General features: G+C 48.8%; 52 protein-coding genes and 1 riboswitch (2 of these 53 running past the window's edge). Of the genes, 7 read left to right on the forward strand and 45 right to left on the reverse strand.

All coding sequences use genetic code 11. From position 1 onward, the window contains the following. The 11 genes from hflX to miaB all read right to left on the reverse strand — a co-directional run. Positions 1–303: the start of a GTPase HflX gene (gene hflX / locus CLV36_RS06970; RefSeq protein ID WP_425436572.1), read on the reverse strand. It extends 960 nt beyond the left edge of the window; only the first 303 of its 1263 coding nucleotides appear in the window; the start codon lies at positions 301–303; the stop codon falls past the left edge of the window. Between the two features lie 17 nt (positions 304–320). Beyond that, complete coding sequence (locus tag CLV36_RS06975) at positions 321–1319, reverse strand: AAA family ATPase (protein WP_022737629.1); 999 nt, start codon at positions 1317–1319, stop codon at positions 321–323. 118 nt (positions 1320–1437) lie between these two features. Next, the gene (gene hfq, locus CLV36_RS06980) at positions 1438–1680 is read right to left on the reverse strand and encodes an RNA chaperone Hfq (protein WP_022737628.1); all 243 of its coding nucleotides are present in this window, start codon (positions 1678–1680) and stop codon (positions 1438–1440) included. Positions 1681–1725: 45 nt separating this feature from the next. Continuing rightward, on the reverse strand, positions 1726–2655 hold the full coding sequence (gene miaA / locus CLV36_RS06985) for a tRNA (adenosine(37)-N6)-dimethylallyltransferase MiaA (RefSeq protein ID WP_106342156.1): 930 nt from the start codon (positions 2653–2655) through the stop codon (positions 1726–1728). Further along, positions 2652–3434, reverse strand: coding sequence for a class I SAM-dependent methyltransferase (locus CLV36_RS06990; protein WP_106342157.1), 783 nt, complete (start codon positions 3432–3434; stop codon positions 2652–2654). Before CLV36_RS06990 ends, miaA begins: the two co-directional genes overlap by 4 nt. Before the next feature lie 4 nt (positions 3435–3438). Then, positions 3439–5442 carry a DNA mismatch repair endonuclease MutL gene (gene mutL, locus CLV36_RS06995; protein WP_106342158.1) on the reverse strand — a complete coding sequence of 668 codons (2004 nt, stop codon included), beginning with the start codon at positions 5440–5442 and terminating at the stop codon, positions 3439–3441. Positions 5443–5470: 28 nt separating this feature from the next. Continuing rightward, a complete protein-coding gene (gene mutS, locus CLV36_RS07000) occupies positions 5471–8143 on the reverse strand; it encodes a DNA mismatch repair protein MutS (RefSeq protein WP_106342159.1) in 2673 nt (890 codons plus the stop codon). A 69-nt stretch (positions 8144–8212) separates the two neighbouring features. Further along, positions 8213–9613: a putative amidoligase domain-containing protein gene (locus CLV36_RS07005; protein WP_022737623.1), complete on the reverse strand. Its 1401-nt coding sequence runs from the start codon at positions 9611–9613 to the stop codon at positions 8213–8215. A 159-nt stretch (positions 9614–9772) separates the two neighbouring features. After that, positions 9773–10351, reverse strand: a complete 579-nt coding sequence (gene cotE, locus CLV36_RS07010; RefSeq protein WP_022737622.1) for an outer spore coat protein CotE — start codon at positions 10349–10351, stop codon at positions 9773–9775. A 104-nt stretch (positions 10352–10455) separates the two neighbouring features. After that, positions 10456–10860, reverse strand: coding sequence for a YlbF/YmcA family competence regulator (locus CLV36_RS07015; RefSeq protein WP_106342160.1), 405 nt, complete (start codon positions 10858–10860; stop codon positions 10456–10458). 1 nt (position 10861) lies between these two features. Further along, complete coding sequence (gene miaB / locus CLV36_RS07020) at positions 10862–12340, reverse strand: tRNA (N6-isopentenyl adenosine(37)-C2)-methylthiotransferase MiaB (protein WP_106342161.1); 1479 nt, start codon at positions 12338–12340, stop codon at positions 10862–10864. A 378-nt stretch (positions 12341–12718) separates the two neighbouring features. Between miaB and CLV36_RS07025 the strand changes: the two genes are divergently transcribed. Then, positions 12719–13072, forward strand: coding sequence for a GNAT family N-acetyltransferase (locus tag CLV36_RS07025; protein ID WP_106342162.1), 354 nt, complete (start codon positions 12719–12721; stop codon positions 13070–13072). 124 nt (positions 13073–13196) lie between these two features. Here CLV36_RS07025 and CLV36_RS07030 read toward each other — a convergent pair whose 3' ends face one another. Then, complete coding sequence (locus CLV36_RS07030; RefSeq protein WP_106342163.1) at positions 13197–13772, reverse strand: xanthine phosphoribosyltransferase; 576 nt, start codon at positions 13770–13772, stop codon at positions 13197–13199. A 93-nt stretch (positions 13773–13865) separates the two neighbouring features. After that, positions 13866–13966: riboswitch (purine riboswitch) on the reverse strand. 1077 nt (positions 13967–15043) lie between these two features. Between CLV36_RS07030 and CLV36_RS07035 the strand changes: the two genes are divergently transcribed. Together CLV36_RS07035 and CLV36_RS07040 are read left to right on the forward strand one after the other, a co-directional pair. Then, entirely contained in the window at positions 15044–15901 is an 858-nt protein-coding gene (locus CLV36_RS07035; protein ID WP_106342164.1) for a transporter permease, read from the forward strand. Between the two features lie 85 nt (positions 15902–15986). Next, positions 15987–16274 carry a DUF4145 domain-containing protein gene (locus CLV36_RS07040; RefSeq protein WP_106342165.1) on the forward strand — a complete coding sequence of 96 codons (288 nt, stop codon included), beginning with the start codon at positions 15987–15989 and terminating at the stop codon, positions 16272–16274. A gap of 216 nt (positions 16275–16490) precedes the next feature. Here CLV36_RS07040 and CLV36_RS07045 read toward each other — a convergent pair whose 3' ends face one another. Both CLV36_RS07045 and CLV36_RS17210 read right to left on the reverse strand, forming a co-directional pair. Beyond that, on the reverse strand, positions 16491–16793 hold the full coding sequence (locus CLV36_RS07045; RefSeq protein WP_102992608.1) for a hypothetical protein: 303 nt from the start codon (positions 16791–16793) through the stop codon (positions 16491–16493). 15 nt (positions 16794–16808) lie between these two features. Continuing rightward, positions 16809–16985 (reverse strand): hypothetical protein, encoded by a 177-nt coding sequence (locus CLV36_RS17210; protein ID WP_154986933.1) that lies wholly within the window; start codon positions 16983–16985, stop codon positions 16809–16811. Between the two features lie 466 nt (positions 16986–17451). Between CLV36_RS17210 and CLV36_RS07050 the strand changes: the two genes are divergently transcribed. Beyond that, positions 17452–18846 (forward strand): tetratricopeptide repeat protein, encoded by a 1395-nt coding sequence (locus CLV36_RS07050; protein WP_102992609.1) that lies wholly within the window; start codon positions 17452–17454, stop codon positions 18844–18846. 808 nt (positions 18847–19654) lie between these two features. Here CLV36_RS07050 and CLV36_RS07055 read toward each other — a convergent pair. The 13 genes from CLV36_RS07055 to recA all read right to left on the reverse strand — a co-directional run bounded on the left by CLV36_RS07055 (position 19655) and on the right by recA (position 32439). Beyond that, entirely contained in the window at positions 19655–20389 is a 735-nt protein-coding gene (locus CLV36_RS07055) for an MBL fold metallo-hydrolase (RefSeq protein ID WP_106342166.1), read from the reverse strand. 67 nt (positions 20390–20456) lie between these two features. Further along, entirely contained in the window at positions 20457–21323 is an 867-nt protein-coding gene (locus CLV36_RS07060) for a 2-oxoacid:ferredoxin oxidoreductase subunit beta (protein WP_102992611.1), read from the reverse strand. Beyond that, on the reverse strand, positions 21310–23070 hold the full coding sequence (locus tag CLV36_RS07065; protein WP_106342167.1) for a 2-oxoacid:acceptor oxidoreductase subunit alpha: 1761 nt from the start codon (positions 23068–23070) through the stop codon (positions 21310–21312). Before CLV36_RS07065 ends, CLV36_RS07060 begins: the two co-directional genes overlap by 14 nt. Before the next feature lie 245 nt (positions 23071–23315). Beyond that, positions 23316–24263: a dipeptidase gene (locus CLV36_RS07070; RefSeq protein WP_102992613.1), complete on the reverse strand. Its 948-nt coding sequence runs from the start codon at positions 24261–24263 to the stop codon at positions 23316–23318. Between the two features lie 75 nt (positions 24264–24338). Beyond that, entirely contained in the window at positions 24339–24599 is a 261-nt protein-coding gene (locus CLV36_RS07075) for a stage V sporulation protein S (RefSeq protein ID WP_022737614.1), read from the reverse strand. A gap of 121 nt (positions 24600–24720) precedes the next feature. Continuing rightward, complete coding sequence (locus CLV36_RS07080; RefSeq protein ID WP_106342168.1) at positions 24721–25518, reverse strand: TIGR00282 family metallophosphoesterase; 798 nt, start codon at positions 25516–25518, stop codon at positions 24721–24723. Between the two features lie 55 nt (positions 25519–25573). Then, positions 25574–27118, reverse strand: coding sequence for a ribonuclease Y (rny, locus tag CLV36_RS07085; protein ID WP_154987713.1), 1545 nt, complete (start codon positions 27116–27118; stop codon positions 25574–25576). Positions 27119–27330: 212 nt separating this feature from the next. Continuing rightward, entirely contained in the window at positions 27331–28005 is a 675-nt protein-coding gene (locus CLV36_RS07090; protein WP_102992615.1) for an ATPase, read from the reverse strand. Between the two features lies 1 nt (position 28006). Continuing rightward, positions 28007–28252, reverse strand: coding sequence for a hypothetical protein (locus tag CLV36_RS07095; RefSeq protein ID WP_022737610.1), 246 nt, complete (start codon positions 28250–28252; stop codon positions 28007–28009). 4 nt (positions 28253–28256) lie between these two features. After that, on the reverse strand, positions 28257–29705 hold the full coding sequence (locus tag CLV36_RS07100; protein WP_106342169.1) for an AAA family ATPase: 1449 nt from the start codon (positions 29703–29705) through the stop codon (positions 28257–28259). Beyond that, positions 29702–30682 carry a metallophosphoesterase family protein gene (locus tag CLV36_RS07105; RefSeq protein WP_102992618.1) on the reverse strand — a complete coding sequence of 327 codons (981 nt, stop codon included), beginning with the start codon at positions 30680–30682 and terminating at the stop codon, positions 29702–29704. Before CLV36_RS07105 ends, CLV36_RS07100 begins: the two co-directional genes overlap by 4 nt. Continuing rightward, positions 30682–31335: a regulatory protein RecX gene (locus CLV36_RS07110; protein WP_106342170.1), complete on the reverse strand. Its 654-nt coding sequence runs from the start codon at positions 31333–31335 to the stop codon at positions 30682–30684. The genes CLV36_RS07105 and CLV36_RS07110 overlap by 1 nt, the downstream gene beginning before the upstream one ends. An 18-nt stretch (positions 31336–31353) precedes the next feature. Continuing rightward, positions 31354–32439 (reverse strand): recombinase RecA, encoded by a 1086-nt coding sequence (recA, locus tag CLV36_RS07115; protein ID WP_102992620.1) that lies wholly within the window; start codon positions 32437–32439, stop codon positions 31354–31356. A 184-nt stretch (positions 32440–32623) separates the two neighbouring features. On the opposite strand from recA, the gene CLV36_RS07120 reads away from it, so the two are divergent. Beyond that, on the forward strand, positions 32624–32911 hold the full coding sequence (locus tag CLV36_RS07120; RefSeq protein WP_375163200.1) for a metal-sulfur cluster assembly factor: 288 nt from the start codon (positions 32624–32626) through the stop codon (positions 32909–32911). 45 nt (positions 32912–32956) lie between these two features. Here CLV36_RS07120 and CLV36_RS07125 read toward each other — a convergent pair whose 3' ends face one another. The 18 genes from CLV36_RS07125 to CLV36_RS07210 form a co-directional block, all read right to left on the reverse strand. Then, positions 32957–34540, reverse strand: coding sequence for a DEAD/DEAH box helicase (locus CLV36_RS07125; RefSeq protein WP_106342172.1), 1584 nt, complete (start codon positions 34538–34540; stop codon positions 32957–32959). Continuing rightward, positions 34537–35790, reverse strand: a complete 1254-nt coding sequence (locus CLV36_RS07130; RefSeq protein WP_102992622.1) for a competence/damage-inducible protein A — start codon at positions 35788–35790, stop codon at positions 34537–34539. Before CLV36_RS07130 ends, CLV36_RS07125 begins: the two co-directional genes overlap by 4 nt. A gap of 43 nt (positions 35791–35833) precedes the next feature. Next, on the reverse strand, positions 35834–36418 hold the full coding sequence (pgsA, locus tag CLV36_RS07135; protein WP_102992623.1) for a CDP-diacylglycerol--glycerol-3-phosphate 3-phosphatidyltransferase: 585 nt from the start codon (positions 36416–36418) through the stop codon (positions 35834–35836). A 244-nt stretch (positions 36419–36662) separates the two neighbouring features. Beyond that, positions 36663–37544, reverse strand: a complete 882-nt coding sequence (locus CLV36_RS07140; protein ID WP_106342173.1) for a RodZ domain-containing protein — start codon at positions 37542–37544, stop codon at positions 36663–36665. A gap of 116 nt (positions 37545–37660) precedes the next feature. Beyond that, positions 37661–39094, reverse strand: coding sequence for a helix-turn-helix domain-containing protein (locus CLV36_RS07145; RefSeq protein ID WP_181352870.1), 1434 nt, complete (start codon positions 39092–39094; stop codon positions 37661–37663). A gap of 371 nt (positions 39095–39465) precedes the next feature. Further along, entirely contained in the window at positions 39466–40560 is a 1095-nt protein-coding gene (locus CLV36_RS07150) for a helix-turn-helix domain-containing protein (protein WP_181352872.1), read from the reverse strand. Positions 40561–40586: 26 nt separating this feature from the next. Then, positions 40587–41804, reverse strand: a complete 1218-nt coding sequence (locus CLV36_RS07155) for a helix-turn-helix domain-containing protein (RefSeq protein ID WP_106342176.1) — start codon at positions 41802–41804, stop codon at positions 40587–40589. Positions 41805–41825: 21 nt separating this feature from the next. Beyond that, positions 41826–42590: a DUF3388 domain-containing protein gene (locus CLV36_RS07160; RefSeq protein ID WP_022737597.1), complete on the reverse strand. Its 765-nt coding sequence runs from the start codon at positions 42588–42590 to the stop codon at positions 41826–41828. Positions 42591–42764: 174 nt separating this feature from the next. Continuing rightward, positions 42765–43016: a DUF3243 domain-containing protein gene (locus tag CLV36_RS07165; RefSeq protein ID WP_022737596.1), complete on the reverse strand. Its 252-nt coding sequence runs from the start codon at positions 43014–43016 to the stop codon at positions 42765–42767. A 74-nt stretch (positions 43017–43090) separates the two neighbouring features. Further along, positions 43091–43843 carry an elongation factor P 5-aminopentanone reductase gene (gene ymfI, locus CLV36_RS07170; RefSeq protein WP_106342177.1) on the reverse strand — a complete coding sequence of 251 codons (753 nt, stop codon included), beginning with the start codon at positions 43841–43843 and terminating at the stop codon, positions 43091–43093. A 53-nt stretch (positions 43844–43896) separates the two neighbouring features. Further along, the gene (gene yfmH, locus CLV36_RS07175) at positions 43897–45189 is read right to left on the reverse strand and encodes an EF-P 5-aminopentanol modification-associated protein YfmH (RefSeq protein WP_106342178.1); all 1293 of its coding nucleotides are present in this window, start codon (positions 45187–45189) and stop codon (positions 43897–43899) included. A 13-nt stretch (positions 45190–45202) separates the two neighbouring features. Beyond that, positions 45203–46474 carry an EF-P 5-aminopentanol modification-associated protein YfmF gene (gene yfmF, locus CLV36_RS07180; RefSeq protein ID WP_106342179.1) on the reverse strand — a complete coding sequence of 424 codons (1272 nt, stop codon included), beginning with the start codon at positions 46472–46474 and terminating at the stop codon, positions 45203–45205. A gap of 150 nt (positions 46475–46624) precedes the next feature. Next, positions 46625–47662, reverse strand: a complete 1038-nt coding sequence (locus CLV36_RS07185; RefSeq protein ID WP_106342180.1) for a BMP family lipoprotein — start codon at positions 47660–47662, stop codon at positions 46625–46627. Between the two features lie 99 nt (positions 47663–47761). Continuing rightward, the gene (locus CLV36_RS07190; RefSeq protein ID WP_102992633.1) at positions 47762–48697 is read right to left on the reverse strand and encodes an ABC transporter permease; all 936 of its coding nucleotides are present in this window, start codon (positions 48695–48697) and stop codon (positions 47762–47764) included. Continuing rightward, the gene (locus tag CLV36_RS07195) at positions 48690–49760 is read right to left on the reverse strand and encodes an ABC transporter permease (RefSeq protein ID WP_102992634.1); all 1071 of its coding nucleotides are present in this window, start codon (positions 49758–49760) and stop codon (positions 48690–48692) included. The genes CLV36_RS07190 and CLV36_RS07195 overlap by 8 nt, the downstream gene beginning before the upstream one ends. After that, positions 49757–51268: an ABC transporter ATP-binding protein gene (locus CLV36_RS07200; RefSeq protein ID WP_106342220.1), complete on the reverse strand. Its 1512-nt coding sequence runs from the start codon at positions 51266–51268 to the stop codon at positions 49757–49759. The genes CLV36_RS07195 and CLV36_RS07200 overlap by 4 nt, the downstream gene beginning before the upstream one ends. Before the next feature lie 325 nt (positions 51269–51593). Continuing rightward, a complete protein-coding gene (locus CLV36_RS07205; protein WP_106342181.1) occupies positions 51594–52622 on the reverse strand; it encodes a BMP family lipoprotein in 1029 nt (342 codons plus the stop codon). 165 nt (positions 52623–52787) lie between these two features. Beyond that, positions 52788–55145, reverse strand: coding sequence for an FtsK/SpoIIIE family DNA translocase (locus tag CLV36_RS07210; protein WP_106342182.1), 2358 nt, complete (start codon positions 55143–55145; stop codon positions 52788–52790). A gap of 686 nt (positions 55146–55831) precedes the next feature. Here CLV36_RS07210 and CLV36_RS07215 point away from each other — a divergent pair. Both CLV36_RS07215 and CLV36_RS07220 read left to right on the forward strand, forming a co-directional pair. Further along, positions 55832–57301, forward strand: a complete 1470-nt coding sequence (locus CLV36_RS07215) for a phytoene desaturase family protein (RefSeq protein ID WP_181352874.1) — start codon at positions 55832–55834, stop codon at positions 57299–57301. Between the two features lie 341 nt (positions 57302–57642). Further along, a protein-coding gene (locus tag CLV36_RS07220) for a hypothetical protein (protein WP_106342184.1) crosses the window boundary here: on the forward strand, positions 57643–57671 show its beginning. The gene runs 577 nt beyond the window's last position; the window shows 29 of its 606 coding nt (coding positions 1–29); its start codon is at positions 57643–57645; its stop codon lies beyond the right edge, outside the window.

The following is a 57671-nucleotide window of genomic DNA, read 5'->3' on the forward strand; positions in this document are numbered from 1 at the left end:
GCAGGGTAACAGCCGCTCCAAATTACGGATCTGCGCCGGACTCAGCTCGTGATCAAAAATTACCAGGTCCGCCTCCCGCTCTTCCGCCATTTGCGCCACTTCTTCCGCTTTTCCTTTGCCGATCAACCAAGCCGGGTCAAGGCGGTCACGAAATTGCACCGCTTGACCGATCACTTCGGCTGCAGATGTTTCCGCCAAGCGTCCCAACTCTTCCAACGTGGATAACAGTTCCCATTCATTCCGTTTGGGACCGCATCCAACAAGAATCGCCTTTTCTTTGTCGCTGTTTTGCACCGTTTCTATCCTACTTCATTCCTTTCTCAGACAGTGAGTGAATCATGGATTTTCTCATTATACCACGAAGCCTTGAACCCATTCTGCGAACCGGACTCTATTTGCAGGTCTTCGCTTCTGAGCGTCATCAGATCATCGCGGCTCGCGTGCTTGGCACGCAACAGGCGAACGGCCTGATGGCGGGCCGCCTGTTCGATCAAATTACGGACATGGCGAGCATTGCCGAAATGGCTCCGATTTCTCAGCCGCTCCTCCTGCAAGTGTTTTTTCAGTTTCTCTTTGAAAGCGAAGGATAACCGGTATTCCCGCTCGCGCACCATATTGTCCGCGATTTCCATCAACTCGGCCAACGTAAACGGCGGAAAAGTGAGTTGGATGGGAAACCGGGACGGCAATCCTGGGTTAAGCCGCAAAAATTGTCCCATCTCATGAGAATAACCCGCCAAAATGAGAATGAACTCATTTTTATGGTCTTCCATTGATTTTACCAGGGTATCAATTGCTTCCTTGCCAAAATCCTTGTCCCCGCCGCGCGCCAAGGAATAAGCCTCATCAATAAACAAAATGCCGCCCAAGGCCCGACGCACGTGTTCACGCGTTTTTTGCGCCGTGTGACCGATATATTCGCCAACCAAATCTGCCCGCTCCACTTCGATCAAATGCCCTTTGGACAAAACGCCCATCTCTTTAAACAACTTGCCGATGATGCGGGCCACAGTCGTTTTCCCCGTGCCTGGTTCACCAGCAAAAATCATGTGCAATACTTGCTGGTCTGTTGCCAATCCTGCCGCTTGGCGACGTTTGCTCACTTCCAGCCAAGCGTATATCTCCGTCACAAACTCTTTTACCTTAGACAGTCCCACCAATTCGTCCAATTGATCCAAGCACGCTTTTAGCGGCCCCTCCGTTTCACGGGTCGATTCTACGACAGAAGCCGGGGCGGCAGTTTGGCGGCATTGCTGGCGATGGTCAAACACAACATGTATCTGATGTTTTGCGGTTCCGGTGTAAACCCTTCTCCCCATCCGGTTCACCTCTCTGTGGTCTGATGCTTTTTTATGTATACGCACCCGCCCAGAAATGGGTGAATCCCGTCAGAGGACTGAAAAAAGCTGCTGATAGATTCAGCAGCTTAAAAGGGGCTCAGCCTTCTTTGCTTTCATCAGACGGCATCAGAGATACCGGACGAGCGGGAGTAAACGTGGAGATTGCATGCTTGTAAACCATTTGTTGTTTACCTTCGCTGTCAATCACTATGGTAAAATTATCAAAGCCGCGAATCACCCCGCGTAGCTGAAATCCGTTTACCAAATAGATGGTGACGGGAACCGATTCTTTGCGGATTTGGTTTAGAAATGTATCTTGAATGTTGATGGATTGTTTCAAAATCCGTACCTCCTATGTAATTTTAACATTTTACATTATTGTACTCTATTCTCTAGCCAAATGGCACTTTCCTGCAACCAAGCTCTGAATTTCTGCAAAACATTCCCTATTCGTCACATCAAACCAGTGCATCTCCCCATAACGGCGAAACCAGGACAGCTGGCGTTTGGCATACTTACGCGAACCTTGCTTGATCAGATGCACCGCTTCCTCCAACGTTAATTGCCCTGACAGATAAGCCATGATTTCCTTATACCCGATGGCTTGCATTGAAGTCAAACCGAGGCCGTACCCTTTCTCCTTCAACCGCTTGACTTCTTCGACCAGTCCTTGTTCCAGCATCAGATCGACGCGCTTATTGATCCGTTCATATAAAAGTTCACGCGGCATCGTCAAACCGATCCAGCACGCTTCATACGGAGAGGTGCCTCTTCCCTTCAACTGGGAAAAAGGAATACCAGTAACATCATAGACCTCTAACGCGCGAATCATACGTCGTATGTCATTGGGATGCAATTTTTTAGCCGTCTCGGGATCTACCTCTTGCAAGCGAGCATGCAACACTTCGCCTCCCCGCTCAGCGGCGAGCCTGCCCAATTCTTGGCGCAAAGCCTGGTTCTCTGGGACCTGTGGCATCTCATAATCATACATCACCGATTCGATATATAACCCCGTCCCCCCCACTAGCATGGGAAGGCGACTCCGCTCATGCACCTCGTCGATTTTCTGCCGCGCCAACTTCTGATATTCCTGAACGGAGAAAGGGGTGTCTGGATCGATGATGTCAATGAGATGGTGCGGGATACCTTCTTGCTCTTCAGGTGTGACTTTGGCTGTCCCTATATCCATACCCCGATATACCTGCATTGAATCCCCTGAGATGATTTCACCGTTAAATTGTTTGGCCAGCTTGATGCTGAGCGCCGTTTTTCCGACGGCGGTGGGTCCAGCGATCACCAACACCTGTGACTTCATTGGACTCCCCCCTTTCGAATCACGCCCCAAGCAAAACTGGAAGAGGACTTGACGATCTCAAACCCGAGCCGGGCGAATTCTCCTCCCTTGGGCCGTTCCTTCAGCAATACGGCACGCTTCGCCACGCGGATCGCTTCCCGGACAGAGCGCTCATCCAATGGTTCTGGATTGGCCAACGGTTTCAACTGTTGGATGGCGTTTGAAGCCTGCACCGTCTCCCGGAACATCGGATCGAACATCACCACATCGAACGAATTATCTTGGCATAACGGCAGATAGTTTCGATAATCCGCCTGAACCACTTCGACCCGCCGCAATGCACGGTGCAAGGCTTTGCGATCGGTCTCATACGTTTTTAGGCCATGTTTCACGATAGCGGCGATTACCGGTTGGCTTTCAAGAGCCACCACTTGTCCCTCATCTCCCACGACATGAGCCGCTACAACGGCGTCCGCGCCCATGCCCAAGGTGCAATCAAGCACGCGATCTCCCGGCTTAAGCCCCGCGCATTCCACCATCGCATCGGGATCTCCATTCAACAACTGCTTGATCCTGAGCGCGGACATACTGGGATGAAAGAAAAAAGGCTGACCTTGTTCCTCCTCCACCCGCCATCCCTGTTTTGTCACAATGACCGCCCGTGATTCCCCCGTTTGTGCAAACAAACCGGGCAGCGAATGACGTTCCCGCTTCACATAGGGAATTCCCAACAATGCGGACAGATACCGGGCTTCTTGGATTTCTTTCGTTCCTGGATGAAAAGACGTTGTCACAAACACGGTTCTACATCACTCGCTTAAACATTTTTTCTAACTCATAGCTGGAGAAATGAACAAAAATGGGACGGCCGTGCGGGCAAGTGAACGGATTTTCGCATTGGTTCAACTGCACCAACAAGGTTTCCATCTCGTCACGGCGCAAATGCCGATTCGCTTTGATCGCCGCTTTGCAAGACATCATCTTGGCCGTCGCATCACGCAGCGCGCCCGTATCCACTTTGCCATGCTCCTTCAACCACTCAATGATTTCGTGAACCAGGCTCTCCGCGTCTTCTCGTGGAAACCAAGTGGGATAAGCCCGGACGACAAACGTCGTTCCCCCAAAAGGCTCCATTTCCAACCCCCACTGCCGCAAATACGCCAACTTGGCTTCCAACAGTTCAGCTTCCGCGGGTGAACACTCAATCGTCAACGGGATGAGCAAGGGGTATTGCTTGGTATTTTCTTCGCCCAATTTGCGTGAATAAATCTCATAGTAGATGCGCTCATGCGCCGCATGTTGGTCAATCAGATAAAAGCCGTCTTTTGATTGGGCCACAATGTAGGTGCCGTGCACCTGCGCCAACGGTTCCATTTCCGGCAAACGCGGGGATGTGGAACCAGTTTCCACCGGTTCCGTACTTTCCGTTTCTTCCACCTGCTCAGCCGGAGGAGCGGGCGCAGTTTCTTCACGTTTGGCAAACGTGGTCAAAGCTGAGCGGTAAGCGGATTGAGGCGGAGCGCTAGGCGGTCGCGGCGGTGTGAATGTGAGCGACTCGGGCTCCTCTGCTACCACATTTCCCTGTCTGGAAGATTCCTGCCCGCGCGTCTGGAGCGGTTGCAGCACCTCTTCCATGTCACTAGCATCGCTCGCGCTGGCCTCCATCACCTGATCCCCGCTTGGTTGTAGGGGCGGATAAACAGGCTTGTTCATTGATTTGGTCGGCGGTGCCTCCATCTTCTCCCACGAGAGCTCGTCCTGGACGACCGTCGTTTTGATCCGAGCTTGCCCCACACTACCCATCGCGCCCGGCACAAACCGCTCCGCTTTGAACGCCCGCGTGATCGCTTCCTCTACCAACCGGCAACACTCTTTCTCCTTGCTCAACCGCACTTCCAATTTAGCGGGATGCACATTTACATCAACCAATTTGGGGTCCATCTGCACCGTCAGCACACCGATGGGGTAACGTCCATTCGGCAACAACGTGCCATAGGCGCGCAAAATGGCTTGTGTAATCGGTATGGAACGAACAAACCGGCCATTTAGCACGATGGATAGATAGGAACGGGTGGAACGAGTGATTTCCGGTTTGGTCACATAACCCGCGATGGCAAAGTCCGCGTCTTCCCCCGCAAACGCCACCATCCTGCTCGCCACCTGCTTGCCGTACAGGGCGTGCAGCACATGCAGCAACTTGCCATCACCACTCGTGCGAAACAGCTCCCGTTGATTGTGGCTGAGTGCAAAAGAGATATGTGGATGGGCCAAGGCCAGCCGTCCGACAACATCCGCCACATGGCTAACCTCAGTGTTGACCGTTTTCAGGTACTTCAAACGAGCCGGTGTATTGTAAAAAAGCTCTTTTACCACCACATCTGTCCCTTGGGAGCGGGAGGCGTCCTCGACTGAGAGGAGTTCGCCTCCTTCTATCCGCACCACTGTCGCCAGTTGAGAAGGATCATGGGCCGTGGTCAGAGTCACCCGCGCAACCGAGGCGATGCTGGGCATGGCTTCGCCTCGAAAGCCCAGGGTTTTGATCGAAAACAAGTCCCGTTCGCGCTTGATTTTGCTTGTCGCATGCCGGGAGAACGCCAAGATCGCATCTTCTCGATCCATCCCGATTCCGTTGTCAGAGACACGGATTAATGAGATGCCGCCTTCTTCGATGTGAATCTGAATGCGGGTCGCCTCCGCATCAATCGCGTTTTCCACCAGCTCTTTCACAATCGAGGCCGGCCGTTCAACCACTTCCCCCGCGGCAATCTGGTTGGCCAAATGATCATCCAACACTTGGATTCTGCCCACGCTTTCGCCCTCCTTCCTCACTGATCAGTTACAATTTCTGTTTCAATTCATATAAAAATTGCATGCACTCAAATGGGTTCTTCATCATCAAATCCCATTGCCGCAATGCTTCAATGATTTCTTGCTCCTTAGCCGACAAAAGCGCCGTGGTCGCGCCGTTCCCTGGCGTAACTGTCTCGGCCACATGGTTAGCCGTTTCATCTTTCGCAGGCGAAGTAGCTTTGGCCGCGTAGTCAAACAATGACAGCTGAGCTGAATCATCCGGTTTGGGTTCGGCAGGTTCCGGCGAAGCGTGAAAGCGTCCTTCCAATTCCCCTAATATCTCTTTGGCACGGTGGATGACCGGTTGCGGCAAACCTGCCAATTCGGCAACATGAATACCATAACTTTTGTCCGCCCCGCCGGGGACGATCCGGTGCAGAAAGACCACTTTGCCGTCCTTCTCAATGCATTGGGCATGCACGTTGACCAATCGGGCTAGTTGCCGCTCCAGCTCCGTCAACTCATGATAATGCGTGGAGAACAATGTCTTCGCCCCGATATGGTCGTGGATGTATTCCACAATGGCGTGAGCCAAAGCCATCCCATCATAAGTGGACGTACCGCGCCCCACTTCATCGAGCAAAATCAGGCTGCGGGAGGTCGCTTCCCGCAAGGCGTGGCACGTTTCGGCCATCTCCACCATGAAGGTACTGCGCCCGCCAATCAGGTCATCCGCCGCACCAATGCGGGTGAAAATGCGATCTACAATAGAAACTTCGGCGTATTCCGCCGGCACGTAACTTCCGATCTGGCTCATCAGCGTGATCAAAGCCACTTGGCGCATATAGGTACTTTTACCAGCCATGTTTGGTCCGGTAATGAGCAGGATTTGCCGCTTATCTCCATCCAGGGTCACATCATTAGCCACAAAGTCATCCACATTTGTGGCCGCCTCCACCACCGGATGACGTCCCTGTTTGATATGCAGGCGATCCGCTTGATGAACTTCCGGTCTCACGTACCGATATTTTTGGGCGATGATGGCAAAAGCTTGTAGCACATCGATTTCAGCCACCTTCTCCGCCAAATGTTGCAAGCGGGTCACCTCTTGCGCGACTTGGTTGCGCACTTCTGTGAACAGCTCATATTCCATTTCCACCGATTTTTCTGCGGCGTTAAGAATCAATTGCTCCCGTTCTTTCAACTCGGGGGTCACAAACCGTTCCGCATTGGCAAGGGTCTGCTTCCGTTGATACCGCTCAGGTACATGCTGCAAATTGGATTTGGTCACTTCGATATAGTAACCGAATACCCGGTTATACCCGATTTTCAACGACTTGATGCCCGTCGCTTCCCGTTCTTGCTGTTCCAACTGCGCAATCCAACTTTTGCCGTCTTTTTGGATGGCGCGCAATTGATCCAGTTCGGCATGGTATCCTTCCCTCATGATGCCACCTTCTTTGACGGAAACCGGGGGTTCATCCACAATAGCGTGGTCAATCAACTCCCGGAGTGCCTGACACTCGTCCATCTGTTCGCCCAACGCGGCCAATTCATCATGGCCCGACCGCATCAACCGCTCACGCAAGTGAGGAATGACACTTAATGAACGCTTCACATTGGTCAGATCCCTCGCATTGGCTGAGCCAAACGAAATCCGTGCTGCGAGGCGCTCCAAATCATACACTTGCTTCAACATCTCGCGCGCTTCATCCAGCAGGATGAAATCTGACAAAAACGCTGCAACCGTGTCTTGGCGCCGCTTGATGTCCGACACGTTCAACAGTGGCTTGTCCAACCACTTGCGAAGCAGACGGCTACCCATGGCCGTTGCCGTTTGGTCAAGCAGCCACAGCAGGGAACCCCGTTTTTTGCCTTCTCCCAGTGTCCGCGTCAATTCGAGATTGCGCCGTGCCGCTTCATCCAGCATCATGTATTGTTTGGCATCATACCGGCGCAAACGCCGCAAGTGCCCCAGTGTACGCTTTTGGGTCTGCTTCAGATAGGCAAACAACATGGTGAGTACGCGCCGCAAGGGCTCGGACGTGCAAACCTCATGGAAATTGGCGAATTGCTCCGGCAGCTCTTCCGCCAATTCTTGTTCAACCAGCTTTTCCAGGGTGAGCGGATTCACCAAACACTTGCATCTGCCCGACAGCGCTTCACGGAAGGCATCATTCCCATGCAATCCCTCATCGAGCAAAACTTCTTTGGGCTCATAGCTGGCCGCTTCATCAATGATCCAATCCAATGAACCTGCCAATTCGGTGACATGGCATTCCCCCGTGGACAGATCCGCCGCAGCGAGCGCCATCGTCCCACCGAAGCCGGCAAGTGCGAGCAAGAAATTGTTTTCTTGCTCAACCAGCATGTTCTCTTCAATGATGGTGCCGGGAGTGATGACCCGGACCACTTCCCGTTTCACCACCCCTTTGGCCGCCGCCGGATTTTCCACTTGTTCACATATCGCCACTTTATACCCTTTTTCGATCAACTTTTCCACATACGTATGCGCAGAATGATAGGGGACCCCACACATGGGAATCCGCTCTTTTCCCCCATCTCGGCTGGTTAACGTAATTTCCAGCTCTTCCGCTGCCTTTTCAGCGTCAGAAAAAAACATTTCATAAAAATCGCCGAGGCGAAAAAATAAAAAGGCATCAGGATATTGTGCCTTTATCGATAAATACTGTTGCATCATCGGAGTATATTGCGACATGGTCTCTTCCTCCGCATATATTTTTCATTCACCTATTTTAACATGAAAATCTGAAGTCATCCCATTTGTTCACAAAGTTTTTTTCCGGACAAGCGCCTGCTGATACGGAGGCAGGTACCAAACTTTGCGGAAATCTTGTGTTTCATCCCACGTTTCACCGGAGAGGAGATAATGGAACAAGTCATCCAACGGTTTTTGGTATAACTCATAATCAGCGCATTTCTTCAGCTTTTCCCATAAGTTGGGCAACCAGCGGTAGATCAACGCTTTGCGGCCCATGTAATAAGCGCGCTGGATTTCTGGGTCTTGCAATGGGAAATAAGGAAGGGTGCGGTAGTTGCTAGCGATCAATTTGGCTAGGGCGAACACCCCTTTGGTCAATGTAGGGGAGACCAACCAACTCGGCGGCGTGCGATATTCAAATCCCCCATGCGGTTGAAACCGATAATCTCCCAAATAGCCGTATTTCGGCCTGCGGTCGATTCCTTTCACATCTTCGGCGATCACAAACAAAAGAGCCATATAGTTATCCAATGCCCGGAACAGTTTAAAGTTTGGTTTGATTCCGCTGTAATGAATATGCCCTCCTAAAGGAAAGCCGCTCCAAGGCATCCCTCCAGCTAGCCATTTTCCCTGTATATGCCTCGTTTTCCTGGCCAGTTTGGTCAGCAGGCGATAAATGCTCATCACCATGGTTTTCGGGTCGGAGGTAGGTGTGGGCCTCAATTCAAACAAAGGCTTCTTGCGACGGTCTTCCCCCAACCAAATCGCATCGCAGCCGATCTCCCCCCGCACCGGTATCAGATCGGAGGCGATGACCAATTTTCCGTCGGGACCAACCATCACAAATTCTGGATCGGCGCCCAACACGATTTGCTCCGGCTCCGGCTTCGGCTCTACACACTGAGCAACATAACCTTTCAGTGCATTGAGGAAGCTTTTGATTCCATCCTCACCCAACGAAGGCGTAACTGTGAGGCCTGCAACGACAAGTTTGCCACCGCTGACCGCGCCGATTTTGACCATGCCGTAATCCAATCCCAATGCATAAATCGTGCGGGTAGCCAACAGTTTAGCCCGACGGTATTCACGCGGCCGATCCTGCTCTTTTACCCGCCGGTACCGTGTTCGCTTTTGTTGGTGATTGGCCAGCCACACGGTTTGTTCCGTGGAACAGTATGCAGTCAACACTTCCGTCTGAAATATGAAAAAAAGATACTCCCTCACAAATTTGAACTTATCATTTACCGCGATGCCATGCAATTGAAGCTGCTCTCTTCGCACACGCGGCTGAATTGCCCGTTCCACCTGTTGCTCCTCATTCAAAGTCAGCATCGCTTTGGATAACTGCGGCGCTTGCGGTAGTTGCAAAGCAATCGAAGGAACGAGCGTTCGATCCCCGTCCAATACCAGCTTTCTCAATTCTTCATCATTTTTTATCGATTCGTAAGGAAGGGTGGCGGCTACCATGAAGCTTTCCCCTTTCTCTATCCCGCGCCGTCGCTGTTCATGGAAATTTTATGCTGTTATCATATGTCACCTGCATAAAATTGGTTAGTCTTTTTTCCGCTGTCTTGTCTGGGCAAATAAAAAAGCTCCTGGCAAAATCGCCAGCAGCCGCAAGACAGATTAATCTTCCAGTTCATCAATAACCAAATTGGGATCAAGATCATGAAAATCGTCTTCTACGTCTCCACTGATTCCTTCGTACACGTCTTTCTCATCGCTTTCGGCGTACTCGAGCGGATACACCGGAACGCACACTTTGGTTTCACCCGTCAATTCAACCAAAAACTCCTTTTCGACCCGAACCGTCACTCCGTCTTTGTGGGAAGCGATGGACGCTTCGATGCAATTGGGCGCTTGCGTCACCGCCGCCGTCACTGAAACGGAAGCCTCTCGGGTGTTGCGATCATAAAATGTGAGGGGTACCTGCTCCGTATAATAGACGGTTTCTTGCATGACATCCGTTTTGGTATTCCCTTTCGTCGAATACCAAATATTGATGTCGTAACTGCCCCGTACTTCGATGGCCTCTCCCACTTTGTGGCAGTCATAGTTGTGATTGATAACCCAAGCACCAAGAATGGTGTCAATATTGTCAGGCGGCTGAATAGAATGCGACATCTGGGAAAATTTCCGACCTTTTCCGCATACCGCTTTGGTCAAAATCTGACGGTATTCAACTGGTCTATCTGTATTAGACAATCTCCTTCCCTCCTCCAATCATCGTTCAATAACAAGTGTATGCAGGGCAAGTGTCTAGAGTGCAAAAAAAACCCTGCGGAAATTCTCCGCAGGGTTGTCTTTTTTTAGCGGCAACTGCAAGCTCCTCCGCCGCAACCGCTGGCTGTCTCCCCGCCCGTCTCCACTTCGATTTTTTGGGAGACGGTGTCGGCGATCACTTGCTGGATCGTCTGCAACAAGCCGTTAACCTCTACTTGCGCCTGTTGGTATTCGCGCACGATAGGCAAATGATTCAAATGCCAATTTAATTTTTCCAGCTCTTGTTCAAGCAAACGGCTGTACTCCGGCTTCTGATAATGCTTAGCATGAACCAGCTCTTTTTGCTTGCGCTTAATGGATGCGATCGTCTGTTGCACTGCATCGCTTTGGTTCACTTGCCTCTCCGCATCCCGAAAGCGTTTCACTTCTGCACTGCGCTCCAACAAGGCAGCGAAGTTGCGTGCTTCGGACAAGATCGCGTGTCTGGACATCTCAACCACCCACCACGCGGGACTCCTGATCAACCCAAACGCCTTTTAGCGTCCAAGTCTGCGGTTCATCGATCCGCACGTGCACCATCTTCCCAATGAGGTGCTTCGGACCGATGAAGTTTACCAACTTGTTGGTGCGAGTGCGTCCAGAGAGCACATCCGGATTCTTTTTGCTTTCCCCCTCAACCAACACTTCTACGATTTTGCCGCGCAACGCTTCGTTCTTGCGGCGGCTAATTTCATTTTGCAATTCATTCAGGCGTTGTAGGCGTGCTTTCTTTACTTCCATCGGCACATCGTCTTTCATCTTAGCCGCCGGTGTGCCTTCTCGTGGAGAGTAGATGAAGGTGAAGGCCGAATCGTATTCCACTTCTTTCACCAAGGACAGAGTTTCTTCAAATTGTTCATCCGTTTCACCTGGGAATCCGACAATGATGTCCGTCGTCAGCACCACATCTGGGATCGCTTCCTTGATTTTGCGGACAAGTTCCAGATATTGTTCGCGTGTGTATTTACGGGCCATCAGCTTCAAGACTTCGGAACTGCCCGATTGCACTGGCAAGTGAATGTGCTCCACCAAATTCCCCCGTTTTGCCAGCACCTCGACGAGATGATCGTCGAAATCGCGCGGGTGGCTTGTGGTGAAGCGCACGCGCGGAATACCGATCTTACGAACATCATCCATGAGATGGGCGAAGGTGTAATGGATGTCTTCAAAGTCCTTACCGTATGCGTTGACGTTTTGCCCCAGCAACGTCACCTCTTGGTAACCTTTGCGCGCCAATTCGCGGATTTCGTTTAACACATCCTCTGGACGGCGGCTTCTCTCTTTCCCCCGCGTATATGGAACAATACAGTACGTGCAGAACTTGTCACAACCGTACATGATGTTCACCCAAGCGCGCAAACCATCTTCACGTACCTTTGGCATGTTTTCAACGACGTCGCCCTCTTTAGACCAAACTTCGATCACCATTTCCTTGGAGAAGAGCGCATTTTGAAGCAAAACCGGCAAGCGGTGGATGTTATGCGTACCAAAAACCAAGTCAACATGCTGGTAACTCTGTAAGATACGGTTCACGACCACCTCTTCTTGAGACATGCAACCGCAAACACCCAAAATCAGATCCGGGTTTTCCAGCTTGAGTTGCTTCAAACGGCCCAATTCTCCAAACACTTTGTCCTCCGCGTTTTCACGGATCGCGCAAGTGTTGAGGAGGATGATGTCTGCTTCCTCTTCGCGATTGGTGCCAGTATAACTCATTTCTTCCAAAATCCCGGCAATCGTCTCGCTATCATGGACATTCATCTGGCATCCGTACGTCTCGATCATGTATTTTTTGCCTTTACCCACAGAGCGCATATTTTCTGGGATTTGCTCAAATTGGAGTACCTGCACATCCTCTTTGCCCCGCTTTTTGGCCTGTTTCAAATCTGGCGCGACAAAATATTGGCTGTAATCTTTCACTTGTTTGCCCATGTCGTGTCCATCCTTTCTGAACAAACTTGAGATCCTGTGTTCTATGCCAAGAGCCATAACGGCTCAAAATGATCATTAAGTGCTCATTTAACTAAGTTATTATACCTGATCTGTGCAACTTGATCAATGAATTCTCCTATATTCGCCATTTTCGGCAAGTCATACAACTTGCCGATATCAAGTGTTCCCGGTTCGAATCAACCGGTACTGCTGTGCTTGGCCCATTTTAGCATGTTTGTGAAACAAACTTGTTTATTATGATAGTACAAAACCGTGCACTTACCCCAAGGTTGCCACATTTTTTCTGAAACTTGCCGCTGATTCATGCAAAAATAACCTTGTAGCTATTCACACATATTTGAACCGGAAGGTGATACGATGCAATTAAACGGCTGGCGCTATTCACTCCACCTATTGCATCCAACACACGCAGAACCTCTGTACAGCATCGTCAAGGACTCTCCCCGCCTTTGGGATTACATGATCACCCCCATGACTTCACTGGAGGACATGAAGCACAATGTGAACAATGCCTTGCACGCATTCGCCCAAGGAACCATGCTTCCATTTGTCGTGATTGACTCCTCAACAAACACGATCGTGGGTGCCACCCGCCTGTATGATCTGTACACTGACCGGTTGACGGCGGAGATCGGCCATACCTATTACGCCCCTTACGCGCAGGGGACGGGAATCAACACTGAATGCAAATACCTCTTGTTTCAATATTGAAAAACTGGGTCTTGTTCGGGTTCAACTCAAAACAGATGAGCTAAACCTTCGCGCCCAACGGGCCATCGACCTGCCACATAAGTAAGCCCAGCTTCTGCATAACACAGAAACTGGGCTTGTTCGCTCACTCCCCGGCAAACGTCACTTTTCCCTCCGCCAACGCCGCGACGGAAGCCAATGATTCTACACGTATCCCCTTTCTTCTCAACCGGTCGCCGCCTTCTTGGAACGATTTTTCTATCACAATCCCAACCCCGGCGAGCGTCGCTCCGGCTTGTTGGACAATATCAATCAATCCTTCCGCCGCTTGTCCATTGGCCAAGAAATCATCAATCACCAACACCTTGTCCGTTGCAACCAAATGCGCTTTGGAGACCACAATGGTGTTAGTCTGTTGTTTGGTGAACGAATGCACCTTGGCTTCATAAAAATCCTCTTGCAATGTCAAGGATTTGCGCTTGCGGGCGAAGACAACCGGAACACCTAATGCCAATCCGGCCATGACCGACGGGGCGATCCCCGACGATTCGATCGTCAATATCCGCGTGATGCCATCATTCGTGAATCGGCGTGCAAATTCTTGGCCGATCTCTTGCATCAACTCCGGATCAATTTGATGGTTTAAAAACGAATCCACCTTCAAAATTTCGGATGATAACGCCTTTCCTTCTTGGCGTATCTTCTCTTTCAACAATTGCATAACAGCTTCTCCTCCCACAGCAAAAGCCCCTTCGGTGAGTGAGCCAACGACCTAGGCTTTCTCTCCATGGAAAAAGACAAAGACACACCCGTCTTTGTCTTGTTGCCCACCCGTAGTCGGATGATTTACGGTCATCCGGTAGAAACTCGCAAGCCAATTCTTGCGATTATATGAGGGACATCTTCATTTTAATCAATAAACAAATTATATCTGACCCTGTCCATTCAAGCTATCAAAAATTATCGAAGGCAACTTCCGGAGGAATGCGATTTGTTTGAGGTGGTCTGTATTTATTCTACGTTAAATTTGGGACGCCCCACCTATTTTGTAATGGGGCGAAAGGGTATATACTTTATATAGCGTTAGGGTAACTGAATATTTAGAAGCTCATGGTTATCCATTGAGCTTCTTATTTTTTTACTTAGCCAATAGCTCACTATGATGGGGACAATTGTTGGTATCAACATGAACAACCAGTCTTTTACTTCGGAGTAGATTTCCATACTTCCTAATTCCTCCTTGTTTTTAGAATGATTATTCATTACTTTTTTGAAAAAAAAAGCAAGACCTTTACCTTCTCAAGTTCACACTTAAGAAAAGGTAAAGGTCTTGCTAACAACGAAATTGTTGCCAACAAAGCCGGGGCCTCCTGTGCCCGTTGTGACGACTTTGTTGTAAAAGCTACTCCCCCTTATCATAAAACAGGAGTATAAAGTTGTTATTTCTAGTATAAGCTATGTCCTTTTATCAGTCAATTATTTTTCTATTATTCTGACCAATATGTATAATACATTCCTAAATGAAGATGCAGTCTTTATGGATAAAGTGCTGTCCAAACTGTTACAGCTGATATGAATGCACCTACCATTGACCGATGGCCGCAACCATTTCCGACATTAAACATTCTCCATTCCTATATCTATTTTCTAATTTATAGAAGAATCGAACAGTAAGAGACGATAATCAAAACCGTTGTTACTGAAGTTCAGGCTTGTCATCAAGAAGGAGAATAAATGGGGCATGAGCCAGAGTACGCATGCTCCGTTATTTTAAGTTGGTTATATAAGGGTATCAAAAAAATACAAAAGGCTTGAAGAAGTAATTCAAGAGGGAAGCGAGGCCAATCCATCCCAAGGGTGCTCTAGCACAGTGACGAGTATGCGGCGGAAGACTTAATAAGAGCAAGTATTAAGCATGCTTTGAAGCGCAGACTTTACTATTTCAAATACTATAAATACTTGATAGAGTTAATAGTGAAAGGGGTAATCAGGATGAAATTAAATATAAAATGTATTGTAGTTTCTATGCTTACTATTACTTTGGGATTATTGGTTAATGCTGTTTTATGGATAACCAATAAGTTAACTTTTAATCAATTTTTTTCTCTTGCCGTTTTTTTGTTTATCATTTTATTTTGTTCCATGGAGTTGTTAGTTCGTTATGTGATTAAATCAAACGAAGAAAAATTTGAATTATATAATTTGATAAAAGTATCGCCATCTCTTTGGCTCCATTGGTTGAATCATACAGATAAAGGAATAAAATTGATTCGAAGATTTCGGTTTGGTTATATTGGATGTATTATTTTGTTTGTTTTTTTTATTATAGATCAAGGCTTCATTCGATGGATTTATTCAATTTATCCTCATCACAAGTTTAGCCCTGAAGTTGATGCAGCAATTATTACAACAATGGGTTCTACCGTCACACTTGGCTTAACCCTTATCGTTACCTTTTATTTTAATCGGCAAACCCAACTAGCCATGATTGAACAGTCGCGTGCCAATTTAAAAGAACGTGTAATTGAAAAACGAATGACCCTATACCCGGAGATAGAACAAGAAATAGAAAAAATATGGCTTCTTTATCCTAAAGGGATAAATACAAATAGTTGGAAAAAAGCAGTATCCAAACTAAACCAACTATACCAAGAAAATAAATACTATTTATCTCAGAATCTGAGAAAATACATATTCCAAGTTCTTACTTTTGCGAAAGCAGACCATCAAGAAGAATTATCCCCTGAAGAAATAAAAGAGGCTGAACAGAAGCTAAATGAACTAGTTGAACTCTGCCAAATCGAAATTGAAAAATCCCTTGATCTTGCAACACTAGTTGATTTGGATTAGTCTATTCTGTTATTGAGAAATATTGATCATTCAAAGATTTAGCATCATATAACAAATATGTGAGGCGAATGGGGAATTATTATGAGTGATCATAATAACAAAAAGCGAGAAAATTGATCGGCTGATTAAAAAGGGACAATTCCCTATAGAAGCCATTCAAGCCATGGATAGCATTCGCGTGTTTGGAAATGAAGCCGTACATCCCGGCAAAATCCAGTTAGATGAACCAGAAGAAATGACGTTGTTTCTTTTCGAGTTGATGAATGACATTATGGAAGAAACGATCTCGAAACCAAAGAAGCACAATAAGGGGGTTTTTACTTTAATGAAACGCCCTACCCGAAGCGCGAAGCAACGGACAGGGCGTTGGTGATAGAGTGAGAAAAGTTGTAGTCATATTCAGTTTTGAAAAACAGAGGCGGCAGTCATCCCTTCCACCACCAAATGCACCATTTTTGTTACTGCTGTGAGGGAAGCGAATTTAAGCGCTTACATATGTTGCTAAGCGGATGGCGGTTCGCCTTGGATACGCTTCACCATAGTCCTTCACCTCCTTTCAATGGCATTGTATATTAATAGACTGCGCCAATTAGCGCCTTTTGTGAAAGCGAAGCCGAGCGATGGTGATCGCTTCAAACTCCCTAGCGTTTTTGGTATCGGATATGGTTAAGTTGTGGCGGGAGATGCACTTTTCGCAAGCAGCCGTTTCAAAATCTTTGATCTCTGGATGAAACACAAAACGGAGCTTAGTGCGGCACATTCGCGTGTAACATATCCCACACCGATGCTGGAGATTCGTTCTTGAAGGGTCGTAGTCACCCAACATGGTAGCCTGAATGATATTTTGTTCTTCCTGGTCAGCAAGTCTTTTTATTTCTTCATCTCGGTCCATCCCAGTCACACTCCATCAATTGATTGTGTTTTTGGAGGGAACAAGTTTCTTCCGTAGTTCCAACCCCAGTTTAGGATCAAATAAGTCAATTTGACTGAAAACCTCTCGAATCTCTTCAGGAGTTAGTCCCCATCTCGTCAGGACATACGTAAGAGCAAGAACGACATCGGACTTTTTCACGTACTCAGACATGTTCCTCCCCTCCCTTTTCGAGGGACTTGCCTGCCTTGATAAGATAGCCGGTTGGAATAATCTCGCATACAGCATTAGTCAGCTTTAAAATGAATGGCTTTCCGTTCGGTTTACTTAGGTATATATAACAGATTTGACCCATGTGACTTCCTCCCTTACTGGCTTGGGGTGTGTAAAAATAAAGAGAAAAAACGGTTGAATAAAGGTTGATAGATATGGAGTAATATGTCGTTTTCTGATTGATTTTCTTTTCGATATTAGTTTATAATTCAGATAATTGAGATTCAAATGAGCGGGATTTACTAAATATTGCTCCATAAAAGGCAGAAAAAATTCTTGTATCGTGGTATATGTCCCATATTTTTTCTGAAACAACGTGAATAAAAAGAAAATATGCACCAAATCAACCATTCCCCCCTGCTCATTAACCAAATTTTAAAAAATTATTAATTAAGGGGATAGATGGGTGAATATCGACCGAAAACGATTTGGAAATTGGGTGAAAAAAGAGAGAAAGAAAAAAGGGTTCAAGCGGCAAGAAGATTTAGTCGATGATGTACTGTCCCAAAGTGTGATTAGTTATATTGAGTCTGGAAATGGGCAAGTGAGCAAATCGAAAATAGTGTATCTTTTAAAGCGTTTGGGGTTTGATGAGAAAAAGATCGAGGCGTTTGAATTGTCTTCAATCCCAGAGGAGGATACAACATTTTTAGAAGAAATTCAGTTACGGTTGATCTCTGCTGAAAACATCATTGACCTAGTCAGTCCCGATGAAGGGATGTCTCAGCTTGATCATTTATCCATGCCAAAACAGGATGAGATCCATGTAACTGTCGAGTATCTGAAAGGCAAAATTTATTACGGCAAAAAGAATTGGTCCAAAGCCTTTCACCACTTTATGCAGTCGATTCACACGATTGAACAAAATATCTACTTGAAAAAGACGAACTTAGAAAGTGCTTGTTATCATGAAATCGGACGGATGGAATACTCTCAGAATAAATTCTACAGCGCGATTAATTATGGCAAGAAAGCCCTATCCCATTTCCAAAATGATGGTGAGCGGCTTTATTACAGGGATTTGATTTTAGTTAGTCAAGTCATTTACTTGGAAAAATTAAATCAGATCGGTGAAGCACAGAAGATTTTAGATCAAATGAATTCCTCACCATTCTCGCATATGTATCTAAGCGGAACCAAAGAGGCAGCATTAAATGCATATGAAGTCCATGCGAAGTTTCTACAAAGAGGAAAGCAATTCCCACAAGCAATTAACATGGCACTCAAAGGAATTGAACTAGCTCGAATTGATAAAATGTATGATCGATCATTTGAGTTATGGGTAACATTGGGCAGTATATATTCTGAAATGGACAAGGCTCACTTAGCAGAAATTTGTTTTAAAACAGCTCTTAAACTAAAGCATCAAATAAAACGAACCTATCTATTAGCATACGTTTACACGCAACTCGGAAAATTGTACGATAAAAAAGAGGAGAGAGACAGGGCAGAACGAGAGTTTCAGCAGGCGATCAAGTACAGCAGAAAAACGAACGATGTGTATCGAGAAATAGACGCGCTAAGCGGCCTAGGTGAAACCTATCTCCACCAACAGAAATATGAGCAAGCTGTCAAAGTGCTAAACGAAGCGTTAGATTTGGCTAAAAGCCATAGATTTTCTGAAAAGACAAATTGGTTGTTACTCCTTGTAGGTCAATGCTTAGTGGAAATGGGAGACCCAGATCTACAAAACATTGCCCTTGATTTCTTCTACTCACATCTGCAGTCCATTGAAGGGGGTGAAACCATGATCGCATATTCAACGAAGCGTCATTCGGCTGGCGATCCACCAGGTGGCTAAAAAAAGAACTCAGATCAGATACGCTGAGTTCAGTAGGACTTCTGGAGTTTCCCTTATTATACCTTAAAACATATGTTTTCATCTACAGCGGTGACACTCAATCACCGCTGTTTTCATGTGTATCTATATCACAGGTGGACGGACAATGTGATACCCCATTTTGGCAAGTCCTGCTCTTAACCATATATTTTTAGAGAGATAAATCAGATATGCTCGAAGCAATGCGCCGTGTACCTATACAAACATAAAAAAGAGGACTAATGCAGTCCTCTTTTCCGTCGCTATTCTCATAGATTGAACACAAACGATCAAGAAATCATATACAACGAAATTACTTTAAACTTCAATAATCCCATAGCTAGAACACAAATCCCTAAATCGGTTGTATTCATAGCCTTGTAAGTTAGTATAGCCGAGGACATCCTTCTTCTTTGGCACAATCCCATGTTGTTCCTTGTACTCGCTAGAAAAGCCTTGCCACTCCCAACACAACTGAATCGTTTTGTTTAAGGCTGATCTTGACTCACGTTGTATATCTCTTAATACTTTTCCGAGAACATCCCACTATGGAAAATGAGATATAAAAACTGAAAAGAAAAAACCCCCATCAAGCGGGGGATGCACATGATCTCTTCGGACAGCTAAGTAGTCGATTTGTAAAACCATCCATATCGAATCATTGCGGTGATTTCATCGGCTTCTTTGTTCATCCCCAGTTTTCTAAATGTCGCTGCCTGTTCCCGGATCAATGCATAGGATTGTTTGATTATTTGGTTCCAATGGAAAAGCGATTGAAGGATCACGTGGTTCAAACATCTATTTGCATGCCGATCCGGCTGACCTGGCAGGGACCAGGGAACACGGCTTGCGCTTCCTCTCCGAGCGGCTCAGGGTCTCGTTCCGGATACAAATGGGTCAACAGTAATCGCTTGGCTTGAAGCGCCACGCCGGCTTCCGCTGCTTGTTTGGCGGACAAATGCCCTATGGGATGCGCCGGTAGCTCCTGATGTAGATACGTCGCCTCACACACAAACAAATCCGGTTTTTTCCCCATCACCGACCAATCCGTTTTTGGCCCAGCATCAGCGCCATACAAAATCGTTTTTTCCCCATCGGAAATGCGAATGGCATAACACGGAATGGCGTGGTCGGTGCGATGAAAGCTAAATGTGAGCTTGCCTATGCTGACCGGTTCTGTTCCTATCGGCCGTTTGTCGATCAAGTTTCGATAACTCAGCTTTGCGTACCAATGGGCGGGTTCCGCCGGCGCCCATACAGGCAGGGGACGCTTTCGTTTTTGCTGGTTGTTAGCAACCAACAGTGCGTATTGCAAGACAAAGAAATCGGAGATATGGTCATGATGCAAATGGGATAAAAACACAGCATCCACTTCATGAATCGGCATCATTTTGGCCAGTTGTGCCAACACACCACTACCACAATCGATTAGGATGCGCTTTTGATCCGCCTCCAACAAATACCCCAACGTCGCCCCACCCGGCGCCGGATAAGGGGAATAACATCCCAGCACAGTCCACCGCATGGTCGAAAGCCGCCTCCTTTGTAAGAAGAAACCACTCCCCAAGGCAAGGAAGTGGTTTTTCTACTTATTATGCAAACTCAGCCACTAATTTATCAAAGTGCTCACGATCAAGCATCAAATCCTGCTTAGCCAGCGGCTCTTCTTTGAACCCTTTGATCATCTCTTCGTAGGATTTGCGCTCTTTGTTTTGATAGATAATACCTGTCACCAGGCCATGATGTTCCATCAACTTCTGCATAGCCATGGAACGGTTGGAGGCGTCGTAATTCTCGTCGTTGTCCAGGTTTACGAGATTCTCCTTGAACCAGTCATAAGTGTTGACCTTGTTGTAGGTAACACATGGGCTGTAAACGTTGATCAAAGAGAACCCTTTGTGTTTGATACCTTCTTCAATGACATGGGTCAATTGCTTCAAATCGCTGGAAACCGATTGCGCCACGAATCCCGCTCCCACCGTCAACGCCATTTCCATCGGATGGATTGCCGATTCGATCGAACCGCTTGGCGTACTCTTGGTTTTGAAACCCATCTCACTGCGGGGCGAAGTTTGCCCTTTGGTCAATCCGTACACTTGGTTATCCATCACGATGTAGGTGATGTCCACATTCCGGCGGATCGAGTGAACAGTATGTCCCATCCCGATCGCAAAACCGTCTCCGTCACCACCAGCGGCAACCACCGTCAAATCGCGGTTAGCGAGCTTCAAGCCTTGGGCGATTGGCAAGGCACGACCATGCACACCGTGCAAGCCATATGCATTCACATAACCTGAGATGCGTCCTGAACAACCAATTCCCGATACGACTGCAACATCATGCGGTTCCAACCCAAGATTGGCGAAAGCACGCTGCATGGCGGCCAACACAGAGAAATCACCACAACCCGGGCACCAGTTGGGCTTTACTTTGTTTCGAAAATCTTTAAATGTGGCCATGAACCAACAGCTCCTTACATTGTTTGTAAATTTCGGATGGCAAGAATGGATTTCCATCGTATTTGCCATAGTGAACTAATTTCTCGGCGAATCCTACATGCATTTTGATCAGATTGGTCAATTGTCCTGTCGCGTTGTTTTCTACAACCAACACTTTTTTCGCCTTTTGGATTTGCTGTTGCATGATCTCCGTCGGGAAAGGCAAGATTTGGCGGATATGGGCATGATTCACTTTCAATCCTTCTGCTTCCAACCGCTCTTTTGCTTCCGTGATCGTGCCGCGGGTGGAATTGAAGCCCACGATCAGAAGATCTGCCTCGTCATGTTGCGCATCCAGGAATACAGGGGTGTCGAAGTCGATGCCATTGCTCAACTTGGACAAGCGTTTATCCATCATCCGTTTGCGATTGAGCGGATTTTCAGATGGACGCCCCGTTTCATCGTGTTCTACCCCGGTCACATGATGCAAGCCGTCTTTTTTCCCTGGCAGAACGCGGCGAGAAATGCCGTCTTCTGTGAATTCGTAACGCGGGAACAGCTGTGAATTTTCAAGTGGCGGCAACTCTTCGTTCCAGTCAACCAATTTCCCGCGCTTGATTTCGATCCGATCATAGTCAAGCGGATTGACGGTTTGCTTACCGAGGGAAAGCGCCAAGTCCGACAAGATAATAACCGGACATTGATATTGCTCCGCCAAATTGAAGGCTTGAATCGTGTCATAGAAGCACTCTTCCACCGTGCTCGGAGCCAACACGATTTTCGGAATTTCCCCGTGTGTGCTGTAAAGCATGGCCAACACGTCACTTTGCTCTTGCTTGGTCGGCAACCCTGTGCTTGGACCCCCGCGCTGGGTATTGACGATGACAGCTGGCGTTTCAGTCATTCCGGCGAGACCGATCGCTTCAGTCATCAAGGAGAGCCCCGGTCCAGCAGACGCCGTCAACGCACGCACGCCACCATAGTTGGCGCCGATCACCATCGTCATCGCAGCGATCTCGTCCTCGGTTTGCACTACTGTACCACCGAGTTCAGGCAACTTTTTGATGAGGTATTCCATGATTTCAGAAGATGGCGTAATCGGATATGCCGCCATCAAACGCGCACCTGCAGCGACCGCTCCCAACGCAATGGCATCATTTCCGATCATATATAAGCGCTTTTTGCCATCAGATGGATCTAATCGGAACTTTGTAATGGTGTTGCCGATCTGCTCTTGCACATACTCATGGCCTTTTGTGATCGCTTCCATATTTTTGTCTACTACTTTTTGGCCTTTTCTGGCGAATCTTTCTTCGATCACTTCTTTAAAGGCGTCAACCGACAGTCCCAGCAATGCGATGGAAGCACCCACGGCCACCATGTTTTTCATTTGGGCCATGCCAACTTCTTCCGCAATCTTGGTGAATGGAACTGCGAGAAGGTGTGCAGTGACTCCCTCCGGAACGGTTGGATTAAATTTGGCATCAGCCAAGATCACACCATCTGCAATCAACTCATGCGCATTTAAGTCAATTGTTTCTTGGTCAAATGCAACAAGAATATCCAGCTCGTCGGAAATGGAGCGAACCGGGCTTGTGCTGATGCGAATCTTGGTATTAGAATGCCCGCCTTTGATGCGTGAGGAGAAGTGCCTGTAACCGTATAGATAATAGCCCTTGCGATTTAGTGCGGTCGACAATGTTTCCCCCGCACTGTCGATACCTTCCCCCTGCTGTCCGCCCACTTTCCACGAAAGCTGCTTAACCATGAACTCATCTCCTTTAATCCTGCCACACACTACACAATAATAAGAAATTTGCAACCCTCTTCACAAAGAAGAAGACGGAATAACGCTTCCTTGTGAGTGATAGCATTTTCATGTATTAATTCTAGTCCTCTACCCATTAAAAAGCAACCGGGTAAAGCCCGCTTACAACCCAATTTCTCTTTTTTTTAATCATCTGGTGCTTTTTGCGAAAAGGAGATCCACCTCACGTCTTTTTTTACGCTTTTTTATGGGGACAAATGTCTCTGGTAAAACTGTTTGCCGTTCTCCCAGCCCCACTTGCGGACGAGATCGTCTCCATACCTTTTTGACAAGGCTTCCACCAATTGCGGAAGTCGACTGTAGCTCTCCAATCCAGGCAACTTGTTAGCAAACCCGTCAAAGTCTGAGCCAAAAAACAGATGATCCGCCCCCCCAAGGGCGCAAATATGCTCAACATGTCGGAGCACTTGGTCGATCGTGGCCTCAGCCGCGCAATGGTGTACAAACTCCGGCACAAACGTGACCCCGATCAATCCTTGGCGTTGGATGAGTGCTTCAATCTGCTCATCTCCTAAATTGCGTTTATGTGCGCACACCGCTCGACAATTGGAATGCGAAGCGAGAATGGGCAAGCCTGTTTCCTCAATCACTTCCCAAAACCCTCTGTCTGATAGATGGGAAACATCTAAGATCATCCCCAGCCGCTTCATCTCCATAATCACCTGACGCCCGAACCGCGTCAATCCCCCACCGCGCTCTTCATAGATGCCGTCAGCTACCTCATTGGCAAAATTCCAGGTCAACCCCATTTGCCGCACGCCGAGCCGGTGAAACAAGCGTAGATTGGCCAAGTCCCCATGCAAGGCGTCTGCCCCCTCCAACAGCAACAGCGCCCCGATGCGCCCATGTCCGCATTCATCCATTTGGCCTCCGTCGGTGACCAAGAAAACCCGCGATCCGTCGCGGACCACTTCCTCATAAAAAAAATCGATCTCTTTTAGCGCCACAGCCAAGCGTTGTTGCCGCGGCACCGACTCCGGCGTCCACACGGCAAACACTTGCATGGCCACATCCGCCTCACACAAACAATGATAAGAACTGTCCAACGGAGACCCTTGATCATAAAAAGAACGGTACTGGGGATCGCGCCACATTTTACTCAACACGTCGCAATGACCATCTATCCACCTCATCCCATTTCCCTCCACTTAAAAAAAAACCTGTCTATAAAAATAAACAGGTTTTTTCGAATATATTGTTTCCATAAATTATCGAGGTTCCACGATTAATTTAATCGCGGTACGCTCTTCACCATCGATCACAATATCCGTAAAGGCTGGAATGCAGATAAGATCAATTCCACTCGGCGCGACAAACCCTCGTGCAATCGCAACTGCTTTGACAGCTTGATTTAGCGCCCCTGCGCCAATTGCTTGCATCTCTGCTTGACCACGTTCACGCAAGACCCCGGCGAGTGCACCAGCAACAGAATTCGGATTGGATTTTGCTGAAACTTTTAATACTTCCATGAAGGTACCTCCTCGATGGTTGAAGTGAGTCCACTACTTCTATCCTATTCGACCCACACATAAAAATTCCTTCTAATTTACATAGATACCGGTAAAAAATCATAAATAAATTTATTTATAATCAACCGATAAGAGGCATATCATCATCTATCCGAATCCGTTTAATTTTTTTCGCTTTCTTTGTTTCTTTATCAAAGTCAAATAACACGGCATTGAATTGCGTTCTGCCCTTCGCCACTTCAAAGCGCACGGGTAGCTGCGTGACAAATCGTTTGATTACCGCTGTTCTTTCCATACCGATCACGCTGTCGTATGGGCCCACCATGCCCACATCTGTCAAATATCCCGTCCCTTTGGGCAGAATCTTTTCATCCGCTGTCTGCACATGGGTGTGCGTGCCAACCACCGCTGACACTCTGCCATCGACATACCAGGCAAACGCCTGCTTTTCAGACGTCGTCTCCGCGTGAAAATCGATCAGGATATAGGTATTGTGCGAAAGTTGTTGCAACAGGCGGTCGGCGGTGCGGAACGGGCAATCAAGCGCCGATTCCATGTACGCTCTTCCCATCAAGTTGATAACCGCCAGTTTTCCCCCTTTTGTTGACAAGACAGTCATGCCTTTTCCGGGGGTGCCTTCCGGAAAGTTCGCTGGTCGGATCAAATGGGCTTCCTCATCGATAAAGTCAAAGACTTCCCCTTGCCCCCAAGCATGGTTTCCCAGTGTGACACAGTCGATCCCGGCATCGAGCCATTCGCGCACAATCGCGCGTTGAATGCCACGTCCGTTGGCGGCCGCGTTTTCACCGTTAACCACAATCGCATCAGGTGAGTACATTTGCTTCAGTTTTGGTAAATATATCTTTAGTGTTTGGCGACCAATGTTGCCCACTACATCGCCGATCATTAATACTCTCATATATGGTTTGAGCCTCCAAACTCTTTGTAAAAAATAAAGCGGCCCAAAGGCCACTTTATTTCGCGTACTCAACCGATCTCGTTTCCCGGATGACCGTTACTTTGATATGGCCGGGATAGTCCAGTTGGTTTTCGATTTGCTTCGTGATTTCACGGGCCAACCGCGTCGCTTCTGCGTCATCCACTTCGTCCGGCTTCACTATGATCCGCACTTCCCGTCCAGCTTGAATGGCATATGATTTCTCCACACCATCAAAAGACTCGCAGATTTCCTCCAGCTTTTCCAAACGTTTGATGTACGCTTCCAGCGTTTCTCTCCGCGCCCCCGGTCTGGCCGCGGACAACGCATCTGCCGCCCTAACCAGAACCGCGATCACGCTGGTCGCTTCACAGTCCCCGTGGTGGGAAGCGATGCTGTTGATAACAATGGGATGCTCATTGTATTTCTTAGCCAATTCGACACCGATATCCACGTGCGACCCTTCGATTTCATGGTCGATCGCTTTACCGATATCATGCAACAGCCCTGCTCGCTTCGCCAAGTGAATATCTTCACCCAGCTCAGCCGCCAACAATCCTGACAGATGGGCTACCTCCATCGAATGCTTCAACACATTCTGTCCGTAACTTGTTCGGAATTTCAATCGGCCGATGATCTTGATCAAATCTGGATGCAAACCGTGCACGCCCGTTTCAAATGTGGCTTGCTCCCCGTATTCGCGGATGCGCTCGTCCACATCGCGGCGTGACTTTTCCACCATCTCTTCGATTCGCGCCGGATGAATACGTCCGTCGGCAACCAATTTTTCCAGCGCCACGCGGGCCACTTCACGGCGAATCGGGTCAAACCCTGACAAGATGACGGCTTCCGGCGTATCATCAATGATGAGGTCGATCCCGGTCAAAGTTTCCAATGTGCGGATATTGCGCCCTTCCCGACCGATGATTCGTCCTTTCATTTCATCATTTGGCAAGGACACGACGGAGACGGTCGTTTCCGCCACGTGATCCGCCGCGCACCGTTGGATCGCCAACGACAAGATCCGGCGAGCCCGTCGATCTCCTTCTTCGATCGCTTGCTGTTCCATCTCTTTGATGATTTGCGCGGTTTCATGACGCATCTCATTCTCCACTTTCGCCAGAATGAGCTGTCTCGCTTCTTCGGTGGTTAATCCAGATATCCGTTCCATTTCTTTTCTCTGTTCCTGGTATAGCTCATCAATCTCTTGTTGGCGTAATCCTATTTCCTTTTCTTTTCCGTTCAGTTCATCTTCACGTTGTTCAATTGCATGTTGCTTGCGTTCGAGCGTCTCTTCTTTTTGATTTAACCGGCGTTCGATTCGTTGCAATTCGTTGCGTTGCTCGCGAATCTCTTTTTCCGCTTCACTCCGCAGGCGATGCGCTTCATCCCGCGCTTCAAAGATCTTCTCTTTTTTGAGCGCTTCTGCTTCTTTGTCAGCTTTCTCTATGATCTCGGCAGCTTCCTTCTCGGCGCTTCCGATTCTTGCTTCTGCTGCCGTTTTCCTCATCCAGTATCCCGCACCGAGTCCGACTCCGAGAGAGGCAAACAGCAGAATGATGTCAATCGGTTCAAACACCATCGTTCCTTCGCTCACCTCCTCTTTTTCTATTTAGAAAAACAAGACCGATGAACTCGGTCTTCGCTTGTAGTCCGTCGTCATGTCTTGCTATACCAGGTGAAGGCTGGAAAAAACCAGCTAGAACCATTTTCCACTTTACTAACAAACGTTTTCAGTTGGAATCAGGGTGTCTTTGCCCCAAGAGAGGCAAAGACACAAGTCAATTGTATTATTTATGCAATCCCATTGTCAAGGCGACCGCTTTGTTCAACAACTGATTTTCCGCCTTGCAAGCGCACAAAGTAAGCCGCATCGGCCGATTCCGTCAAATGGATGTTATGGGTCACCAAAATCACTTGCCGTCCAAAGGTCTCCCCGACCGACTTTAGAAACTCAATCATCGGGACGATATAATCTTCACTCACATGCTTACCCGGCTCATCGAGAATAATCGGTCCGCTCAATCGCGGTTTCACCGTTTCAATCAGCGCGATGCGCAAAGCCAGCGAGACGATGTCCACAATGCCCCCACCCCGGGCTTCTTGTGGCCTGTTTTTAATTTCTTGCCCGTCCCAAGTCGAGACGACGTAAAATTCAGCCGTCGGCGTCCCGCCATGGTCCTTCAATTCAATCTCAAATCGAAACGCCGACCCAAAGACGTATTTCAACGCATTGGTAACCAGTGTCTCCAATTGTTGTTTTGCCTGCTCGCGGGCATGTTCCGCCGACAATTGGAACAGCACCCGCACTTTTTCCAGCAAATCACGCTCATTGAGGCACACTTGCCACCGCTCTTCCGTTTGTTTCAATTGCCCCAAATATAAGTCACGTTCTGATTTGCGCACAATCAACTCGTTTCTCGCACGAGACAACGCTTCTTTCAATTGGGTAAACGAAGACTCGGTCATATTACTTTCTCAGCTCCTGCGGTAAATAGCCCCACGCCTTTTGCAGCTCTTCATTGATCTCTTTTTCCAAGCGCCGTATTTCTTCCTCCAATTGCTCCGGCTCCACTCCCAATTCACGTACTTCTTTGATGATCTCCTCTTCGTTGCGCATCAGGTTCTCCAGCTTTCCCTCCGCTTTCAAAAGCTCGTTTTTCGCTTTTTCCGTTTGCGCCCGCAACAACTCGATGCTTTTTTCAATATCGTTCATGGGTCTACCCTCCCAAATATTCGTTGATCAAGTGTTCCATATCATGTTCTTCAATCGGCCGTTTGCACATCGGACAATTGCCCAACCGCTTCATATGGGCAGCCAGCTCCTCGGTCAACCGCTTGATCTCTTCTTTTTTGTCACGGCAAAACTCCTTGCCAATCTGCACCCTCCTCGACACATCCGACCATTGCTTATACAATTCGACCAATCGGTTTAACCGCTCCTTCTTCATGGACAAAGCGGGGAGCATCTCTTGCCACACTGCCGGAACTCGCTCGTTGCGTTCAATGATTCGTTTCCATTGATCGCTCTCTTGCTGGATAAGCTTCCATCTCCGTCGCAATTGCACCAGTCTAGCCAAGCGCTCCGCCTGTTTTTGAAGATGTCCGACTGCCTGGTTCGCATTACGGACATGCACCAATGCTTGCAAGCGCTTCTCCAAACGCAGGCGTTCGGCATGATGCTCGTCCCATTTGCGTTTGCTTTCGACATAACGAACCAGGCGATCATGACGCTGTTTTAACAAATCCAGCTCCGTTTCCAATCTCGGCAACGAAGCAGCGGCCTCGATGATGCGGCTCACTTTCTCCTTTTCCAGACGCAAACGCCCCCATTGCTCATAGGCTCTTGTCAACAAACGGTATCGAAATTTCTGCGTCTCCAGTTGTTGGACGATTCTCTCCGCTTCGGGCAACTGGCGCAAGATGGCGATAAATTGCTCCGTTCCCGCTTTGGCCATGCCAAGGAGCCCTAACTGCTCTTGGGCCTTGCGCAACCGTTCGCACAGCGCTTTCAGCTCCGTCGCCTTGCTGAAAGCCTCTTCCGCAAGCGACACTTGTTCTTCCAACTCCGCAATGTTTTCATACGGTTGCAGTTTTTCTTTGATCTCGTCCCGGGATTGCTCGAGCTGTTTGATCTGGGCATTTATCTGTTGACGGTCGGCGCTCGCTTTTTTCAAAGCGTAATCGATCAGATGCGCCCCACTGATCCGCCCGATTGTCTTGGCTTTATTCTGGTTGGATTCAAACAAAAGAAACGGGCTCTCCAATTGGGTGCCAAAATGGACATACAATTCCTTTTGATCCAGCTTGATCGGCTCAATGCCATGAGCGTCGACGATTTCTTGAGGTACCATGTTGCCGAATCCCTCAAATACCTGTTCTTCTTCGCCTGGCTTTCGTAACAGATAACGATTGACAGAAGTACTGCGCACCCGCACCACTTCCGTCCCGTCGGCAAAGGTTAAGCTGACCCGGCATTCTTTGGCACCGCTCCGGATGTAATCTGAGCCGCGCGGCACATTGAACAGCACCCAACGGATGGCCCGCAAGATGGCGCTTTTCCCACTGTCAGACGCGCCTACAAACACGTTTAACCCATCCGAAAAATCAATCGTTGTATGCTGATGCGACTGGAAGTTTTCGATCACCAACTTCTTAAAGGTGCTCAATGCCCGGCCTCTCCTTTCTCTTGTTCAATGGCGATCCGCCGTTGGGCTTCAAATTTGACTTCTTCGTCTATCCCGTTGAGGCGGGAGATTTCGTCGATGATATCCATCACGTCCACCGCTTGAAAGTCCGTTGCAGAGCGGATCTGTTGGACGAAAGAAGCCAGTTGCTCCTGCCGGTACATGTTCTTCTCAATATAGGAACGATCCAGCACCTCTTCTCCGCTTGTGGCCGAACGAAGGGGAATCAGGCTGATTTGAATCGACTCGCCCAGTTCGATCAAGGCGACTTGTGGCATCCGCTTGATTTCCGACGGGTGGTTATTGATGCGGGCCAGCGCCCCCGGATTGACAATATATTTGCCGGCGCGGTGTTGCAACGGAAATCCCGCATGGTAATGGCCGGTCAATAAAATGTCCACCGTGTCACACCAAACATCCCCCACCATGGTATGCGGTACCCCGTCCGGCAACGCGCGATCCACCAGCATGCCATGCACCATGTGAATGCAGTAGGCCGCTTCGCATTCGTTTTCCACATGGTAATCCAAATGAACATCCCGCTTATCCAAATCATAATGAAAAGGTTGCCCGCTGAGTTGGACGACCAAACCATCTTTCTCCAGCTTGACCTTCTGTCCATCGCTAATCAGCCGAATCGTGCCAAATGCATCCAGCAAACCCAACATGGTGCGTTCAATCGTGCTTGGATTGTGACCGTAGATATCATGGTTGCCAGCAATGGCGTAAATCGGTGCGCGAAACCGACGAAACACTTGCGCAAACTCGCGCACAACGGCCGGGGACAGGTTGGGGCGGTCAAACACATCGCCCCCATGTAATACGAAATCGACCTGTTCCCGTTCGGCGATTTCAATCACTTCCTCAATCTTGCGCCGGATGGTGAGTTGAAAGTCATCCGTTCGGCTGCGCGGAGAGGTTCCCCGGATATGCGTGTCGGTAAAATATAAAATCCGCATCAACCATTCCCCTTTTCAGCTTCATCACGATCGCGAAATTCCCGTAAAATCTCATACACTAACGATACAGGATAACCTTGCCGTAACAAATACTGCCCCAATCTGCGCTCAATCGTCGGCCAAGGTTCTCCGCATATACGAAGATAGCGCCGTTCGGCAATCTTCATTGCCAGCTGGCGCTGTTCTTCTTCGTCCATCTCTGCAAGCGCCTCATCAATATGAGATGAAGCTACTCCTTTTTTGGTCAATTCCTGACGCAAACGAAGCGTGCCGTATCCTTTGTGCCGATGCCGTTCGGCTACCCAGCTCTTGGCGTACTGGCGATCATCTAGGAAGCCCTGCGCTTCCATCTCCTTGATCGCCTGTTCACCCAAAGCCGCCTCATACCCCTTCTCATTGAGATGTTGCTTCACTTCGTATACCGTGCGCGGTTTGTAAGAGAGATACCGCATCACGGCCTGCTTCACCTTGTTGTACTCTTCCTCTTGCAACAACTCTTCCAATTGGGACGGCTCCATTTCCATCCCTTTGTACAAATGGAATTTGACCAGCACATCTTCGTGGACAGAACAAACTTCAGTCCCATCCACGAAGATCCGGTAACGCTTCGCCTGCTTGGAACACTTCTCAATTCGGGTGATGTAATTGGTCACTTGTGGTCACCCTTCAGCTCACACCTCAAGAGAAGGAGCGGTCTCCTCTTTTTCTTTCGACTTGCGGCCGCGCTTCTCTTCCTTGGCCGGCTCTGCCGGTTTCTCTTCGACTCGTGTCAGGGGCAGGTCGTGGTGCGCACGAATTCGATTTTCAATCTTCACTGAGATTTCTGGGTGATCCTTGAGGAACTGCTTCGCGTTTTCACGGCCCTGTCCGAGGCGATCCCCCTCGAAGGAATACCATGCTCCGCTCTTATTGACAATGTCCAGTTCAGCCGCGATGTCAAGTACGCTTCCCTCTTTGGAAATCCCCTCGCCGAACATGATATCCACTTCCGCTTGCTTAAACGGAGGTGCGACCTTGTTTTTAACTACTTTGATTTTGGTCCGGTTACCGACCATGTCCGTTCCTTGTTTGATCGTCTCTTGGCGGCGCACTTCCAGGCGAACGCTGGAATAGAATTTCAGGGCCCGTCCACCCGGTGTCGTCTCTGGGTTGCCGAACATGATACCCACTTTTTCACGAATTTGGTTGATGAAGATGGCGATGGTTTTGGACTTGTTGATCGCTCCTGAAAGCTTGCGCAACGCCTGGGACATCAAACGGGCTTGCAAGCCGACATGAGAGTCACCCATCTCCCCTTCGATTTCCGCTTTCGGCACCAATGCCGCTACAGAGTCGATAATGATGATGTCCACGGCTCCACTACGCACCAACGCTTCGGCGATCTCCAGCGCTTGTTCCCCCGTGTCTGGTTGGGACAACAACAACTCATTGATGTTAACACCCAATTTTTGCGCATATACAGGGTCCAACGCGTGTTCCGCATCAATGAAAGCCGCAGTCCCTCCTACGCGTTGCACTTCGGCAATCGCATGCAAAGCGACAGTGGTCTTACCGGAAGACTCAGGTCCATACACTTCGATAATCCGACCCCGTGGATATCCGCCAACACCCAGAGCGATATCCAGAGCCAGCGCCCCACTGGAAATCGTCTCCACTTGTGGAGTGGTTTCTTCCCCCATCCGCATGATTGAGCCTTTGCCAAATTGCTTTTCTATTTGTCTAAGTGCCATTTCTAACGCCTGACGACGATCTGACATGCACAGTTCCTCCTCTTTCCGCTTAATCACATATACCCATCATAACCTGTTTTGACTCATCTGCCAAGATCATTTACGAACATTTATTCGTTTTTTTGCAGGTGTCGGCAACAGCAAAATGTGGTACATTACAAACAGAAAGGGGGATATTCGATTGGATAAAGAGAAATGCAGAGAGCGCATCATGGAACAATTGGAAGAAGTAAACGACCCAGAGCTGAACATCGACATCGTCAACCTCGGCCTCGTCTATGGGGTGGATATCGACGATGATGGACGCGTTCAAGTGACGATGACATTGACAGCCATGGGGTGCCCGCTCGCCGGCACGATTGAGCAACAAGTGCGCGACGCCGTTCAAAAAGTGGATGGGGTGACAGATGTGCAGGTAGATATCGTCTGGAACCCCCCATGGGACAAAAGTCGCATGTCCCGCTTAGCCAAAATCGCGCTCGGTATTCATGATGGTTGAAATAAAAAAAAGACCGCCCACACATTGCGTCGGGCGGTCTTTGCTTTATCCTTTATTGCGCGGTCTTGCCGGTTCCATGTTAACACGGGCCCCGTTGATTTTGGATTGGCGCAACGCTTCATAAACGAATGGCGCCACATCCTCCGGCACTTCTACAAAAGAGAAGCGATCATAAATGTTGATCTTACCTACTTGCCGTAGGCCAATCCCCGTATGTTCAGCGATCGCTTTAGCCAGCTCTTGCGGATTCAGATTGGCATTGCGTCCTACATTGATGAAGAAGCGTACCATCCCGGGCGAAGCACCTGTTTCCCCAAAGTGGTAGGTTGCATCGATATTCTTGACAAACCGCTCCGAGAAAGCTAGGTACATGGCCGCAGCAGCTACTTTCTCCGCAGAAAGCTTCTCATTCATCTGTTCGATCATTTCTTCAAACAACGAGAGATCCGCATCTGATTTCACAATCTCTTCGATTTGACCCATCCAGCTTTGTTGTTGCTTCGCGGCCACTTCTTCCAAGCTGGGCAACTCCCGCGCCCGCAGTTTAACGCCTGTCTCCTGTTCAATGGTGCGCAATTGCTTCATTTCCCGCGGTGTGACAAGCGTAAGAGCAAACCCTTTGCGGCCCGCACGTCCCGTCCGTCCGATGCGGTGCACATAGCTCTCCACATCTTGCGGGATGTCGAAATTGATCACATGGGAAACGCTACCCACATCGATGCCGCGGGCGGCTACGTCGGTCGCAACCAACAATTCAACTTCTCCCTGGCGGAACGCGTTCATCACTCGGTCACGCTGTTGCTGTGCCAAATCCCCATGCAGGCCGCCTGCGAGATACCCTCTAGCCTGGAGCGCGTCAGTCAGTTCATCGACTCCTTTTTTGGTACGGCAGAACACAATGGACAAATCGACTTCCTCACTGTCCAAAATCCGGCACAACGCATCGATCTTATGGTTTTCCAACACGCGATAGTATACTTGCTTGATAACCGGAACTGTCACTTCCCCGCGATTCACAGTAATATACTTGGGTTTGCGCATATATTTTTGCGCCAATTGCCGGATCGTTGTCGGCATCGTCGCCGAGAAGAGCAACAATTGCCGTTGCTTGGGCAGGTATTGGAACACCGCTTCAATGTCGTCGATGAAACCCATGTCCAACATTTCATCGGCTTCATCCAACACCATAATCTCTACACTGGAGGTGTCAATCGTTCCGCGGCGCAGATGGTCGAGCAAACGGCCGGGGGTGCCGATAACCACATGAACCCCTTGCTGCAACGCTTTAATCTGTCTGCCAATCGCTTGGCCTCCGTAAATCGGCAACGTCTTCACCCGCTTGGGCCGGCCAATCCGACGCATTTCTTCAGAGACTTGGATCGCCAATTCGCGGGTCGGCGCCAATATCATCGCTTGCACCGCTTGATGACTGGTATCGATCCGTTCCAACACCGGAATCCCGAATGCCGCAGTCTTTCCGGTACCGGTTTGGGCTTGCCCGATCACATCTTCCCCGCGCAACACTGCGGGAATGCACTCCGCTTGGATCGGGGAGGCTTCCTCAAAGCCAATATCTTGAATGCCTTTTAAAATTTCTTTGCTTAACGCAAATTGGTCAAAACGACTCATCGTGTTGTTTCACCTTTCTTTAAGCATTGCTGAAGAATGAAGCAAGCTTGTTTGGCTGCTTGCAATTGAATTCGCCTACGTGAGCCCCTGAGTTGCAACCGATAGACGCGAACCGGTCCGGATGCTTCCTTCAAGCCGATGAAAACGAGCCCCACCGGCTTCCCTTCAACCTCATCGGGTCCGGCGACACCTGTCACACTGAGCACAAAATCGGTAGCAAACTGCTCCCGCACCCGCTCAGCCAAGGCCTCTGCCGTGTGGGAACTGACCGTTCCATGCTGCTCCAAGATCTCTTCAGGCACGCCGACCACTTGTTCCTTGCTAAACGCGGAATAAGAAACAATGCCCCCCATAAACGCCTGACTGCTCCCCTTCATGGATGTAAGCAGATGGGACAACATCCCCCCGGTGCAACTCTCGGCGACCGCCACGGTTTTCCCTTGTTGAATCAAAGAGCGCATGACCACTTCCTCCAGCGGTTCCTCACGCTCACTGTAGCAGTAATCTCCAGTTCTCTTCAGCACTTCTGTTTTTATTGGCGCGATCAACTCCCGCGCTGCCGACTCTGTAGCTGCCCGAGCAGTTAACCGCAAAGTCACGCCTGCTTCTTTCGCATATGTAGCGATGATGGGATTGTCATTAGCTTCAATCAAATCTTTGCAAGTCTCTTCAAGGAGCGACTCGCCAATCCCAAAAAAGGATAATGCCTCGGACACCAACGCTTGCCCACTAGCAAAGGTGTCCAAGATATACGGACGAACTTGTTGCTCAAACATGGGGATCAATTCACGCGGTGGACCCGGCAGAAGCACGTAAGTCACGCCGTCTTTGGAAACAGCCAATCCAGGTGCTGTCCCATGCGCATTATGAAACACAACACCATCTTCAAAAACATGGGCCTGCTTGTAATTATTGGATGGAATGTTTCGCGAACGCCCTTGAAACCACTCTTCCAACGCAGTCACTACAGCAGGATCCCGCACCAATGGAATCCCCAAAAAATCCGATAGCGTTTCCTTTGTCAAATCATCAAGCGTGGGGCCGAGTCCGCCACACAGGAAAACCAATTGAGAGCGCCTATGCGCCTGCTCAATAACTTCCATCAACCGCGCTTGATCATCACCAACAGAAGTGTGAAAAACCACTTCCACTCCAAGGGAAAAACACTCGCGCGAGAGATAGGCGGAATGTGTGTCCACCGTTTCACCCAACAACAGCTCCGAACCGACCGTAATCACTTCCGCGCGCATGCCATCGTTCCTCTCTAACGTAACTTCCTTCCAATGCATTGGGTTACTGCAAATGGGTCATCGAGACGATCTTTCTGTTTTTGTAGAAATAATCAAGTCCGGAAATCACCGTCACGATAACCGCAAGCCATGTAACAATTTCTGAGAATGGAAAAGAGATCGAAGAAAACGGGACATTGTTCAGCATCAACGCCACAATGGCGACGATCTGAGTGATCGTTTTCAGCTTCCCCAACGGACTAGCCGCGATGACCACCCCTTCAGCCACCGCAATCATCCTCAGACCTGTGATGGCAAATTCGCGACTGATGATAACAATCGCAATCCACGCTTCCAGGCGTTGCATTTCGACAAGTGAAATCAATGCCGCCGTAATCAATAGCTTATCGGCCAAAGGGTCCAAAAACTTACCCAATGTGGTCACCATTTTGTTTTTGCGGGCCAGATACCCATCAAGCCCGTCGGTGACGGCAGCCAAAATGAAAATGAAGGTGGCAATAATCTCACTTACTGTTAGGGTAACGCTTCCCACCTGGACGTAGCCCATATTAAAGCGAACCAACAAAAAAAGCATCACGACTGGTACTAAGAAGATACGGGCCAGCGTAATCTTGTTGGCTAGGTTCACCTTAACCAACCTCCCTGGCTATGACAGATTCACTCAGATAGTAATGTAATTTATAGCACCATCTTAAACCAAGAACCATCTATTTGGTCAGACGGGAAATAGCTGAATAAGCGGGCCCGTCAGCACCCTTGTCAGCACACACCCCTCGAGCCAAAGCTTTCCTAGTGTAATTCTTTCGTAAGTATAAACCAACCGGCTAGGCGGTGTCAAAAAAGAGCAGGGATTCCCCTGCCCTATTCCATGCTTATTCTTGTGCGGACGAGTCTTCCCCGGTTGCGTTGGCCATACGCACTTGGTAAAGCGACACTTCTTTTTGCGTTGAGGTGTCGATCAACACTCCGTTGGCAAACAACGCCACTTGATCGGGGTTATCTAAGCGTACGGACAACCACTTGTTGTCGTTGAACGTCATCGTCTGGTTTGCCTCCAGCCTCTTGTCGAACAACGCTTTTCCTTTCGGGCCGCCAGCGCGCACACGGATATCCGTCGGTTTTTTGGCCGTGATTTTGACCACCACCTGATCCGCGTTTTCAACTTGATAAACATCGCCAAACTCATAACTGTCTGAGGTTTGGAACAGCATCACGCGGGGGCGCTGCTTGTTTATCACGGACGCATCGCTAGGCTTCGCCTCCGAGTCAGCGGAAACGACTTTCACTTCTTTGCCTCCGCTGACCACTGCCCAAGTAACCACCGCCCCGATGGCGAGCACGGCGATCACCGCAGCCGCCACCCAGACGACTTTGTTTTGAGACAGACGGTTCCACCACTCATTGATTAAAGCCGCCCGGCCGGCATCATCCTTTGCCCGTTTGGACCGCTCTTTTCTACTTAACGAGGCAGCGGGAACGGCACTGCCAACAGCGGCCTCTGCCTCTATGGAAGTTTGGTTTTGTTCCTCCCATTTTTTGTAGTAGCTCAATAAAGGATTGGGGGCCACATTCAAAACACGGGCGTACGTACGGATATATCCTCTTACGTAAACCGGATCCGGCAACTTCGAAAATTCGGCGCTTTCAAGCGCTTCTATATAGTGCGGCTCAATTTGGGTTAACTCCGCCACATCCGACACGCTCAGTTGTTGGTTTTCCCTAGTTGTTCTCAATTGTGTAAAAGGGTTAGGCATTTCACCTATGTACCTCCTATAGGGATGATTGAACAGAATTAACTCCTACAGTATAGCTCACAGGGGAAAGATTCGTCAAAAAAGCAAGCCTGTGTGTGGTTAGGCTTGCTTTTTCGCTATTGGTTATTATCTTGTTTGAGATGAATGAACGTCGCCGATTTCTGCACTGGTTCCCCATTGACTGTCACTTTGGCATTGTCTGGTTTGTTGAGATAGATGTAGATGTCAGGACTCTGTGAAAAGTCATGCTTGTAAGTGAACGTCTTGCCCGCACTCACTCTTACATCTTTAAACGGACTCCCATCGGCTCGGTGACGAAGATCAAGTCCCAACTCTCCCAAAGCCTCCACCTTGATCTCCGCCCCCGCTCCACTCACTCGGTAATGGTCGGTTGTCTTTCCGCTACTGATAAACTTAAGCGTAGTTGTAGGCGAGGGTGTTGGCGTCGGCTCCTGATTTGGCGCCGGCTGTTGGGATTTGGTCTCGCCTGTCGTGATTTGCTCCTTGCCCTTGCTATCTTCGTCATCCCCAACAAAGGAGGCGACGCCCCAAGCAATCGGAATACACAAGGCCAAACTAGCCGCCGCGATGATCACAGAACGCTTAGGAGCCTTGAACTTCGGCGTGGAGACCTTTTTCGGCTTCTTGTTTTTGACGGCACTTCTAGACAGCGATGGCATTTGTACGGCCTTCTGATCCGTTGGATCATGTTGCTCCTGCTCTTGGGAAAACGGTTCACGCACCGACGGCAATGGATTGGTGGAGCCTGTATCCACCTTTTTCATTTGGGCGGTGCGCGATAATATGCTCTTTGGCCCGGTGCTGGTCGGGTTTAATTTTTGGTTGTCCCGCGTCCGCCTTGAATGCAACGTGTGCGCAAGTGTCGACTCCTGGCTGAGTGGGGTCTCCTCCGGCGGTTGCGGTGCCGTGAACTTAGGCTGATTAAATGTAGCTTGGGCATTCCCCGGAATGGTCTGCTCCAACTCTTGTTTTTGGGAAATTGCCTTCATCATGCCCGTCGTCCGTTGGTAACCCACATCCCGGCGTGCCAGCTCTTTGTCCCTGCGCAACTTGTCGCTTTCTGTGCGCTTCGCGGTCAATGCCGTTTGTGTGTTGATGCGCGATTGAGCAGGTTTTTGGTTGACTGTTGGCAGTTTGAATGCACTCGTCTGCTGCCCAACCGGCTTGTGAACACCCGTCGCCTGATTGATGGTGGGCAGTTTGCCAGTCAACTGTCCAGCAAACGAATGCGTTTGGGTCTGCGCTAAATCATTTTCGGTAATGGCTTTGAGAACAGTTGTATTGAAACGTTCCGCCTGCTCCATTTTGCGATATTGTCTCAAAATATGATGAGGTTCAATTTTTACACAATTGGCATATGAGCGAAGGTACGTACGTACATAGAATGGACTAGGCAATTTATCAAACTCGCCATTTTCGATTGCAATCAAAAAGGATTTTTGAATTTTCGTCTTTTCCTGTAATTGATCGAGGGATAGACCAATCGCTTCGCGGGCTTGTCGAAGATATGAGCCGATTTCGACAGACACCCCAGCCACCTCCTGAAAGGCTGTCAATAAACATGATCCAACCTTCAATTTGTTTTCACTTAAAATGGTAGATATACTCCCAATGTATCTGCCGATTAGCTAAGACTAAAAGTGAATATATTACTTTTCAGGCACCAGAACATCCATCTCTCGGTTCATGCAGATACGTTTTTACATATTGCTGATTGTATAAAAGCAACTCAATCACTAACCCATACTTTTCAGATTAACAGAAGTTGTTTATCAAAATCAATAACCATTCTTAGTAGATTTATATAACAAAAAACACCTAAGAAGGTTGTTTAGAATTTGACTCAAGCATACCACGACCTTTTTCATGTGTCAAAAAAGCTCTCTTATCACAGAGAGCTTCACTTCACAACGGAGATATAAATATCTTTTGCGCTTGAATATTTATTGATAACAACAGGAAATCCGTTGATATTTACAGAAACATTTTTAGGTTCTAACAATTTGAGCCAGACCCCAGTCGAAAATGACTGGGTGAATACTTTTTTATCCTCAGTAACCTCGCCTTGGACAAACGGCTTGTCTATCTCTTGTTTCCTCACTTCGAATGCGCTACCCGACTCTCTCAACCAACTGATTTTCAACTCCAACTCATGCGCATTGATCAGTTCATATCGGTCCGGACCCTCAGGCGAGGTGGAGAGAACGGACAAACGCGGTTTGCCCAACGGCTTGTCCGCTTCTTTCACCTGATTTTGCTTCACTGTAAGAGGGGCTTCCTTCGATTTTAATTGCGCTGCGTTTTCTGCCCGGTACCACATAAACGCGATGGTAGCGAGCACCAGCAACACCGCGCCCACGATCAACATAATTGTGTACACCTTGCCGAATACGGAGCCTTGCTTCTTTTTTTCCCGCCTCGCATCTCTTCTACGCGGTTGTAGGGGCGGGCTTGCTTGCCTGCGCGGCCCTGCTGCCGGCTCAGGCGGAGAAGGAGTGATTCCCAGTTCTTCCGGATCCGGCACATCCGCCGGCATCTGAGGACGCCGCGGCTTGCCCTTGGCCGTGCGCGCCAACGTCGGTTGCTCTACGAGTTCCGCCGATTCTTCTGTCATTTGGCGCAAGGACTTCGCTTGCTCCATTCGGTTCGGGTGGACAGACTGTGTCGGAGTCATCCGGGTGTTGGCTTGTCTCAGCTGTTGCCCTCCCGCCACTGGTTGTTGTGGCAACCGCTGGTTCACCGACCTCGCACCAGTCGGTGGTTGGGGCCCTGGCTGGTAAAGTTGCAACAATTGTTGTGGATTTTCGCCTACGGCCAAGGCATAAGCACGCACATACGCGCGCACATACGCCGGACTGGGAAATTGACTGAAATCCCCCTGCTCCAAAGCAATCAGATATTTTTTCTGGATTCGTGTGGTCGCTTCTACATCTTCAAGCGAAAGCCTCAATAATTCACGCGCTTGTCGTAACCGGTAACCTATTTCATTAGACAAGCTGATCCCTCCCGCCAACTACTTCATCATTTCTTCAATTGCACGCGGTAACTTTTCTCCGTATCTTGAGCCGAGGTGTTGATAGTCTGCCCATTCGCTGTCACTTCCACATTGGATGGGGTACCCAAGCGGAACCAAACCTGATTTTGGTTACCGATCTCCAAGGTTTTCTCTTCGCCGACTTTCAAGGTAAATTCTTGCGGGGTGTCTTTGGCCGTCGGGGCAAAGCTGACGGTCGATTCGCCGTCCCTGCCTTTCAATTTCACTTCCAGCTTATTAGCGTTTCGCACATAATACAATTGCCCTTCCAATGGATTATCGGACGTCCCACCTTCTTCCAGGTAGACAGTGTTTTGCCCATCCGCACGCACGCTATGGTCAACGGAATCGGCCACATTCTTGTCCACATTTCCGCCGGCTGTATCGCTTTCCGGCTGGAACACGGTAAAATACAACGTTCCGCCCACCAGTAACAACGCTCCAATGGCAACGGGCAAAACCCATGTGAGGGGCTTTTTGTCTTTCCGGCCTTCACTCTTGCTCTCCAAAGCGATCCGGCGCGGCGCCAACGGTTGATGTTGCATGGTTTGCTGCAAGTTCGGCAAATTCGAACGCAGAGTTTGTGTCATTTCAAGCGATGGTGTTGGTTGTTGTGGCTGTGATGGTGGCAATGGTGTGGGCGGCTGTGCCTGAGGCGTCATAGATTGTAGTTGCGGTGGTGTCATCGCCCTCGGCGGCATGGACTGTGCGGCCCTTGGTTGCATCGGAGTCTGTTGTACATGCCCTCCTTGTTGCATGGAAACCGGCATCACAGTGCGAGTCGTTTGTTGATCTTGCGGTTTTGTCTTTTTGTTGAGCAAAGATTGCGGCTGTGTTTGGCGCAATGGTTGTCCTTGTGGCAAAGCAAACGAATCTTGCTTTGCTTCAACCGGTTTGATATTGTTGGGTCCGAAAGTAGCACGCGGTTGTGGAGCCGGCTGCACTGTCGGTTGTGCTGGTTCTTCCGTTTTCCCCAGCACCGTTTTCTCAAAGTAATCCAATAAAGGCCGCGCGTCTAAGCCCAAGCATTTCGCATATGTGCGCAAAAACGCTTTGGCATAAAACGGACTTGGCAATTGGTCGAAGCGATCATTTTCCAACGCATTCAAATATTCTGTATGAATGTTCGTAGAACTGTTCATTTGCTCGAGCGTGTATCCCTGCCGCTCTCGCGCCTGACGCAAATAAGCTCCAATCCCGGCCATGTTTCCCCCTCCAAACGTTTGTTAAAATCCATCGAATTCTGGTTCCACCACTTCGTACGTAATCTGTTCATCAGGATGATTTCTCAATTCAATGATCGTGTCAAAGTCATCGAGCGTGTATTCCGTCTCTTTGACAAAAATATCTGGATGCTCAATCACTTTGGTTGCTTGCATCCGCAAAATGTCCCTGACCAATTGGTCATGTCGTTCGGTGGCTCTGCGCGTAGACACAATGCCATCGATGATGTACACATGGTTCTCAGACAATTCATCGTGAGCCAACTGACTTCGAACTGTCTGCTTCAACAAGGTGGATGAAACAAATGTCCACCGTTTATTTGCGCAGACACTGGAAGCCACGATCGACTCCGTTTTCCCCACGCGTGGCATACCTCGCACCCCAACCAGCTGGTGCCCTTCTTTTTTAAACAGCTCTGCCATAAAATCAACAAGCAAGCCCAATTCGTCCCTAGTAAAACGGTAGGTTCGCTTGTCTTCAATGCACCGATCCAAATACCGCCCATGCCGTATGGCCATCCTATCCACCAATTTCGGCGGGCGCAACGCGGTGATCGTGATATTGTCAACACCGAGGAGGATCTGTTTCAATGCTTCAATTTTTTGTTGTTCCTCTGTTCGCAAAAGCATTCCTCGGCGGCTGTTTTCCACACCGTTAATTGTCACAATGTTTATGGAAAGCATACCCAGCAAAGAGGCGAGATCCCCTAGTAGCCCCGGTCGGTTTTTATGAATTTGATATTCCAAATACCATTCCTGAGAACTCATTCCAAAACACCCCTCCACTCCTTCACCGCTTGCCTTTAGAAGGGATTCATATGACTTTTAGTATAGCATAATCCAAATTGAAGGAGGTAGTTTTAAAAATAAACAAATTATGTAGTTATAAAAATAAAACACCTGATATCTACAGGTGTTTTATTTTTATATACGATGCACTAATCACTTATTTGAATCAACTAATTTTACCATCAAATTCGCCATGGTGCGTTGCTCATCTTCACTAGCCACACTCCACAAATCGGCTAACAGCCGCTCTTGCTCGTTTTGCGGGTCAACGTCTTTTGCCAAGTAGTCACCAATTTGGTAGGCCAATTCGGAAATCGTTTCGCGATCCATCCCCAGCTTCTCCGCTTGATGCACGCGATTTGACAAAAACTCTTTCCACTGATCAAAATTTTCCAAGATGGTCATGCTTTTCCCTCCTATACCACTCAGCGATTTTATCGCTCTAAGAGTAATATGGGACAAAAACATTTTTTTTATGCTTATGTGTACCAACCGCCATTGACCGCAAGTACTTGGCCAGTCACATATCCCGCGTCGCCAGAACACAGGTATTTCACCGCATGGGCCACCTCGTCCGGCGCCCCCAATCTGCCCATCGGGATATCATCAGCCAACGCCTCCTGTTCGTCACGGGTTAGTTGCCCATCCAACAACTTCGTGTGAATGGCGCCAGGAGCCACTGCGTTGACTGTGATTCCCGAACGCGCCAATTCTTTAGCGAGGGCTTTCACCATGCCGATCTGCGCTCCCTTGGCGGCAGAATAAAGCACTTCCAGCGCGCCACCCGTCTGGCCCCATATGGATGAGACCGCCACGATCCGCCCGTGTTTGCGGCTTAACATGCTCGTCAACACGACTTGCGCCAAGTGAAAAAACCCCCGCACATGTACATCCATGACGTCATCAAACTCACTCTCCGAATGATCCTGAAAAAAACCGACCATGCCCTGTCCAGCAGCATGGATAAGAACCGTCGGCGCTCCCAATTGGGAGACAATCGCTTGATGTGCCTGGTCTACCGACTCTCTTCTTGCCACGTCGTGCCGCACCGCAAAAGCCGGCCTGCCGTATGTTCGGCAACGCTCAACAACACGTTGTGCTTCAGCCTCGGAATTCAGATATCCGACCGCCACCGCGGCCCCTGCCTCTGCCAATGCTTCTGCGACAGCCGCGCCGATCCCTCCGCTCGCTCCGGTAACCCACGCGACTTCCCCTGCCAACTTCGCTTCCATCCGTCCATCCCCCCATTTAAAAAGGCGCCCTTTTTCAAGGACGCATACATTTATTATCCCAATGGCCGCACTAGCGACACAGCAAAACGCGACCAATCGATATGTTCTTTCATTCGCTCGTTCACGTCAGCCAGTGTTAACTCCTCCAACATCGGAATGATGCGGAACAAGTCTACCCCTTTGAATTGGTAACTGGTGAATTGGTTAGCAATCCACTCAGGGGAATTGAGATACCGCAAATTGCTACCGATTTTTTTCTTGCGAATCCGGTCAAAGGTATCCTGCGAAATGCCTTGGTCAATCTTCTTCGGCAATTCTTCCCGTATCCGCTCCAGCAACCGATCAGGATTAGGTGTATCCCCTCCCATCATCGAAAAGCCAAATCCGCTTTCCAATGAGTAGTCAAAACCGAAGTTATCGTCGATCAAACCTTCGTCATATAGGGATTGATACAATTCAGTCGCCGGGCCGACCAAGGCCTCCAGCACGATTTGGGTCGCCAATTCTTGTTTCAATGCGGCTTCCCCTTCCACTTGTGTCCAAGCTTTGCCCTCTTTGAAACCAAATAGGCACTTGGAAATACCCACACTCAATTTCATTTCGTTCAGCGGCTGGGCCACCTCGTCCGGCTCTTCGTCAAAGAAACGGACGATCTCCGCTTGTTGCTCAAACTTTTTAGCGGCTTGGTTTTCCCTGATCAAGGTCATGGTGCGCTCCGGGTCCACCGCACCGACGACAAATAACAGCATGTTGCTTGGATGGTAAAACGTCTCGTAACAGGTGTACAGCAACTCTTTGTTGATTTGTGCAATGGACTCAACTGTGCCGGCGATGTCGATTTTCACGGGATGTTTTTGGTACATCGCCTCGATCAGACCAAAGTAGGAGCGCCAATCTGGATTGTCATCATACATACGGATTTCCTGACCGATGATTCCTTTTTCTTTCTCCACATTTTCATCCGTGAAATGGGGCGATTGCACAAAATCGAGCAGAGTGGTCAAGTTTTTGTCCACATGGTCGGTGCAAGAAAAGAGATACGCTGTTCTAGTAAAGCTGGTAAAGGCATTGGCTGAAGCGCCCTGGCGTGAAAACTCTTGGAAAACATCTTCACCGGAAGGCTGTTCAAACATCTTGTGCTCCAAAAAGTGGGCGATCCCGTCGGGTACGGAGATTTTCTCCTTGCCGGGCACTTGAAAGGTGTTGTCAACTGAACCGTATTTCGTCGTGAAAGTGGCGTACGTCTTGCTGAACCCTTGCTTCGGCAAGATGTACACATGCAATCCATTGGGTAGCTTTTCATAAAACAGGGTTTCTTGGATTTGGGCGAATTCAATTTTTTGCATCAGCATTCCCCTCCTAGTCACGCAGGAAATAAATCGTATCCAATTGCACCTTTTGCGCCACCCGCACGACATCTTCTATGCTGACGCGCTGAATGGCTTGCAGCATCTGCTCCAGCGTTCTTTCTTGCCCAGCTAACACCGATTGGTGATGGAAATGGATCAGCTCGTAAGAGCGGTCTTGCTGTTCCTTGTAGGCATTGGTCAATGTCGCTTTGGTTTGTTCCAATTCTTGTTGGTCGATCCGTCCCTGACGCATAGCTTCCAATTGTTCTTTGATGATGTCGACCGCTCGTTGGAAATTGCCGATTTCGATGCCGGATTGGATCATCAGTAAGCCCTTGAGGCTTTCCAGTCGGGAAGAGCAGTAGTACGCCAGGCTAGCCTTTTCACGCACATTGCGGAAAAGCTTAGAGTGCGGGAACCCACCCAAAATCCCGTTGTAGACAACCAGTGCTGGATAGTCGTTCGAAGTGATCTCCGTTTGTGTACGGCAACCGATGTTTAATTTGCCTTGTTTGACATTGAGCCGATCGACAACCACCTTTTCTTCCTTCACTTCGCGGACGACGGGGGCGAGTGTATATGTCTTGCGTTGCCCAGTTGCCTGCGAGGCCAATCGGTCACGCAACAGTTCGACAACCTGTTCCGTCGAAACATTGCCCACGCAGTACAGGTCGATGGGGCAGGTGCGAATCACATCCTGATAATATGTATAAAGTTCGGTCGCCCCCAATTGCTCCAAATCAGCTAACCGTCCGTGATTAAACAAGGCGTAGGGTTCGCCTTTGCACATCTCTTCTACCATCCGCTGAGCGGCATAGCGGATTTTGTCGTCTTGCAGGCTTTCGATTTTTTGCTTGAGGTTCTTCTTTTCAGCCTCCACATAAGAAGCTTTGAACCCATTTCCTTCGGTTGCCGGGGCAAACAAAACTTCGGTGAAAAAGGACAGCCCTTCTTCCAAAAGCGCCGGCTTGTCCTGCAAATACCGCTCATTGGCGATTTCCAGACCAAATTCCATTAGGTGGCGTTCCCCGCGTTTGGACACGTCGCCAAACAGGATGGCTCCATACAGGTCATCCAGCTTTCTTTTCAATTCGATCGTGGTGGGGGTCGATTGTGTACCCCGTTGCAACACCGCAGGCAACAGCGCGGTTTTGGTTACGGTTTCCGGCTTAAGTTCTTGTCCGATATAAGCTACAAACGTGGTCGTTTTAAACTTGGTGCTTGGTAAGACATGCACTTGGATATTCCCAATCGAAACGGTTTCAAAATGGTTATTGGCCACGTTGACACCTCTCCTTTAATGTGCCGATGTATTAACATTATAGACTAATTCCAACTGAATGGAAACGATAACCACTTTTTCGGATGAATTCCCTTTTCGAAAAAGCGCTACCGCCCAACGGCTCGTTCACAGCAGTCGGGCGGCGCCGTTTTAACTCTGCATGAATTGTTTCAGATCAGCTTCTGTTGCAGGAACAATCAGTTCTTTATTGACCACTCTTTGTTTGAATTCATCCACCCGTTTGAGCACGTCAGGCTTGACATGTTTGGTAGTGGTTGAGGCATAGTCCACCCCGTTTTCTTTTAAGCCGAATTGCAACAATTTGCCTGCTTTGTGCTTCTTCTGTTGCTGGGCTTTCATCACGTTGAAAACAGCCACATCCACTCTCTTAACCATCGAGCTCAAAGTGTGATCTGGAGCCAAGCGACTCTGATCCATGTCCACTCCGATAGCCCAATATTTTCCTTTTTCCCGTGTCTTTACTTCGTCAAACAATCCTTTTCCAACACCGCCAGCCGCATGATAAATGATATCAGCTCCACCATCGTACATCGCTTTGGCCAGCGACCGCCCTTTGGTGGCATCATTAAAGCTCTCAGCGTACGCTACTTGCACTTTCACTTTGGGGTTTGCCGCATGAACACCGGCTCGATACCCCACTTCAAACTTTTTGATGAGGGGGGAGCTAATCCCGCCAATGAAGCCAACCTTTCCCGTCTTGGTGCTCAAAGCGGCAATCATCCCCATCAAAAATGAGCCTTCTTCTTCCTTGAAGGTGACAGCGGTAACATTTTTGGGAATCTTGCCGCCCATATCGCTGTCCACGATCCCAAACTGAGCATTTGGAAATTGATTTGCCACATCAGCAATGGCTTTTTCAATCTTAAAACCGACACCCCATATCATGTCACGGTTTTCCCTGGCAAATTTGGTCAAGTTGGGCACATAATCCTCATCCCGCTTTGACTCAAGTGCCTTGATATCTATTCCTAATTCCTTTTGTGCCCGTTTCAAGCCGGCGTAAGTGATTTGGTTGAATGATTCATCGTTCAAACCGCCCGTGTCAGTCACCATCCCGGCGGAGAAATCGCCTTTCGCCTTTTGGTTGACGTTTCCGCCGCCTGCACACGCAGACAGCAAGAATACACAGCAAGCCAGTAGCAACGAAGCCCAACTCATCCGTTTCATGATAATCCTCCTTTGTTTTGATCTGGATGAACTTAGTATGAACCTGAGCAAATAAAAAAAACCTCAGCCAATGAATTGGCTAAGGTCTTTTGATGAGGATTAACGGCTTCCTTTTTCGTATGGTTTCCCAACTGCTGCAGGCGCTTCCGCCCGGCCTACGAAGCCAGCCAACGCCAGGATGGTCAACACATAAGGCAACATGCTCAGCACTTCACTGGGCACGTATTTCGTTACATTGAACAGCTGGCCTGTCAGGGTCAAAGCTACGGCAAAACCGAAGAACGTTGCCGCCCCCAGTACCCCAAACGGACGCCACTTCCCGAAAATCAGCGCGGCCAAAGCGATAAACCCTTGACCCGCCACTGTGCCTTGGTTGAACTCACTACCGATGGCAATCGACAATCCAGCTCCCCCTAATGCGGCCAGCGCGCCACTGATCAATACGGCAACATAGCGCATTTTCACCACGGATACACCCGCTGTCTCCGCCGCATGCGGATGTTCGCCCACCGCGCGCAACCGCATGCCGAAGGTGGTACGAGTAAGCAGATAGTAACTGATCAGTACCACCAAAATCGCGATATACGTGGTCGGCAACGCTTTAAACAGAGAGGGGCCGATCACAGGAATATCGCTCAGAAACGGAATCGCGATGGCATTTAACTTGTTTTCCACCACCGGGGTTTGCCCCGCGCCATCATACAAGTGCTTAACCAAATAAACGGATAACCCTAAAGCCAAAAAGTTGATCGCCACACCGCTGACCACTTGATCCGCTTTGAATGTAATGGAGGCAACAGCGTGCGGCAATGCGAGCAACACCCCTGCAAGAACTGCAAACAGCAGGCCCAGCCATGGACTACCGGTTGTTAGAGTGGAAACGACCGCGGTAAACGCACCAATGGTCATCAATCCCTCCAACCCGATATTGACGACACCGGACCGCTCAGAATACAGGCCACCCATCCCGGCCAAAATCAACGGGGTGGCATAAATGACAGTTGTTGATAATATGTTGGTCAACGTATCAAGCACGCTTGTCCCCCCCTTTATTCCGGCTGAACTTGCCCAAGAGCCGGCCGGTTACATTGGCAGCCACAAACAAGATGATTGCGGCAAATACTACCCGAATGACTTCAAACGGCACCCCGGCTTCAAACTGCATGTTTCCGCCGCCATATGTGAGGATACCAAACAGCACAGAAGCCAACACGACACCTAGTGGAGTGCTGGCACCTAACAGAGCTACCGCAATGCCATCAAACCCGATACCCGTGAAGGCAGGTTGAATCGCCAGATAACCGCTTGTACCCAACGCTTCGCCCGCTCCGGCCAAACCGGCGAACGTACCGCTGAACATCATGGACAAAATGATGTTGCGTTTAACGCTCATGCCCGCGTATTCCGCTGCCAGCGGATTGTGTCCAACCGCGCGCAATTCATATCCCAACCGGGTACGCCATACAAGCACATACATAACGAAAGCGGCCAAGATCGCAAGGATAAGTCCAAAATGCAAACGGGCGCCTCCGAACATTTGTGAAACAGCATCAATGCGTAGCGAAGCGGAATCCATGATTTTCGGCGTCGAATCGGCCCCATTGGACATCCAGTGGAAAACCAATGCGTTCGACAGATACAAGGCGATAAAGTTCATCATGATAGAGATGATCACCTCGTGAACCCCGCGCGTCGCCTTCAACAAGCCCGGTACCAAGCCCCATACAGCTCCGGCCAAGCCACCGGCGATCACAGCCACAACTGCATGCAAAACAGGAGGCAGATTCAATTTGAGCCCGACGATGATCGCCACCAACTGACCCACGATAAACTGCCCCTCAACGCCGATGTTGAACAAACCCGTCCGAAACGCCAAGGCAACCGCCAAACCAGTCAGGATCAGAGGCGTGATCGTCCGGAGCGTTTCACCGAGGTCGTATGGCTGCACCAACGCACTGACGAACAACGCGTTGTAAGCCGCAATCGGATCATATCCGGCCACCACCATCATGATCGCGCCAATCAACATCCCTAGCAAAATGGACAACAGGGAAGTGATAAAAGTAGATTGTGAATTGATGCGAGACAAGACTTTCATTCCGCCTTCACCTCCTGTTGTTTGACACTGCCGGCCATCAACAAGCCCAATTCTTCTTCGGAGGTGTTTTTCGGGTCAACCCAGCCGACGATTTTCCCTTCATAAATCACAGCCACCCGATCACTCAATTTCAGGACTTCATCCAGTTCCAAAGAGACCAACAGCACGGCTTTGCCATTATCCCGTTGTTCGATGATCCGGCGATGGATGAACTCAATCGCCCCTACGTCCAACCCACGGGTCGGTTGCGCCGCAATCAAAAAGTCAGGATTGCGGTCCACTTCCCGAGCGATGATCGCTTTTTGCTGGTTACCGCCGGATAAAGCACGAATAGGCACGTGTTTATCAGGCGTGCGCACGTCAAACTCGCTGATCAATCGCTCCGCGTATTTATCCACTTCATCTTTTTGTATCAGCCCATTTTTCGAAAACGGCTCTTGGTAATATGTTTGCAAGACCATGTTTTCACTAACCGAAAAGTCAAGGACGAGCCCGCGTTTGTGACGGTCCTCGGGGATGTGGCCCACGCCCGCTTCGGTCACCTTGCGAGGGCTTGCATTGGTCACATCGTGCCCGCCAAGGCGAATCACCCCGCCTTTTACCGGACGCAAGCCGGTGATCGCTTCGATCAATTCAGTTTGTCCGTTGCCGTCCACACCAGCCAAGCCGACCACTTCACCAGCTCTCACTTGCATGTTCAGCCCGCGAACCACTTCTACACCGCGATTGTCTTCAACAACCAGATTGGCAATATCCAACACCGTTTGACTCGGATTGGCTTCTGCTTTTTCGATCTCGAAAGAGACTTCCCGGCCAACCATCAGCGCGGCTAGTTGATTCTCATCCGTATCTTGCACATCGACCGTCTTGATCACCTTTCCGCGGCGAATCACCGTTACCCGGTCGCAAGTGCTCATGATTTCTTTCAGCTTATGTGTGATGAAAATAATTGTTTTCCCTTCTTTTACAAGGTTCCGCATAATTTCCATCAACTCATTGATCTCTTGCGGAGTCAACACGGCAGTCGGCTCGTCAAAGATCAAAATGTCAGCGCCACGGTACAATGTTTTGAGGATTTCCACCCGTTGCTGCATGCCTACGGAAATATCAGATATTTTAGCCGTGGGATCCACCTTGAGATTATAGCGTTCCGACAGGCGCCGGATCTCACTTTCCGCTTTTTTCACATCGATGATGCCCAACTTGCTCCGTTCGTCACCCAGAATGATGTTTTCGGTGACAGTGAATGGTTGGACTAACATAAAGTGTTGGTGAACCATACCGATTCCAAGCTTATTGGCCATTGTGGGGCCTGTGATGGTAACCGGTTGTTCCTTGATGCGAATTTCACCCTCATCCGGCTGATACAAGCCAAACAGGATGTTCATCAATGTTGACTTTCCAGCTCCATTTTCCCCAAGCAAGGCATGAATCTCACCCTTTTTCACAGTGAGATGAATTTGATCATTGGCAACGATTCCCGGGAACCGTTTGGTGATTCCTAGCATCTCAACGACGTTCACAGGCTTCCCCCCTTTATAAATGAAAAGGATCGTGCTTTCTCCCCTTGTTTATATCCCTTGTCTTTCCATTTTAGAATGAGACAACGCTTTCAGCAGTATGCATGATGCCAAAATCAAAAAAACGGCGAACCATCTCTCTTCCAAATGAAAGCGGATTAAAACAAGAGGGATTTCTAGTATACATGAGATAATTAGAATTAGGAAGAGATATTTTTATAAATAGCTACTATAACCACAGAATTTCAATATGTTTTTCTAATTTGGACATAAAAAAGAGTTGGAGTGTTCCTCCAACTCTTGCTCCGCCTGATTAGTTCGCTTTAAAGTTTTTCGCTTCTTCAGGCGTGGTTGGCACCTTGATTTCGCCTTTGATGATTTTTTGTTGGAACTCTTCCACTTTTTTCACTACATCGTCGCTGATGTGCTTGCTTTTTACAAAGCTTACGCCGCCCTCTTTCAAGCCGAACTCTTTTTGCTCGCCGCCTTTGAGTTTTCCTTCTTTCAATTCTTTAATCACATCAAATACGGCAACATCCACTTTTTTGATCATGGAAGTCAAGGTGTGTTCCGGAGCCAGTTTGGATTGGTCCATGTCGACACCGATAGCCCAGAATTTGCCTTGTTCACGCACTTTCACTTCATCAAACAGCCCTTTGCCCACACCACCGGAGGCATGGTAAATGATGTCAACGCTTCCATTGTACATGGACTGAGCCAAAGAACGACCTTTCGTCGCGTCGGTGAAGCTTTCAGCATAAGCAACCTGTACTTCCGCGTTAGGATTTACCGCTTTCACCCCTGCGATGAATCCAGCTTCAAACTTCTTGATCAAAGGAGAGGTCATTCCGCCGATAAAGCCAACTTTGTTTGTTTTCGTCGTCAGACCAGCAATCGCCCCAACAAGGAAGGAACCTTCTTCTTCTTTAAAGGTTACTGCCGTTACGTTCTTCGGAATGTTTCCGCCCAAATTGTCGTCCACAATGCCAAAGTGCACGTTTTGAAATTGGTTAGCCACTTCTGGGATCGCTTTGTTGAACTTAAAACCAATGCCCCAAGTGATATTGCGACCTTCACGGGCAAATTTGGTCAAGTTAGGAACATAGTCTTCGTCACGTTTGGATTCTAGAGCCTTGATATCCGTGCTCAATTCTTTTTTGGAGCGTTCAATGCCGGACCAAGCGCTTTGGTTGAATGATTCGTCATTCAAACCTCCCGTATCCGTTACCATGCCTACAGAAAATCCTTTGCCACCAGCTTGTCCTGCATTTTGCCCGGAACAACCGACCACAGAGACAGCTAGGACACCCGCCAACACGGCAGCCCAAGCTTTTCTTACCATTTCCATTTTCCCCCTTGCAGCAACAAATCGCTTGTAGTGCTAAGCTTCATCTGACGCAAAAAACCCCCCTCTAACCAATACAGAAAAAATACGTATCAATCCAGAGGATTCTATATTTTGATAAAAACATTATTTGGATGTCAAATAAAGCTTCGCCCATAAATGTTATACCATGGGTTTACTTATTTGGCTACTGTTTTGTTTCTGTTCATATTGTTCTTTCGTCATCAACACTTCGCGCGGTTTGCTGCCTTCATAGGGACCGATCAGACCGTCTCCTTCCATCATATCGATAAGGCGCGCAGCCCGGGTGTAACCCACCCGCAAGCGGCGTTGCAGAAGCGAAGCTGAAGCCGCCTGTGATTCCAACACGATCTGAACCGCTTGCGGATATAGCTCGTCAGTCATGTCCTGCGCCTGATTCTCACCCCCCTGCGGAATCATCTCTTCTTGGTAATGGGGTTCCTGCTGGCCTTTTACAAACTTCACCACCGCCTCCACCTCTTCATCTGTGACAAAAGCCCCTTGAATCCGAATCGGTTTGGAGGCACCGGTTGGCAAATACAACATATCCCCTCGACCCAACAACTTTTCGGCGCCACCCATGTCGAGAATGGTTCGCGAGTCGGCTTGTGAGGAAACGGCAAAGGCGATCCGAGAAGGGATATTCGCTTTGATCACGCCCGTGATGACATCGACGGACGGACGTTGCGTGGCAATGATCAAATGAATCCCCGCGGCACGGGCCATTTGTGCCAGGCGGCAAATCGCGTCTTCCACATCGGATGGCGCCACCATCATCAAATCCGCCAACTCATCGACAATTACCACAATATAGGGCAACGGCTCTTTTCCATCCTCTTTCCGTTCGGTGACCATCTGGTTATACCGTTCAATATCGCGCGCTCCCATCTTGGCGAACAGCTCATATCGCTTCTCCATCTCGGCCACCACTTTCTTGAGAGCGACAGCTGCTTTGCGCGGCTCCGTCACCACTGGCACCAGCAGATGAGGAATGCCGTTGTACACGTTTAATTCAACCATTTTGGGGTCAATCATCAGCAGCTTCACTTCGTCGGGACGCGCCTTGTAGAGCAAGCTGACAACGATGCCGTTAATGCAGACACTTTTACCCGAACCGGTCGCCCCCGCGATCAGCAAATGGGGCATTTTCGCCAAGCTGTCCACTTTGGGCTCACCATAAATATCTCGTCCTAAAGCGATGCTCAGTTTGGATTGGTTGTCTTGGTAAGGCGAACTTTCTATCACATCACGCAACCCGACTTTGGCGACTTCGGAATTGGGGACTTCAATCCCCACCGCGGACTTACCGGGAATAGGTGCTTCAATGCGAATATCTTGCGCTGCCAACGCCAATGCGATGTCATCTGCCAGATTGACGATCCGGCTCACTTTCACTCCTGTCTCTGGCTGAATCTCATACCGCGTCACAGCCGGCCCCCGATGGATTCCGGTCACATTGGCCTTCACGCCAAAACTCTTCAACTTTTCGACCAGGATTTTGGCGTTTTCTTGATAATCGCCTTGATTCAGCTGATGTTTCCGTTTGAATTTGGTGAGCAATGAAAGCGAAGGCAACCGGTATTCCGCCGGCGTGTGCGTCTGGAACCGGACCACCAACTCTTCCTCTTTGGCCGGTTCAGCTGAACCAGCCGCCTGGGCAGGGACGTCTTGGCGAGGAGTCGATCCCTCTTCTGTTTTGAGCTGAAGCTGCAACTGCTTCGGCTTCATGTCATCTCCCGCTTCTTTCTGGTATGCATGATCGGCGAAATCATAAATGATCGGTTCGACGATCGGCTCATTGCTAACACCTTGCTCGGCATCCTCCCGCCGTCGCGACGAGGCAGTCGCTTTGTGCCGCTTTTTCTGGCGGCGAGCTTGTTTAGCTACATATCCACGCAGCCATTCAATCAGGCTCCGTTTCGCTTTTTTCTTCATCTTCTTGATCCAGCCTTTGGTCTTCTTAAACGCCTTTACATACGAGAAATCAGCGACCAAGAGAATCCCACTCAGCACCAACGCCCCCAGCACAATCAACGTGCCTGTGTCAGCAAACAAAAACCGCAACAGAGCGTAGAGAACAGCCCCCACCATGCCACTGCCAATGTCCTGGGGAACAGCGGAAGTCCGCTCATCCAACAAAAGGTACCACGTGGCGTCGACAATGCCTTGTTTGGTCTGCAATGTATGGAAAGTGAGATAATGGTTATAAGCCAGCAGCGACAAAAACACCAACAACACGCCCGTCATCCGCGGCGACCAGCGTTGCGGCCATTTCCGATTGACCATAACGTACACTGCCAGCCAGATGCCGATGATAGGCACAGCAAAATCCCATGTTCCCACGATAAACCGAGCCAAATACGTCAAGTTTCGCCCGATGGCGCCATAACTTGCCATAGTGATAAAAGATAAGGCCAAAAGGGTGATGCCATAAATTTCGAATAATATTTCACGCTTTAGTTGTTCAGGTTGCTTATTTTTTTTCTTTCTCCTTGCCATTTCGATCACCTTTCACTTAGCCATCGCTTTCCATTATAACATGGAAAAGCTCACCAGCAGGATTTCTTCCCTTGACATTTCTGATTAATCTGTGCTTTTTGCCCCGGCTGGTCGGCGAATGATCCCATCTTACGAAATTTCCCATCGATGTGCCCATTCCCTGCCCACTGATCAAGCGAAAATTAAAAAAACCCTGGTTCGGGCGTTCGCATAGGACATTATTAGGGTGTATCTGATGAATAGGACAGCGGCTCCAAAACCATTTTCTCATTCGCTTCACGCATGGCGAGGCGCTCCTCGAGAAAAGGTTTTTTCCGCCGCTTCTTCTCCACTAACTTGATTTGCCAGACACACCCTAGTAAAGGTTCTATCTTGCAAAACCACAGCATACGCCAACATGACGTAAAAAAAACTCATTTTCAATAGAGTTTTATTTGTTGATTAACGAAATCAGCATTTCGTTAATCAATTTAGGCGGCAAATGCTGTTTTTCATCTGAGTATTTCAATTCGGTTCATCTCTCATCATGTACAAGCCTTCAACACGCGCGCGTCAAAGAGGATCGGGTCAACCGCACTCACACAAAATTTAACCAATTGTCATTAACTTATCTATTTTTATGCCCCTTTATATATTTATTAATCATAAAATAATTAAATAAATATTATATTTGTGGAGGAACGAAAGTGAAACAAGTGCACACAGACCTTGATGTCATCATTATCGGTTCTGGATTGGGCGGTCTCACCGCTGGAGCGTTATTGTCCAAAGCAGGGATGAAAGTGTCCGTTTTAGAACAGCATTATGTGGTTGGGGGGTGCGCCCAGTCTTTTCGGAGGGGCACCTTTCTTTTTGACGCGGGAATTCATTTGATCGGCGGATGCGAACCTGGAGGGATCATTCATTCATTGTACGAGGAGTTGGGCCTATCTGGTGACATTGAATTTTTGGAAGTAAACCCCATGTTCCACCTCAATCTGGGCACCCGTCATTATGAGATTCCTGCCAACCTCGACCAGCTGTCTGCGTTGATGGGGAAATGGTTTCCCGCAGATAAAAAAGTAATTGAGGAAACCATCGCAGAGATTAAGCAATTGGGAACCATCATCTTGCACGATCAGTTTCAACAGGAACCCCATGTTCTCCAGCGACTGATGGAAGTAACCCAACTGTCTTTCGCCCAGTACTTGCATGGGCGTTTCTCTCATCCCCATGCTGCATTGGTACTGGGAGCATTGCACCCCTATGGCGGTGTACCGACCAACCAATTGGGCACCCCGTTTATGATGGCAATGATGGCTTCTTATCATCATGGCGCATATTATCCGCGAGGCGGCTCACAAACGATGGCCAATCTTTTGCGAGACTATATCGAATCAAAAGGTGGGATCGTCCAACTCAATAAAAAAGTGGCAAAAATTCTGTTCGACGGCAAGCGCGTCACGGGTGTGCTAGACCATAAAGGTAACTCTTACCAGGCAGATACCGTGATTTCCAATGCCGACATCCGAACAACGCTGATAGATCTTTTAGGCGCGGAACATTTGCCTTCCACTTACCTACATAGCATGAAACAAATGATTCCTTCCCACTCGGCAGTGATACTATACGGAGCGGTGTCCAACCATGATACCCAATCTCTTCCACACGAACTGTTCCTCTTTCCCGATCGGGAACTGGAGACAGAAGCACAATACTTGTATGATCCACTAAATCCGGAAACAGACCCCTGCATTCTTGTTTGTTGCCCTTCTTCCGTTGATCCCGGGTTGGCTCCCGACGGGTATGCCATTGTGACATTCATGTCCTTGTGCTCAGCCTCCCATTTGGAACACGCTCGTACCCAACTTGGAAAAGAAGCAATTCAACGCCATTATGTGGCATTAGTAGAGAAGAACCTTCCCGGTATTCAAGAAAAATTGGTTTTTCAAGAGTTCGCCACCCCGAAAACGGTTGAGCGGTACACATCCAACCACAACGGAGCGATTTATGGTTGGATGAAATCTGCCACCCAACCTTGGACAGACAACATGGGGCCTGCCACACCGATCGAGGGGTTGTATTTGGCCGGTCATTGGACACCCAACACACATGGAGTCATCGGAGCCGTCAAGTCAGGAAAAATCACGGCCAACCACATTCTTCAGTCGAGATGAAACCCTCGATAAATGAGAAAATCGATATAACTACCTTAGATGCTCAAAATAATTGAAATGAAAAAGCCACATAGACAATGGTATGTGGCTTTTTCGAGTCTTTCCAATTGTCTAAATTCTAATTTAGCAACTGCCCTTTCAAAGCAGAATCATATTAGTAAAACATGGTGACATATTTATTTGCGAAAAAAAGAATCAGGAAAGGATCTCAATGCAAGGTCAGAAAATTGATAGAGAAACAACAATATAACGGACAGAAAAGCATTATATGGTTCGAACAAAAAAATAAGTAATTGCAAGATGAGCTGACTTATAGTAACTTTACGAAAGGGCTGGAGAGCATGGACAAGAAAGTGAAAATAGTTTTCTA

Origin of the sequence: Laceyella sediminis (assembly GCF_003003125.1) — a bacterium.
Classification (GTDB): domain Bacteria; phylum Bacillota; class Bacilli; order Thermoactinomycetales; family Thermoactinomycetaceae; genus Laceyella; species Laceyella tengchongensis.

What these genes read in the sequence shown, in the direction of transcription:
- CLV36_RS07140 (WP_106342173.1), bottom strand. Translation starts at nt 37,544, where the DNA reads ATGCCTAACCCTTTTACACAATTGAGAACAACTAGGGAAAACCAACAA.
- miaA (WP_106342156.1), bottom strand. Translation starts at nt 2,655, where the DNA reads ATGAAGTCACAGGTGTTGGTGATCGCTGGACCCACCGCCGTCGGAAAA.
- CLV36_RS07005 (WP_022737623.1), bottom strand. Translation starts at nt 9,613, where the DNA reads ATGGTAGCCGCCACCCTTCCTTACGAATCGATAAAAAATGATGAAGAA.
- CLV36_RS07075 (WP_022737614.1), bottom strand. Translation starts at nt 24,599, where the DNA reads ATGGAAGTATTAAAAGTTTCAGCAAAATCCAATCCGAATTCTGTTGCT.
- CLV36_RS07025 (WP_106342162.1), top strand. Translation starts at nt 12,719, where the DNA reads ATGCAATTAAACGGCTGGCGCTATTCACTCCACCTATTGCATCCAACA.
- CLV36_RS07055 (WP_106342166.1), bottom strand. Translation starts at nt 20,389, where the DNA reads ATGCGGTGGACTGTGCTGGGATGTTATTCCCCTTATCCGGCGCCGGGT.
- CLV36_RS17210 (WP_154986933.1), bottom strand. Translation starts at nt 16,985, where the DNA reads ATGTCTGAGTACGTGAAAAAGTCCGATGTCGTTCTTGCTCTTACGTAT.
- CLV36_RS07205 (WP_106342181.1), bottom strand. Translation starts at nt 52,622, where the DNA reads ATGGTAAGAAAAGCTTGGGCTGCCGTGTTGGCGGGTGTCCTAGCTGTC.
- CLV36_RS07105 (WP_102992618.1), bottom strand. Translation starts at nt 30,682, where the DNA reads ATGCGGATTTTATATTTTACCGACACGCATATCCGGGGAACCTCTCCG.
- CLV36_RS07210 (WP_106342182.1), bottom strand. Translation starts at nt 55,145, where the DNA reads ATGGCAAGGAGAAAGAAAAAAAATAAGCAACCTGAACAACTAAAGCGT.
- CLV36_RS07125 (WP_106342172.1), bottom strand. Translation starts at nt 34,540, where the DNA reads ATGAGTCGTTTTGACCAATTTGCGTTAAGCAAAGAAATTTTAAAAGGC.
- CLV36_RS07165 (WP_022737596.1), bottom strand. Translation starts at nt 43,016, where the DNA reads ATGACCATCTTGGAAAATTTTGATCAGTGGAAAGAGTTTTTGTCAAAT.
- CLV36_RS07160 (WP_022737597.1), bottom strand. Translation starts at nt 42,590, where the DNA reads ATGAGTTCTCAGGAATGGTATTTGGAATATCAAATTCATAAAAACCGA.
- mutS (WP_106342159.1), bottom strand. Translation starts at nt 8,143, where the DNA reads ATGTCGCAATATACTCCGATGATGCAACAGTATTTATCGATAAAGGCA.
- CLV36_RS06975 (WP_022737629.1), bottom strand. Translation starts at nt 1,319, where the DNA reads ATGGGGAGAAGGGTTTACACCGGAACCGCAAAACATCAGATACATGTT.
- yfmH (WP_106342178.1), bottom strand. Translation starts at nt 45,189, where the DNA reads ATGCAAAAAATTGAATTCGCCCAAATCCAAGAAACCCTGTTTTATGAA.
- CLV36_RS07030 (WP_106342163.1), bottom strand. Translation starts at nt 13,772, where the DNA reads ATGCAATTGTTGAAAGAGAAGATACGCCAAGAAGGAAAGGCGTTATCA.
- CLV36_RS07060 (WP_102992611.1), bottom strand. Translation starts at nt 21,323, where the DNA reads ATGGCCACATTTAAAGATTTTCGAAACAAAGTAAAGCCCAACTGGTGC.
- CLV36_RS07200 (WP_106342220.1), bottom strand. Translation starts at nt 51,268, where the DNA reads ATGCTAGGAATCACCAAACGGTTCCCGGGAATCGTTGCCAATGATCAA.
- CLV36_RS07130 (WP_102992622.1), bottom strand. Translation starts at nt 35,790, where the DNA reads ATGCGCGCGGAAGTGATTACGGTCGGTTCGGAGCTGTTGTTGGGTGAA.
- CLV36_RS07015 (WP_106342160.1), bottom strand. Translation starts at nt 10,860, where the DNA reads ATGTCCAGACACGCGATCTTGTCCGAAGCACGCAACTTCGCTGCCTTG.
- CLV36_RS07155 (WP_106342176.1), bottom strand. Translation starts at nt 41,804, where the DNA reads ATGGCCGGGATTGGAGCTTATTTGCGTCAGGCGCGAGAGCGGCAGGGA.
- rny (WP_154987713.1), bottom strand. Translation starts at nt 27,118, where the DNA reads ATGGTGTTTGAACCGATTGACATCATTCTGCTGTTTGCCTCTCTCGGA.
- CLV36_RS07095 (WP_022737610.1), bottom strand. Translation starts at nt 28,252, where the DNA reads ATGAACGATATTGAAAAAAGCATCGAGTTGTTGCGGGCGCAAACGGAA.
- CLV36_RS07090 (WP_102992615.1), bottom strand. Translation starts at nt 28,005, where the DNA reads ATGACCGAGTCTTCGTTTACCCAATTGAAAGAAGCGTTGTCTCGTGCG.
- CLV36_RS07065 (WP_106342167.1), bottom strand. Translation starts at nt 23,070, where the DNA reads ATGGTTAAGCAGCTTTCGTGGAAAGTGGGCGGACAGCAGGGGGAAGGT.
- CLV36_RS07185 (WP_106342180.1), bottom strand. Translation starts at nt 47,662, where the DNA reads ATGAAACGGATGAGTTGGGCTTCGTTGCTACTGGCTTGCTGTGTATTC.
- miaB (WP_106342161.1), bottom strand. Translation starts at nt 12,340, where the DNA reads ATGGGCAAACAAGTGAAAGATTACAGCCAATATTTTGTCGCGCCAGAT.
- CLV36_RS07195 (WP_102992634.1), bottom strand. Translation starts at nt 49,760, where the DNA reads ATGAAAGTCTTGTCTCGCATCAATTCACAATCTACTTTTATCACTTCC.
- recA (WP_102992620.1), bottom strand. Translation starts at nt 32,439, where the DNA reads ATGTCAGATCGTCGTCAGGCGTTAGAAATGGCACTTAGACAAATAGAA.
- CLV36_RS07070 (WP_102992613.1), bottom strand. Translation starts at nt 24,263, where the DNA reads ATGAGGTGGATAGATGGTCATTGCGACGTGTTGAGTAAAATGTGGCGC.
- CLV36_RS07035 (WP_106342164.1), top strand. Translation starts at nt 15,044, where the DNA reads ATGAAATTAAATATAAAATGTATTGTAGTTTCTATGCTTACTATTACT.
- ymfI (WP_106342177.1), bottom strand. Translation starts at nt 43,843, where the DNA reads ATGGAAGCGAAGTTGGCAGGGGAAGTCGCGTGGGTTACCGGAGCGAGC.
- CLV36_RS07080 (WP_106342168.1), bottom strand. Translation starts at nt 25,518, where the DNA reads ATGAGAGTATTAATGATCGGCGATGTAGTGGGCAACATTGGTCGCCAA.
- CLV36_RS07120 (WP_375163200.1), top strand. Translation starts at nt 32,624, where the DNA reads ATGGAACAATTGGAAGAAGTAAACGACCCAGAGCTGAACATCGACATC.
- CLV36_RS07045 (WP_102992608.1), bottom strand. Translation starts at nt 16,793, where the DNA reads ATGGACCGAGATGAAGAAATAAAAAGACTTGCTGACCAGGAAGAACAA.